The 57671-nt window shown below is 37.5% G+C and carries 62 protein-coding genes, 1 tRNA gene and 1 pseudogene (1 of these 64 running past the window's edge); 25 read left to right on the forward strand and 39 right to left on the reverse strand.

What is annotated here, in order from left to right; all coding sequences use genetic code 11:
• The 6 genes from DXA60_RS19435 to DXA60_RS06670 form a co-directional block, all read right to left on the reverse strand.
• On the reverse strand, positions 1–261 hold the 5' portion of the coding sequence (locus DXA60_RS19435; protein ID WP_278336430.1) for a response regulator. 189 nt of this gene lie to the left of the window's left edge; the window shows 261 of its 450 coding nt (coding positions 1–261); it begins with the start codon at positions 259–261; the stop codon falls past the left edge of the window.
• 62 nt (positions 262–323) lie between these two features.
• Positions 324–593, reverse strand: coding sequence for a hypothetical protein (locus DXA60_RS06650; RefSeq protein WP_147345386.1), 270 nt, complete (start codon positions 591–593; stop codon positions 324–326).
• A gap of 50 nt (positions 594–643) precedes the next feature.
• Positions 644–1075, reverse strand: coding sequence for an Rrf2 family transcriptional regulator (locus DXA60_RS06655; protein WP_117920568.1), 432 nt, complete (start codon positions 1073–1075; stop codon positions 644–646).
• A 66-nt stretch (positions 1076–1141) separates the two neighbouring features.
• A complete protein-coding gene (locus DXA60_RS06660) occupies positions 1142–1543 on the reverse strand; it encodes an HI0074 family nucleotidyltransferase substrate-binding subunit (protein ID WP_117920569.1) in 402 nt (133 codons plus the stop codon).
• The gene (locus DXA60_RS06665; RefSeq protein WP_117920570.1) at positions 1527–1796 is read right to left on the reverse strand and encodes a nucleotidyltransferase family protein; all 270 of its coding nucleotides are present in this window, start codon (positions 1794–1796) and stop codon (positions 1527–1529) included. Before DXA60_RS06665 ends, DXA60_RS06660 begins: the two co-directional genes overlap by 17 nt.
• A gap of 183 nt (positions 1797–1979) precedes the next feature.
• On the reverse strand, positions 1980–3164 hold the full coding sequence (locus tag DXA60_RS06670) for an IS630 family transposase (protein ID WP_117920571.1): 1185 nt from the start codon (positions 3162–3164) through the stop codon (positions 1980–1982).
• Between the two features lie 75 nt (positions 3165–3239).
• Here DXA60_RS06670 and DXA60_RS19735 point away from each other — a divergent pair.
• A pseudogene (locus tag DXA60_RS19735) lies at positions 3240–3539 on the forward strand (integrase core domain-containing protein); the annotation flags it as partial.
• On the opposite strand, the gene DXA60_RS19160 reads toward DXA60_RS19735, so the two are convergent.
• The 25 genes from DXA60_RS19160 to DXA60_RS06795 form a co-directional block, all read right to left on the reverse strand.
• Positions 3496–3756, reverse strand: coding sequence for a hypothetical protein (locus DXA60_RS19160; protein ID WP_243006795.1), 261 nt, complete (start codon positions 3754–3756; stop codon positions 3496–3498). The pseudogene DXA60_RS19735 and the gene DXA60_RS19160 sit on opposite strands and share 44 nt — an antisense overlap.
• 377 nt (positions 3757–4133) lie before the next feature.
• Positions 4134–5156, reverse strand: coding sequence for a PDDEXK nuclease domain-containing protein (locus DXA60_RS06685; protein ID WP_117920572.1), 1023 nt, complete (start codon positions 5154–5156; stop codon positions 4134–4136).
• A 57-nt stretch (positions 5157–5213) separates the two neighbouring features.
• Positions 5214–5732, reverse strand: a complete 519-nt coding sequence (locus tag DXA60_RS06690) for an O-acetyl-ADP-ribose deacetylase (protein WP_117920573.1) — start codon at positions 5730–5732, stop codon at positions 5214–5216.
• Positions 5732–6073, reverse strand: coding sequence for an arsenate reductase family protein (locus tag DXA60_RS06695; RefSeq protein WP_117920574.1), 342 nt, complete (start codon positions 6071–6073; stop codon positions 5732–5734). The genes DXA60_RS06690 and DXA60_RS06695 overlap by 1 nt, the downstream gene beginning before the upstream one ends.
• A gap of 1 nt (position 6074) precedes the next feature.
• Positions 6075–6452, reverse strand: a complete 378-nt coding sequence (locus DXA60_RS06700; RefSeq protein ID WP_117920575.1) for a DUF4186 domain-containing protein — start codon at positions 6450–6452, stop codon at positions 6075–6077.
• Between the two features lie 15 nt (positions 6453–6467).
• Positions 6468–6650, reverse strand: a complete 183-nt coding sequence (locus DXA60_RS06705; protein ID WP_117920576.1) for a DUF6440 family protein — start codon at positions 6648–6650, stop codon at positions 6468–6470.
• On the reverse strand, positions 6637–7113 hold the full coding sequence (locus DXA60_RS06710; RefSeq protein WP_117920577.1) for a YaiI/YqxD family protein: 477 nt from the start codon (positions 7111–7113) through the stop codon (positions 6637–6639). The genes DXA60_RS06705 and DXA60_RS06710 overlap by 14 nt, the downstream gene beginning before the upstream one ends.
• Positions 7114–7146: 33 nt before the next feature.
• A complete protein-coding gene (locus tag DXA60_RS06715) occupies positions 7147–8292 on the reverse strand; it encodes an AlbA family DNA-binding domain-containing protein (protein WP_117920578.1) in 1146 nt (381 codons plus the stop codon).
• A gap of 116 nt (positions 8293–8408) precedes the next feature.
• Positions 8409–8753, reverse strand: coding sequence for a hypothetical protein (locus tag DXA60_RS06720; RefSeq protein ID WP_117920579.1), 345 nt, complete (start codon positions 8751–8753; stop codon positions 8409–8411).
• 23 nt (positions 8754–8776) lie between these two features.
• The gene (locus DXA60_RS06725; protein ID WP_117920580.1) at positions 8777–9265 is read right to left on the reverse strand and encodes a hypothetical protein; all 489 of its coding nucleotides are present in this window, start codon (positions 9263–9265) and stop codon (positions 8777–8779) included.
• Positions 9258–10151 (reverse strand): hypothetical protein, encoded by an 894-nt coding sequence (locus DXA60_RS06730; protein WP_117920581.1) that lies wholly within the window; start codon positions 10149–10151, stop codon positions 9258–9260. Before DXA60_RS06730 ends, DXA60_RS06725 begins: the two co-directional genes overlap by 8 nt.
• Positions 10148–11236 carry a DNA cytosine methyltransferase gene (locus DXA60_RS19165; RefSeq protein WP_243006796.1) on the reverse strand — a complete coding sequence of 363 codons (1089 nt, stop codon included), beginning with the start codon at positions 11234–11236 and terminating at the stop codon, positions 10148–10150. The genes DXA60_RS06730 and DXA60_RS19165 overlap by 4 nt, the downstream gene beginning before the upstream one ends.
• Before the next feature lie 2 nt (positions 11237–11238).
• Positions 11239–12291: an adenine-specific methyltransferase EcoRI family protein gene (locus DXA60_RS19170; protein WP_243006797.1), complete on the reverse strand. Its 1053-nt coding sequence runs from the start codon at positions 12289–12291 to the stop codon at positions 11239–11241.
• A gap of 10 nt (positions 12292–12301) precedes the next feature.
• Complete coding sequence (locus tag DXA60_RS06740; RefSeq protein WP_117920582.1) at positions 12302–12508, reverse strand: hypothetical protein; 207 nt, start codon at positions 12506–12508, stop codon at positions 12302–12304.
• A gap of 166 nt (positions 12509–12674) precedes the next feature.
• Entirely contained in the window at positions 12675–13199 is a 525-nt protein-coding gene (locus tag DXA60_RS06745; protein ID WP_117920583.1) for a hypothetical protein, read from the reverse strand.
• A complete protein-coding gene (locus DXA60_RS06750) occupies positions 13163–13414 on the reverse strand; it encodes a hypothetical protein (protein ID WP_117920584.1) in 252 nt (83 codons plus the stop codon). Before DXA60_RS06750 ends, DXA60_RS06745 begins: the two co-directional genes overlap by 37 nt.
• 306 nt (positions 13415–13720) lie before the next feature.
• On the reverse strand, positions 13721–13933 hold the full coding sequence (locus DXA60_RS06755) for a ParB N-terminal domain-containing protein (protein WP_117920585.1): 213 nt from the start codon (positions 13931–13933) through the stop codon (positions 13721–13723).
• A 400-nt stretch (positions 13934–14333) separates the two neighbouring features.
• A tRNA-Arg gene (locus DXA60_RS06760) sits at positions 14334–14405 on the reverse strand.
• A 300-nt stretch (positions 14406–14705) separates the two neighbouring features.
• On the reverse strand, positions 14706–15596 hold the full coding sequence (locus DXA60_RS06765) for a DUF3881 family protein (RefSeq protein ID WP_330418389.1): 891 nt from the start codon (positions 15594–15596) through the stop codon (positions 14706–14708).
• 89 nt (positions 15597–15685) lie between these two features.
• Entirely contained in the window at positions 15686–16720 is a 1035-nt protein-coding gene (locus tag DXA60_RS06770; RefSeq protein ID WP_117920586.1) for an HD-GYP domain-containing protein, read from the reverse strand.
• A gap of 25 nt (positions 16721–16745) precedes the next feature.
• Positions 16746–17267 (reverse strand): DUF4446 family protein, encoded by a 522-nt coding sequence (locus tag DXA60_RS06775; protein WP_117920587.1) that lies wholly within the window; start codon positions 17265–17267, stop codon positions 16746–16748.
• A gap of 41 nt (positions 17268–17308) precedes the next feature.
• Complete coding sequence (locus tag DXA60_RS06780) at positions 17309–18217, reverse strand: ParB/RepB/Spo0J family partition protein (RefSeq protein WP_117920588.1); 909 nt, start codon at positions 18215–18217, stop codon at positions 17309–17311.
• Positions 18218–18220: 3 nt separating this feature from the next.
• Positions 18221–18988, reverse strand: a complete 768-nt coding sequence (locus tag DXA60_RS06785) for a ParA family protein (RefSeq protein ID WP_117920589.1) — start codon at positions 18986–18988, stop codon at positions 18221–18223.
• Between the two features lie 1466 nt (positions 18989–20454).
• The gene (locus tag DXA60_RS06790) at positions 20455–21096 is read right to left on the reverse strand and encodes a response regulator (protein ID WP_117920590.1); all 642 of its coding nucleotides are present in this window, start codon (positions 21094–21096) and stop codon (positions 20455–20457) included.
• 14 nt (positions 21097–21110) lie between these two features.
• A complete protein-coding gene (locus DXA60_RS06795) occupies positions 21111–22115 on the reverse strand; it encodes a sensor histidine kinase (RefSeq protein ID WP_117920591.1) in 1005 nt (334 codons plus the stop codon).
• 184 nt (positions 22116–22299) lie between these two features.
• Between DXA60_RS06795 and DXA60_RS06800 the strand changes: the two genes are divergently transcribed.
• Positions 22300–23271, forward strand: coding sequence for an alpha/beta fold hydrolase (locus tag DXA60_RS06800; RefSeq protein WP_241070821.1), 972 nt, complete (start codon positions 22300–22302; stop codon positions 23269–23271).
• 108 nt (positions 23272–23379) lie between these two features.
• On the opposite strand, the gene rsmG is transcribed toward DXA60_RS06800, so the two are convergent.
• The 8 genes from rsmG to rpmH all read right to left on the reverse strand — a co-directional run bounded on the left by rsmG (position 23380) and on the right by rpmH (position 30662).
• Positions 23380–24096: a 16S rRNA (guanine(527)-N(7))-methyltransferase RsmG gene (gene rsmG, locus DXA60_RS06805; protein ID WP_186900478.1), complete on the reverse strand. Its 717-nt coding sequence runs from the start codon at positions 24094–24096 to the stop codon at positions 23380–23382.
• A gap of 91 nt (positions 24097–24187) precedes the next feature.
• On the reverse strand, positions 24188–26164 hold the full coding sequence (mnmG, locus tag DXA60_RS06810; RefSeq protein WP_117920615.1) for a tRNA uridine-5-carboxymethylaminomethyl(34) synthesis enzyme MnmG: 1977 nt from the start codon (positions 26162–26164) through the stop codon (positions 24188–24190).
• A gap of 171 nt (positions 26165–26335) precedes the next feature.
• Positions 26336–27709: a tRNA uridine-5-carboxymethylaminomethyl(34) synthesis GTPase MnmE gene (gene mnmE, locus DXA60_RS06815; protein WP_117920593.1), complete on the reverse strand. Its 1374-nt coding sequence runs from the start codon at positions 27707–27709 to the stop codon at positions 26336–26338.
• Positions 27710–27807: 98 nt separating this feature from the next.
• On the reverse strand, positions 27808–28434 hold the full coding sequence (gene jag / locus DXA60_RS06820) for an RNA-binding cell elongation regulator Jag/EloR (protein WP_006857741.1): 627 nt from the start codon (positions 28432–28434) through the stop codon (positions 27808–27810).
• A 24-nt stretch (positions 28435–28458) separates the two neighbouring features.
• Entirely contained in the window at positions 28459–29751 is a 1293-nt protein-coding gene (locus DXA60_RS06825; RefSeq protein WP_117920616.1) for a YidC/Oxa1 family membrane protein insertase, read from the reverse strand.
• A gap of 24 nt (positions 29752–29775) precedes the next feature.
• Positions 29776–29985: a membrane protein insertion efficiency factor YidD gene (gene yidD, locus DXA60_RS06830; RefSeq protein WP_117920594.1), complete on the reverse strand. Its 210-nt coding sequence runs from the start codon at positions 29983–29985 to the stop codon at positions 29776–29778.
• Between the two features lie 27 nt (positions 29986–30012).
• A complete protein-coding gene (rnpA, locus tag DXA60_RS06835; protein ID WP_006857739.1) occupies positions 30013–30351 on the reverse strand; it encodes a ribonuclease P protein component in 339 nt (112 codons plus the stop codon).
• Between the two features lie 176 nt (positions 30352–30527).
• Positions 30528–30662, reverse strand: a complete 135-nt coding sequence (rpmH, locus tag DXA60_RS06840) for a 50S ribosomal protein L34 (protein ID WP_015561063.1) — start codon at positions 30660–30662, stop codon at positions 30528–30530.
• Positions 30663–31352: 690 nt separating this feature from the next.
• Between rpmH and dnaA the strand changes: the two genes are divergently transcribed.
• From dnaA to DXA60_RS06950, 23 genes are all read left to right on the forward strand, one after another.
• On the forward strand, positions 31353–32711 hold the full coding sequence (dnaA, locus tag DXA60_RS06845; protein WP_117920617.1) for a chromosomal replication initiator protein DnaA: 1359 nt from the start codon (positions 31353–31355) through the stop codon (positions 32709–32711).
• Positions 32712–33048: 337 nt separating this feature from the next.
• A complete protein-coding gene (gene dnaN, locus DXA60_RS06850) occupies positions 33049–34161 on the forward strand; it encodes a DNA polymerase III subunit beta (protein ID WP_117920595.1) in 1113 nt (370 codons plus the stop codon).
• A 45-nt stretch (positions 34162–34206) separates the two neighbouring features.
• Positions 34207–34422: an RNA-binding S4 domain-containing protein gene (locus tag DXA60_RS06855; protein WP_117920596.1), complete on the forward strand. Its 216-nt coding sequence runs from the start codon at positions 34207–34209 to the stop codon at positions 34420–34422.
• Positions 34419–35525 carry a DNA replication/repair protein RecF gene (gene recF / locus DXA60_RS06860; RefSeq protein WP_117920597.1) on the forward strand — a complete coding sequence of 369 codons (1107 nt, stop codon included), beginning with the start codon at positions 34419–34421 and terminating at the stop codon, positions 35523–35525. The genes DXA60_RS06855 and recF overlap by 4 nt, the downstream gene beginning before the upstream one ends.
• A 4-nt stretch (positions 35526–35529) precedes the next feature.
• Positions 35530–37467 (forward strand): DNA topoisomerase (ATP-hydrolyzing) subunit B, encoded by a 1938-nt coding sequence (gyrB, locus tag DXA60_RS06865; RefSeq protein WP_117920598.1) that lies wholly within the window; start codon positions 35530–35532, stop codon positions 37465–37467.
• Between the two features lie 89 nt (positions 37468–37556).
• Complete coding sequence (gene gyrA, locus DXA60_RS06870) at positions 37557–40181, forward strand: DNA gyrase subunit A (protein WP_117920599.1); 2625 nt, start codon at positions 37557–37559, stop codon at positions 40179–40181.
• A 33-nt stretch (positions 40182–40214) separates the two neighbouring features.
• Entirely contained in the window at positions 40215–41306 is a 1092-nt protein-coding gene (locus tag DXA60_RS06875; RefSeq protein WP_117920600.1) for a hypothetical protein, read from the forward strand.
• A gap of 37 nt (positions 41307–41343) precedes the next feature.
• Positions 41344–42279: a hypothetical protein gene (locus DXA60_RS06880; protein ID WP_022113192.1), complete on the forward strand. Its 936-nt coding sequence runs from the start codon at positions 41344–41346 to the stop codon at positions 42277–42279.
• Positions 42252–43184 carry a helix-turn-helix domain-containing protein gene (locus tag DXA60_RS06885; protein ID WP_117920601.1) on the forward strand — a complete coding sequence of 311 codons (933 nt, stop codon included), beginning with the start codon at positions 42252–42254 and terminating at the stop codon, positions 43182–43184. Before DXA60_RS06880 ends, DXA60_RS06885 begins: the two co-directional genes overlap by 28 nt.
• Positions 43185–43508: 324 nt before the next feature.
• On the forward strand, positions 43509–43634 hold the full coding sequence (locus DXA60_RS19440; RefSeq protein ID WP_022113191.1) for a hypothetical protein: 126 nt from the start codon (positions 43509–43511) through the stop codon (positions 43632–43634).
• 63 nt (positions 43635–43697) lie between these two features.
• On the forward strand, positions 43698–44888 hold the full coding sequence (locus DXA60_RS06890; RefSeq protein ID WP_022113190.1) for a radical SAM/SPASM domain-containing protein: 1191 nt from the start codon (positions 43698–43700) through the stop codon (positions 44886–44888).
• The gene (locus DXA60_RS06895) at positions 44881–45783 is read left to right on the forward strand and encodes a S41 family peptidase (protein ID WP_158570866.1); all 903 of its coding nucleotides are present in this window, start codon (positions 44881–44883) and stop codon (positions 45781–45783) included. Before DXA60_RS06890 ends, DXA60_RS06895 begins: the two co-directional genes overlap by 8 nt.
• Complete coding sequence (locus tag DXA60_RS06900; RefSeq protein ID WP_022112183.1) at positions 45780–47393, forward strand: ATP-binding cassette domain-containing protein; 1614 nt, start codon at positions 45780–45782, stop codon at positions 47391–47393. Before DXA60_RS06895 ends, DXA60_RS06900 begins: the two co-directional genes overlap by 4 nt.
• 135 nt (positions 47394–47528) lie before the next feature.
• On the forward strand, positions 47529–47972 hold the full coding sequence (locus tag DXA60_RS06905) for a LytTR family DNA-binding domain-containing protein (protein ID WP_006857732.1): 444 nt from the start codon (positions 47529–47531) through the stop codon (positions 47970–47972).
• Between the two features lie 54 nt (positions 47973–48026).
• A complete protein-coding gene (locus tag DXA60_RS06910) occupies positions 48027–48485 on the forward strand; it encodes a DUF3021 domain-containing protein (protein ID WP_015561059.1) in 459 nt (152 codons plus the stop codon).
• 142 nt (positions 48486–48627) lie between these two features.
• Entirely contained in the window at positions 48628–51495 is a 2868-nt protein-coding gene (locus tag DXA60_RS06915; RefSeq protein WP_117920603.1) for a beta-glucosidase, read from the forward strand.
• Between the two features lie 190 nt (positions 51496–51685).
• Positions 51686–52603 (forward strand): Rossmann-like and DUF2520 domain-containing protein, encoded by a 918-nt coding sequence (locus DXA60_RS06920; RefSeq protein ID WP_243006798.1) that lies wholly within the window; start codon positions 51686–51688, stop codon positions 52601–52603.
• Between the two features lie 32 nt (positions 52604–52635).
• Positions 52636–53463, forward strand: coding sequence for a 3-methyl-2-oxobutanoate hydroxymethyltransferase (panB, locus tag DXA60_RS06925; RefSeq protein WP_117920604.1), 828 nt, complete (start codon positions 52636–52638; stop codon positions 53461–53463).
• 12 nt (positions 53464–53475) lie between these two features.
• Positions 53476–54321, forward strand: a complete 846-nt coding sequence (gene panC, locus DXA60_RS06930; RefSeq protein WP_117920605.1) for a pantoate--beta-alanine ligase — start codon at positions 53476–53478, stop codon at positions 54319–54321.
• 13 nt (positions 54322–54334) lie between these two features.
• Positions 54335–54727 (forward strand): aspartate 1-decarboxylase, encoded by a 393-nt coding sequence (gene panD, locus DXA60_RS06935; protein ID WP_117920606.1) that lies wholly within the window; start codon positions 54335–54337, stop codon positions 54725–54727.
• A 178-nt stretch (positions 54728–54905) separates the two neighbouring features.
• On the forward strand, positions 54906–56051 hold the full coding sequence (locus DXA60_RS06940; protein WP_117920607.1) for a putative ABC transporter permease: 1146 nt from the start codon (positions 54906–54908) through the stop codon (positions 56049–56051).
• 41 nt (positions 56052–56092) lie between these two features.
• On the forward strand, positions 56093–56938 hold the full coding sequence (locus tag DXA60_RS06945) for a fumarate hydratase (RefSeq protein ID WP_117920608.1): 846 nt from the start codon (positions 56093–56095) through the stop codon (positions 56936–56938).
• A 102-nt stretch (positions 56939–57040) separates the two neighbouring features.
• Positions 57041–57592, forward strand: coding sequence for a Fe-S-containing hydro-lyase (locus DXA60_RS06950; RefSeq protein ID WP_117920609.1), 552 nt, complete (start codon positions 57041–57043; stop codon positions 57590–57592).
• Positions 57593–57671 lie beyond the last annotated feature (79 nt).

The following is a 57671-nucleotide window of genomic DNA, read 5'->3' on the forward strand; positions in this document are numbered from 1 at the left end:
TGACCGGATTTTTCTTGTTGCATCCAGACCATTTAAACGCGGCGTCATAATGTCCATATTCAGTTCATTATCTTCTACTACCAGCGCACGCAGACCTGCAACAGAGATATTCTCTTTTTCTGCCGGTCTTCTTATCTCTGTTTCCCTGCTGATCTTAAACGGCAGTTTTACAACGCATGTAGTGCCTATGCCCTTTTTGCTATTCATTTCTATCGTTCCATTTAGCTTATCAACGAGCTGTTTGGCTATTGCAAGTCCCAGACCTGTGCCTTCGTATTACACTTCCGCCAGACCGGTTAAACTTTATCGCATTATCCGCAAGATTATGCAGTATCCTTTCCACAAAAATCGGGTTTCCGGATATCATGCGACATTGCTGAGAGAAATTGCGTTTTAGCCCTGCTTGCCTGCTCAGAAAGCCGTGCTGCCTCACGCAGACGATGATTCATGCTGATCAGATATATTCCATCTATCACCATAAGTACCACTAAGGTTCCACAGACGATAAAAATGATATACCATGCATCTATGGATGCATTTAAATCTCTCTTACTTGTCACGCCAAGAATATCTAGTGATGAGTTTTTGCCCATATTTTTCAATACTTCATCCCCAATTTGTCTGATCTGACATCGTTTTACTGCTATTTTTCTATGCACAAAGCAACATCATTTTTCACATCTGCAAGTGTCATCGTTGCCAGTTTATCTTCCATTGCTTTCTGAACCTGATTTAACCGGTCATCCAGCACATGGTGGATATTTTTCCCAACAGGACATTTGGGATTCGGATTCTCATGAAAGTGAAACAGTTGTTCATCCGGAGTACATTCCACCGCCTTATATACATCAAGAAATGTGATCTCATCTAATGGTTTCGTAACCGTGACACCACCGGTTCCCCTTGAAACTTCAATTAATCCTGCAGCCTTTAACTGTTGTAAGAGTTTTCGTACAATGACCGGATTTGTGCCAATGCTGGCTGCCATAAAATCACTTGTCATCTTCCTGTCTGTAAATGTATCTATACAGGCAAACATGTGTATTGCCATTGTAAATCTGCTCGAAATCTGCATCTTTTACGCCTCTTTCTTATCATAAATATTCCATCTGTTCTGGTATGTTTTTCTGCCGAGGCATTTTCATCCCAGCAATTGTTTTACCGTATTTTCAAATTCATAAAAAAGATCAATATATTTTTCCACGATCGTATTGCAATGTTCTTTTACAATCTCACAATCATAGTCATGTGCCAGTTCATTTCTCACCTTAAGCATATTCATCCACGCTTCATCTGAAATTAAGTTTGCCTTATAGGATTCTCTAAGTACTTCCCTCGGCGAACCAGCTACAAATCCGGTAATTGCATAGTACTGCACCAGTATATCTTTCATAACTTTCCATGACAGATCGAATGTAATGCTAAATTTGGCACTTGTACCACTAAGCACGAATGAATCCGTGAGATCTCTCTGTCTTGCTTCCGCTAATGCATCCAGGGAATTGCAAAATGATAGAAATCGTCTGTTAAATTTTTCGTCCATATTGTCTGATATCCTCCAACAACAATTGATTTTTACATGTATCCATATTCACAAGATCCACACTGTAAAGTGTTGGCAGATCTTCTACTTTTTCTATCAGTGCTTCAAAATCTTCTATTCCGGACACCGCTATATCAATGTCACTGCGTTCCCTTGCCGTTCCTTTTGCCCTTGAACCATACAAAATCACTTCTTTTGCATGAAAACTATTACATAATTTTGCTACTTCCTGTATCACTTCTTCTGCCCGCACGAATACCACCTGCCTTTATTATAATATTTTAGCATAAAAAGAGCGATACCGTATAGATGAATCCATACAATACCGCTCTTTTTTATTATCCTTCTCTTATTTTTCACTTCTTAATTTCTGATTTACTTTTTCTACATCAAGTTTATAATAAAGAAATACGATAACTACTATTTCATCCTTTAATTAACTCGACTTTTTGACAGACAGTGTATCAACAATGATTTCTTCCGATACATCAATATCATCGAGATTATATTTCCAATGAAACACAATCGGCTCTTCGTTTATTTCTACAAAATATCTGTAGATACGATTAGTAAGTTCCTCCTTAGATTTAACACGGATACCTCTGAGCATCTGACGAGTCATCTTGCTAAAGAAACTTTCAACCATATTGAGCCATGATCCATGTTTGGGAGTGAATACAAATTCGAATCTTCCCGGTACAGTTACCAGGTATTTTCTGGTCGCCTCTGATGTATGAACTTTAAGATTATCGAGTACGATGCGAAGCTTGTCTCCCTTTGGGTACTTATCATCTAACAGCTTCAAAAATTCAATGTATTCCGTGCTGCTGTACTTGTCTCTTACAAGAGGAATCGCTTCTCCTGTTTGAAGATCAATTGCAGCTAATAATGAAAGAGTCCCCAAACGTTTATATTCGTAATCTCTATTGATGGTCGGATGCTTTTCGTTCGGCATTAAATCATCTGATGTTGTTGCAATAGCCTGTATTCCTGGCTTTTCATCATAAGACAGCACATGTATAGGTGTATCTTCAGATATAATGAGCTTTCCAGATTCATCAAACTGCATTTCAAGCTGCTTATACACAAGCAGGACATTATGCATTTTGGAATCAAAATTAGGATCCCTGTTCTCACAATAATAAGTTATTTTATATGGCTTTATATCTGCCTCGTCAAGAATTTTATGTACTGTACTTTTATGAATGGTGGATAGTCTTGTGTATCCAGCTGCTTCAGCAGTTTTATTGATATGTGAGGTTAGCTTTGCATACGTCCATGTTTCAGCAGCATATCCAAAATCTATTGGCTTCTGGCATGCAATGTTAATGATCCAGGCTTTTTCTTCGTCTGTAATCTCAGCATTCCTGCCACGACCAGGGGCATCAAAGAGTGCATTTTCAATGCCGCCTTCTTTAAACTTTTTCAGGCAAAGCATGACGCTGCAGCGGTTGATCCCCACTTTATCAGCAATCGCATCTATTGATACGGAATCCGCACGTAATAATAGAATGCGCGCTCTTGTAACTGTTTGAGCCTGAATTGTTCTGGCACGAGTCTGACGTTCCAGATATTCTCTTTCTTCATTGCTGAGTTCGATTGATGATGCTCTTTTGCCCATGCAAATGCCCTCCAAAATCTTTATAAGGACATTATAGCACAGGTTCTGAATATAGTCGAGTTATTAAAAGGATATTATACTAGCGAGTTGTACCGTAACGCAATCAATAAATATGGCATTCTTCAAAGTATGAACAGTGCCGGTGGCAGATGCCATGACAATGCAATATGTGAAAGTATGTGGGCACGATTCAAAGAAGAATTACTTTATGGACGCTACGACGCCACCTCAATGACTGTAGAACAGTTAAAAACTCTTATTTGGAGATATTTTATCAGTTATTGGAATAATCGGAGAATCTGCTCTGCTAATGGTGGACTACCTCCGATGGTTAAGCGGCAACAATACTATACTTCACTACAAGAGGCAGCATAAAGTCGAACATCCTTGTGAAAAAAGTGTAAACCAATATTGACAATATCACATCGTCTCCGTAGATGGTTCTAAGAAACTCCAGATAATTCAGAACTTTTTTGTAATCAGCCTCTGTCCTCTGGTAGTGAGAAGCCTTTTCAGCTTCAATTGTGTAAGCACAAAGCGAAAAACTTTCCTTGTGAACATCCATTCCTACGTAAACTGTGTTATAATTCATTTGATGACCTCCCTTTGTATGCGGTAATTCCTGTTTTTGTTGTTTGACAATTACATTATACAGGTAAATCCACGAAGTTACAAAGTGGAGGTCATTACATATTGTCTAAAAAAAGAGGCAAAATATTGAAAAATCGGCTCTGCCCATTTGTAACTATTCACAAATCTTATATCAGTTTTTAACGTTTACACAAAACTTGAAACGGTCTCTACGGACACAACAGCCGCAAGATATCCTGCGACTACTATATTGATGACCGGATGCTGCTGCCGGAAAATGCAAAGGCATAGGACCTGTGATGGGTGCTATGCCTTTTTTTATAATCTGTGCTATTTTGATGACATTCCCGATAACTGCCATATCTCATTTTTCTTACTTTATTCTGGTTTATTCCATTCATTCAAAACAGCTTCTACTTGTGCTACCAACTGTTCCTTATTGGGAATATAAGATACATAACGAGAAGCAAAAATGTTATTTGACAATCCACCAAGGGCATATTCAGCAGCTACGCTGTCCTTATCCGTACACAAAATAATACCGATAGGCGGGTTATCGTGTTCATCGTTAATTTCTGCTGCATAATAGTTCAGATACATATTAAGTTGTCCAGCGGCTTCTGGCATAAGTTTTGTTGTCTTTAATTCAATCAACACATACGCACGAAGTATTTTGTTATAGAAAACCATATCCACATAATAGTGTGTATTATTTAGAGTTATACGCTGTTGTGTACCAACAAACATAAACCCTCGTCCTAATTCTAGCAAAAATTTTTCAATTTGTGCAACCAGCGCTTTTTCAAGATCACTTTCAAGCATAGGTTTATTTTCAGGCACACCCAAAAACTCAAACACATACGGATCCTTAATAATATCAAGGGGAGTAGCCATTTCTATGCCTTTTTCTGCAAGTGCCAACACAGTTTCTTTATTTGTTTTTCCCTCTGACAGAAGCAATCTCTCATAAAGCGACGTGGATATCTGACGCTTTAATTCACGTATCGACCATCCGGAATTGATTGATTCCTTTTCGTAAAAACTACGCTTATCTGCATCAGAGATTGTAAGAAGTTCGCAATAATGAGACCACGACAATTTAACAGACACCGTCTGTTGAATTTGATAATTTTGATAAAACCGTCGCATAAATTGGAGATTGGAAACAGAAAATCCTTTCCCAAACTCCTTTGTTAAATCCTTTGAAAGCTGCTTTAAAGTCTGCTTGCCATAGTCGGCACGTTCCTTATTTTCCTGTTCATGCTCAACAATAATCCTACCAACATTCCAATAAGTAGACAATAGCTCTGTATTTACCTGCACTGCCACATGCTGACGTGCGTTTAATAATAACTCTCTAATTTCATTCATCATAGAATTAGTATATGTTAAGTCACCCATTTTTATTACCCTTTCGATATATAATACTTATTCCGTATAACATGAAGATGTACTCCATTATACTGTTTTATCCACTGCTGCTTCATATATTTCCTCTGTATGTGAATCAAACAGCACCCATTCCACTAAATCAAAACTGTCTGGATTATCCTGTAGAAATCTATTAACTGTCTTTACCGCTATCTTTGCTGCCAATTCTACCGGAAAACTATACACTCCAGTCGATATGGATGGAAATGCGATTGTTCTGATTCCATTCTCTAATGCAACCTTCATAGAATTGAAATAACAGCTTGCCAGAAGCTCCTCTTCCTGCGTCCTTCCACCATTCCATATCGGTCCAACTGTGTGTATTACATAATCACAAGGTAAATTATATGCCTTGGTGATTTTTGCCTCACCAGTCTCGCATCCATGAAGAGTCCGGCACTCTGCCAAAAGCTCCGGTCCTGCCGCCCGGTGAATTGCACCATCAACACCTCCTCCACCTAATAAGGAATTGTTGGCCGCATTGACGATTGTCTCAACATCTGTGATTTTCGTTATATCTCCTTGTACTGTCCTAAGTATATACATCAATTCCATCCTTTCCATACATCCGGCTGATATCCAAGTGTCGCCTGTTTTCCATTCCTCACTACCGGAGTTTTGATAACCTGCGGATTCTCCAGAACCTTCTCCAGCTTGTCCTCATCTGCTATATATTTGATAAGTGCAAGCAGATCCTTATCTTTTCCAGACCAGTTGATCATATTATCCAGACCACCATTAACCTGAGCAACAGAATTAAATTCTCCTTTGCTCATGCCTTTTTCTTTCATATCAATAAACTGATACTTGATGCCACGCTCTTTAAAAAAGCGTTCTGCCTTTTTCGTATCATTACATTTCTTTGTACCAAATATCTGTATATTCAAATCAGTTCTCCTTTGCTCTGGCAAGTTCTTTCTCAATCCATGTCATAATTACATCCACCAGGTAATCCTGCTGCACCTGACTTAATTCCCTGCCTGGCTGCATCTTATGCCATTTCCTGATACACTCTCGACAACATGTTGCGGTTGCATGTTGTGCAATAAATACCGGATGTCCCTTAGTAGGTGTCTGCTTCCCATCATTCGGAATATATGCTGGTGTTTCACGCTTTGCTATAAAATCCTGTGCATGCTGTCGTATGACATCCAAGTCTTTTTCATTGATGTAATCAATATCCTTTTGCTTCAAATGAAAACTGCTCCTGAACTTCGAGGCTTCGAGATGTTCAAAGAGCTGTTTATACCATTCTTTCTTAGTCATCAGACTTCACTTCCATTATCCATTTACAATCGGAGAAATAACCGGTTTGCCATCTCTGTCTAAAAGCGGTGTCAATCCTCCCGAATATCCCGCTGCATGATAAAGATAATTTACTCCTGTTTCCTTATCTACCCAGATTTCTGTCACATTCATTGTTCCCTGTGAGTATGTTCTTTCAAATCTTTCATTCTTTGCCATTTTTTTCTCCTTTTCTGTTCTGAATTGCCATGCGTATCATTTTCTCAAATGACTCGCTGAAATGCTCATCATCTTCTGGTGTCCGTTTCTTTGGTCCTTTTACATGATTCTTCCCGGATGCTCTCCGGGCTTTCTTATTCAGATGCCGTTCCATAAGCATCTGGTCTATATTGTCATTTGTGTACCATTTTCCTGACTGGTGAATTGCATACGCACCTTTTCCAAGTGCCATTGCCGCCACCCCATAATCCTGCGATACAACAATATCTCCCTTGTGGCATATGCTGATCAGCTTATAATCCACCGCATCAGCATCGGCCCCAACAACAATCACTTCACTATAACCTGATTCAAGTACATGATTTGTGTCACATAAGAGCGTAACCGGAATAATATATTTTTCTGCAATCTTTTCAACAATGCGGACTACTGGACAGGCATCTGCATCCACATAAATAATCATATTATTCTTTCCCTTTATCTCATTCTACAGTTTTTATTTTTTTACTTCAATCCATTTCCTGTAATAAGCAAATGATAAGGCTACTTGTAAAACACCACATTGGGGGGTTCCGTTCCTTTCTTCCTTGCTTTTAATATGTTGAAATATTGCATTTTCACTAATTGTTTTAATATATTTCTCCTTTAACTTTTGATTTTTCGACACCCAATCCTCAAACTCATGGCGATTATCCTCATTCTTAAACATTAAAACTGGCATTTGTTGTCCGGAACGATTATTGCATTGATATCTTCCATATGCAAATAAAGGAAGTAATTTTCCACTTAATGAATCTATTTCAATATAATAATAAAATAGATTATTTTCTATTTTATAGCATCTTTCTGGCTTTGGAATCAGGCATCTTCCCATATCCATATACCACAATTCTGTCTCATATAAAGTTGTAGTTAAATATTTTAATTTTAAAGGTGCACACAACATCCTTTCATCATCGTAAAAATAACCTAAAGTTTCATATCCATCTACAGAATCAAGTACTTCTATTTGATATTCTGGAGAATATAAATTATAGCTGTGTCTATCTATGTCCCAAGTGGTTTCTGACCACTCTTTGACATTATCCAACAATTTAAGTAATTTTTGAGAAGGTGTCATATCAAGTCCAAACCTTCTTCTCCATAAATATTCTGTATGCTCATAATTTGCAGTCTGTTTTCTAGGTGTATTTACATCATTTACTCTAGTATATATAGACCCTGCAAATAATTTCTTCTTAATATCATGACTGGAAGAAAAATCTTCATCTAAATAATACGGAGTATTTCTGGTATTGTATATAATAACTATATCTAACTCGTGACCGTTAATTTCAATTACTTGAACTTCGGTTTTCGGTACATAGCCTCCTGCAAACGGTTTAGATCTCAAAAATTCAGTTAATGATTTCGTTGTATACCTACTGTATGTAGTATTTTCAATTCCTTTTACAGTGCCATTATCATCAGCGCCATATATTAAATAAGCATTACAACCATCTATATTATTTGCCATACAAATAATATCTATCAACTTATCTTCCCTACAGTCTGTATAATCCTCTTTAAAATCCCAGTATGTTCCCTCACATCCCGTATTTAATAATTCTTGAATAATATTTCTTAATTTATCCCGATTCATATATTACTCTCTATTCTTTTTAGTGCAAATTCAACAAAATGCTCCATAATTTTTACATATAAATACTAGCAAAACAAAGGGACTATTACTGTCCGCAATAATCCCTTCTTTCTAAACTAATTTAATCCGATTCTATACCCCAAATCAAATAATTCCCAAATAATATCTACATCATTAAATCTATATGAATATTCTGTCCGATATGCACGATTAGATGTTATTTGTACTCCATTTGGAAATCCATTGCTATCATTGAAATAACAACGTAATTCTAGTCCCCATTTATTTGCATCATCATCCAAAGCAATAATTCCATCATCAGAAATATTGAGATTTTCCGATAATCTATTATTGTAATCTCTTATAAAATTTTGTACTCTGCTTTCCTTGGCTTCTGCCTCAATGAACACTGTTTGTCCCGTTCTTTTAAAAAAATCATCAATTTGTTCTGCTATCTCCATATTTTCTTCTCCTTTACTTTAATTTATATTTTAGGAATCATACTTACCATATCTGGTGCATTCGTCCTAATATCCCATTTTGCTATCTTCATCTTTTTAATTTTCTTACCATCTCCAAAATCTAAAAGATCTTCTCTTCTAAATGCATTAAGTAATTTATTTAAACTACCTAATCCTAACGATGACATTAAAAACGCTTCTTCCGGAACTACAAGTTTACAATATGACCATAACTGCCCTAAATCTCTTAACGTTAACTGTGTTTTCTTTGCCTCAATAAAAAACAGTTTTACATTCTCTTTCTTCTTAGCAATTGCCAACACATCAATTTGGATATCCACGCCATTTGCCATTTCATTTATTATACCATATTTTGCTAATACTCTATCTAATCTTTCTGCATGTGCGTCAATTGCAACAACATCATATCCCTTGTATTTATCTTTAACATATTGTTCCAACCATGTTCTCATTGGTTCATATAATTCTTCTTCTAATCTCACATTATTCATCTTTTTTATATCCTAAGTCCTTTGCAATTTTCGTCCAACTATCATAATGCCTTCCTCTGATCTCCTCAGGAATAAATTCATCATTTTCACCTGGATGAGAGGGTTTTTGCTTTTTCCTTTGAGTGAGTTCCCAATAATAACGATGAAGTCTTGCCGCCGGATCTTTACCTGCTTGCAAATATGGTTTCTTTTGCTCTTCTGCAAAATAATCTAATGCTTGTTGCTTATGTAAAACAACAAAACCTACTGGCTGAAACTCTAAAGCCCACACTTTAACTTGATGCTCTTTTTTCCAAAAATCCGTCTTCCCCTGGTTATATTTGGTTAAATTTCCGTCTCTCATATTCGGATGAGCCCAATCAATTGCTTGTACTGGGATATCAATACTTTTCAATAAATTACAAAAATCAACAACCAACATCCAATTATGAGGAATTTCAAAATATACTCTATAATTAGGTTCTGAAAAAGCATAGTTACTTCTACGAATATATCCTGTAACGTCTGCAAATCCTCTTATAAACTGCTTTCTCTCATCAAATGTAAAATTAAACACCTCTGGGGAAATTCTTGCATTATCCGATGACGTTGCTCCACCTACATATCTGAGAACTTCTCGCATTAAATAATCTTCATTTGGCTTTCTAAATGACAATAATGAATAATTTGCACTCTGAGAAAACGATAAAGATGTCCCCAATAACGGCTCTAAAACGGTTCTAATATCTGTTATACTAGCTCTAACATATATACCTACATCATTTTGAAATTCTGTTTCCAATTTTTTATGAGGAATATCTATTGATATTGTTGTCTCGGTAGGTCCTCTCTGTATTTGCCCGTTGCCGGTAATCATTCCAAGTAAATATGCCATTTCTACATTCATAATGTATCTCCTTCCGTTGAATAATAATCCTCAATTTGATCTGCAATGGCCTTAGCTAATAATGGAGGAACTGCATTTCCTATTTGTTTTCTTACATATACTTTTGAACCATAAAAAATGAAAATATCATCAAACGATTGTAATCTTGCAGCCTCTCTGGGAGTAATTGCTCGATGCAAATATGGATGATTATTTGTTCCATTTGAAGAAGCATCAAATCGTGTATCTATTGTAGGTGATACATCATCCCACTTTAATCTTCCCCATGTTGTCTTAAACTTCTGATTTCCCAACATTTCTTCCGGAAGGCACTCTTTTCCTTGCTCTGGTGGAATTAGTTTTAGCTTCTCAATAGCAATTTCTTTGTGATTTGATGCTTTATGGTTATACAATCTATTGCTCCCCTCTCGCATAAGCCTTTGATAGTTACTTTGCGGTTCCATAGCATATACTTGCTCAAACTCTCCCTCTCCAGAATTTAGATATGATAAATCGCTGATTGCATCTCTCACTGTTGTTCTTGTTTTCACAATAGGTTCAGGCAATGGTATTTTCTTGTTTTGTGAACAGATAAAAATGGTTCTTTCTCTTGATTGAGGTACTCCAAAATCTGCCGCATTTAATATTCCATACTCAACATTATACCCTAAATCTTCTATTGATTGTATAATTTCTTCCTTAAACCATCCATTTGATGCTATAAGCAATCCCTTCACATTTTCTATTATAAATACTTCCGGTCTAATTTCTTTTACTATATTAAGATATTCTCTAAATAAAAAGTTTCGAGGATCTGCTAACCCAAGTTTTTTTCCTTTCATAGAATATCCTTGGCATGGTGGTCCCCCTGCAATCATGTTTACATTTTCTTTCTTTGCAGAAGCTATTATTTTTTCTTTTACAGCACTATCTGTTATATCTCCTACTATTACATCCACCTCAGGCATATTCTTTTTAAAAGTATTTGCTGCATTCTCATCAAAATCCAGTGCTACTACTGTTTTGAAATTCTTATTCTTATGTAGCCCCCAAGACAGTCCGCCTGCTCCGCAAAATAAATCTAGCGCTCTAAATTCTCTACTCATTTTTAGTTATCCTTTCGGCGAATTAAAATTCTTTTAAATAATTCCTTACCATTAACTTTAGGCTTAAATAAATCAAATTCATTATCTGAACCATGATTAGCTTCACCAATAATCTCGAATTGTGAGCCATTGTGATATTTAATATAAGTAATAGGAACACCCATTATCCCATAATAATCCATTGGAATATCAGCCACTCTCTTTACATTTATTCCATCAAAGTTGTCAAATTTTGGATGTAATTCAGGATTATAATGTTTCGTCAATTCTAACTTATGATACCTTCTTTCAATATCTATATTCGTAAGCCACATCGCATTTCCGAGGCTTCTCCATTTTTGCCCAGATTCATCAATCCAAAATCTTGTCTTTCGTGGTTGTGAATCAGCTGGAACCCTAAATGCCATATCTCCAAATCGATATCCTACCCAAACTTTGTTTTCTTTAATATATGGAAATATTTCTTTATATGTAATCGCATTTTGATTCCCTATAAGTAAAAATTGTTTATTATATTTTACAATTAAAGAAAATAGCTCAGCAAATAAACTAAATGGTGGATTGGTACAACAAATATCACATTGTTTCAAATATTCAATACATTCATCTGTTCTAAAGTCTCCATTTCCTTTTAATCTTTTTACTGTGTCTTTCTTCGAGAGTGTTTTCCTTATTATTTCATCATCTACTTCTTCACCAAAAGTTCCTGGCATTTTAGTAATAACAAGAACACTACCTTGGATATCTTCATGATGTGCAATATCATTATAATACATATCCAAAGTTATCTGATTATTATTTTTTATTTGATCAATTTTTGAACCAGAATATGATGTGCATATAAGTTTTTTTAATTGAAGCTTATTAAAATTCTTCATAAAATAATAGCAAAAATTAGATTCAAATGGATCATCACAATTACATAGTACAGTTTTTCCGTAAAACGCCTTTGTATAATGGCTAATCTCTTCTTTAATGGTTTCATATGTGGTATACCATTCATCTGTATTGTTATTGGAATATTTTGCACTGTTTAAAATTGAATTTCCAGACATAGTAGCTCCTTTATTTGCTATTTTTATATTTTCCAGCTGAGATATTATTCATAATTCTCTTTGTCTCATCATATTCATCAAAATATGCTTTTAATGCTCGTTCAACCGCTACAGTTTTTGTTTGCCCTGCCTCATCACATAATTTTTCAAGCCGTTTATATATAGAAGTTTCTATGCACACATTCAAATAAGTTCCATTTTTTTTCGGTCTTGCCATAATCTACTCTCCATCAAATTAAGCTACATTTATACATATATATAATACTACGATTAACCACTTAATTCAACGAATAACTACTGTATTGAGTACATATAATGAGAAAAAATAATAAAGTAATGGTCAATCCCATCTCATGTACCAATCTCCATCAACCATGACTCTTCTATCTTTCATCATTTTTTAACTTTTCCGTATTCACTTTTTTCTTTTCCTGCGTGATCTGCTTTGCTTGTTTTATCTTTTCTCTCACGGATGGCTTTTCCAGTTTTCCTTCCTGTGCCTTTTCTTTCAGATACTGCTCCACTGATTCCAGATACTCTGCCAGTAGTCCCGTTTTATCTTCTGTGATAGGATTGATGTCTACTACAATTCCAGCAATCGTGAATCCATCCTCATGCAGTATATTAAAAAAATTATCTTCCCTGATTGTTCCTTTATAGTCTACCATCACATCCAAGTCCGAGCCGTTTTTCTCAATTTCCCTACACCTGCTGCCGGATATAATCACATTTTCTACCTGTGCATCCAGATCATTTTCTATAATCTTTGCCTGCACATAGTACGATACCATTTCTTCAATCTCTCCAACACTCATTCCGTCTACTGGGTGAAACTGCTCCGTTGTTCTCTTTCTGAAATCTGAAATCACACTTACAGCAAGCTGATCTTCTTTTTCCCTAAGCTCCATCCAGAGATTATTTCACTAAGGATATCTTCCATGTCCTGTACTTTAAGTTTCCCATCAGCACTTAATTTTTTTATCCTAAGTGCCTGCGATAATGAAGGCGTACATTGAGCAAACTCCATTGCATCAAGCATTTGCTTCTGTTCATTTGCTTTTAAATAAGATAGCTGCACTGCCGGGGTAAATTCCATGCTTCCATCATCTACTTTTTCAAGCATTTCAGGTATCAGATCCGTTATCTTGATATATCTATGGACCTGTTTGGGACTGTCCCCACATTCCTCTCCGATCAGCTCAATACTCTTTTTTCCTAAATTATGGTCTACCTGACCACATTTTCTTCTTCCTGCTTTTCATTTGATTGCTTCGTACTTCATCTTATAAGCAAATGCTTTTTCACTTGGGCTGATCATTTCTCTTTGTAGGTTTGAATCAGCCATTGATACAACAGCTTCATCATCTTTAAGGACTCGTATTATCACAGGAACCTTTCTATATCCTATTTTCTCAGCAGCAAATTTTCTTCAGTGCCCGGATATAATTTCATAGCATCCATCTTTCTTCGGTCTTACTATTAAAGGATTTAAGATACCATACTTTCTGATACTCTCCTGTAATTCAATCATCTGGCTGTCTGCTCTGACCTTAAATGGATGATTTTCAAATCCTCTCCATCTTTCCAGCTCAATCTCAACTATTTTTTCATCTTCTTCTAATAATTCTGTTTTTTCTGCCATAGGCAACTTCCTTTCCCTGAACGCACTCGCGTTACTCGCTCGCTGTCGCGGCATTCGTCAAAGTCTCAAGCAAGCTTGGACCTTGACTCATTGCTCACGCAAAAAAGCCCGTCCAGAATAGATTGTTATTATCTAATCTGAACGGACTCTTCCGACAGGCCTTATATCAGGCAAGAAAATTGTGTTATTTTAACTCTGATTTACCCCCAAAATCTTATCCTGCATTGTACCTTATCTCTCCGTGTGACAATCTTAAAAATAAATCCTGATGACAAGATTTCATTTTCGCTGACAAAATCCATTTTTCAATCACTTTTCGCTGACAAATTTGCCATCGAAATTGATAAAATTGCATGAAAAAAGCGGCAATGATTTTGTCTTCATTACCGCTAAAATGTAGCGTCTCCTATAGGAATCGAACCTACAATAGAGTCTTAGGAGGACCCCGTTATATCCATTTAACTAAGGAGACAAGCGCCGTATTTTCAAGGCTTTCATACCTTTTTGGCTACGGTTGCCATATCTATGAATCCAATCACTTTCGTGATGAATTTCCATTGTATCTTACTTTGACATCTTCGTCAATCCCTGTTGGAATCGAATTCCGATTTACCACCTCTGTGTTTTCACTGGGTTTAACCATGATTAAACCTTAGGAGGCGCTTATTATATCCATTTAACTATGAGAACTTATATAAGATATATATGCTGTATGTGGTAAATCCACATACAGCTTTTTTATTCTATCATACTTCCTCAAAAATATCTATACTTATTCTCTATATTTTATACTTCCCTGCATCCATACAATGCCCTTAAATCTTCTTCCAACCTGTGGCTCCCCAACCAGATCTTTCTGATTGATACATACACCAAAATTCATTTCATTGCAACAGATATCAAGTACCCATACATTCTCACCGGTAAGATTATTCTGCTCCATCCTGCAGTCCATGATTTCGCCAAGGATTGCATACTGATCGCTTTCAATACCATATGGCATAAAATAAGAATCGACAATGCTGAGTACATCCTCATGGGTAATGCGTCTCGATAACATGGAATATGTATCAATATCTTCTAATGTTAAATTTTCAATTGCATTCTCATCCCCGTCTCTTGCAGCTGCAACCAGATAATTGCGATCTGTGGTATTCTGCTGATTCTGTTTATTTTTTTTCTCAGCTTTGTTAATTGGGAGCAAAATTTTTCCCTCTGTGGAAAGTGCACCTAAAATGACACCCTCTTCCAGATTCATATATCTTTTTGATCCTTTTACTGCCAGAAAATCAACAACATTCTGCAGATAGAAAATTAATGTTACACCTATCCGGACTTCATCACATATCCCCGCATAGGACTCTTTTTCCGCATGCTTTTCCACTTCTGCCTGTTCTCTTGTGGATAACATTGTGCCAAAAAAATATGGATAGTAATAATCCATCTCAAATATATCATCTTCCCGATAGGTACCTCTTAATGTCAGGCCAAAAAAATCACCAAACTGATAACAAAGTTCTGCAAATTCATTTCCTTCAGAATCCTCTGCCACCTTAATCGTATCTGGTTTTGCTTCTATATCTTTACATATTTTTTCGAGTTCTTCTTTCTTAATATCAGAAAGACCGACTGCTCTTAAAAATTTATGCATACTTATCTCCATTCCTGCGCTTTCCTCCAGCGCATCTCAAGTTTGTGTGCCAGCACAAATCTTGTGTGTGAAAAATGTATTTTTCACACTGATCTCCATTCTTAAACCAACTGCAGAATTGATATTTTTTTATTTTTTGTCAGGTCATACCTGATTTCCGTCATTTGATTCGTCTGATCCAATACCGCAACGATTGGACGAATCGAATTATCCGTCTGGCATATGACAATCCCTGTTTCTCCTGTATTCAGCCTGATTTTCGTACCAACCGGATAATATGCAACCATTTTCTGTATTACTTTTACAATTTTCCGTTCAAATAAGAGGTCTGCCGCCTCGATCATTGTCTCAAGTGCCTGCTGTACACTGATTCTTTTACATTCCATTCCGGAAATCATACAATCAAATGCATCACACACCTGTAATATATTACACTCTATATCCTTTGTTTTTTGTTTTAAAGGATATCCTGATCCATCTTTTCTCTCATGATGTGTTAATACCATTTTTTTTGAGACCGGTGATATCCAGTCTTCACCTTCTAACGCTGAATATGCCAGTATTGTATGTTTTTTTAATTCAAATACTTCAGATGCCGGTCTGCTATCCATATCAAAATTAATATATGGAACCGTAGTATAACGCATACCAAGATCATGCAATAATGCCCCTATGGCAATATCAATATAATCCTCTTCTTTTACTTTTAACATTTTTGCAACTGCCAGAGACAACATAGTCACCTGTACCGTATGCTCATAAAGATTTCCATTGCGTTCTTCTATATCTATTACCTTAGGCTGCTCTGCTTTTGTTATTTCACTGACAATTTCATTTGCCAGCTCAGCCATTTTGCTCAGTGAATTTTTTCCATGGTATATATGATTCTCCAGAATTTTCTGTACTTCACTGACATAATACTTTTCTCTTTCTTCATTGATAATCAAATGTGTTGTTTCAAAGGCTTCATACGGATCTTCGATACATACTGTATCAATTCCCAAAAAAGAAATCAGATCCAAATACTCCGGTTTTAACACAGTTCCGCCGGATATCAATATTTCTTTCTCTTTCGTTATAACCGGTTCCGCCAGTGTTTCTCCGCCTACAAGTGATTTGACCTGCCGTATTATCATTATCTCTCCATTATCTTATTTTTCATTATTCCTCATTTGAATTTTTCAAATCGCTATTTGGATTCATTGCACGTTTTAAAGCTTCCTGCTCTTCCTCTGATAAAACAATTACAGAATTGCCATCAATAATTTCTTTAATATATGTATAGCAGCCTTCTCTGGTGTGCATTGCGTTAATAATAAATCCATTATTGCGCATATCTAACATTGCAAGAGAAAAACTTAATTTTCCGCCCATCTCATGAAATGCATCATACTTAATAAGTCCCATTTTCTGATAGGTACACTGCATATTTTTAGAGAGTACTTTAATATTTCTGTCATTTTCTTCATTTGATTCTAACAGGGAATCAACCTGATTGAGCCTTTGAATCAATGTATCTTCCAATGTCTTTGCATCTTTTCCGCTCATAAAAATACGATAATTCTTTTTCAGTTTTTTCATCTGAACAATATTTATAATCACCAATATAAATAAAATCAACAGAACCCCACAGAGTCCTATAATAATATAATCTGAATCAATTCCTAAATACTTTGAAATCATTATTTTACCTTTCGTTATTTAGAACAAATGTTCTATGTATTTTATGCGATTGTACGAATCAGATCAATAATCCGGTCTAATTCATCCATAGAATAATATTCAATTTCGATTTTTCCTTTTTGATCATCCTTTTTATTGATAGCGACTTTTGTTCCAAGGATTGATTTCATCTTTTCCTCTAAATCATGATAAATTGCTTCCATTGCAGGATCTGAAACCTTTTTCTTTTCTACAGGAACATCTTTATTCTTTTGGATTTTTTTTACCAGCTTTTCTGTCTCACGTACGCTCAAATTCTCGTCAAAAATTTTCTGAGCCGTTGCATATTGTTTTTCCGCATCTTCAATTCCAAGCAGTGCCCTTGCATGACCAGTTGTAATCATATCATCAATTACCATCTGCTGAACACGTTCATCTAATTTCAAAAGTCTCATCGAATTGGTTACTGCCGTTCTGCTCTTAGAAACACGCTCGGCAACCTCATCCTGTTTCAAATGAAATTCTGTCAAAAGTCTTTTATATGCAAACGCTTCCTCAATTGGATTTAAATTTTCTCTCTGTATATTCTCCACCAATGAAATTTCTACTACTTCCTGATCCGTAAGATTCATGATTCGGACTGGAACTTCTTTTAATCCTGCAAGTTTTGCAGCTCTCCAGCGTCGCTCACCTGCAATGATTTCGTAATAATCCTTTTTATCTAATACAAGTAATGGCTGAAGTACCCCTACCTGTTTAATGGACTCTGATAAATCTACTAATGAATCTTCATCAAAATTTTTTCTTGGCTGTTCCCTGTTTGGTTCTACTTTATTAATATTGACAAAAATTCCATCTTTCTTCTCAGAATCTGCATTTACCTTTATTATCTCTGATTCTTTATTTACATTTACTTTATTTGGAATCAATGAATCTATTCCCTGTCCCAAACCACGTTTTTTTGTTGCCATATTTTATACATTCTTCCTTTCCATAACTTCTTTTGCTAACATACGATAGCTCTCTGATCCTGCAGATTTTGTATCATACATATTAATAGGTAATCCATGTGATGGTGCTTCTGCAAGACGTATATTTCTAGGTATTAATGTATCATAAATCTTTGTATCAAGATTTGTTCTTACATTTTCAACAACCTGGTTTGATAGATTTGTTCTTACATCATACATGGTAAAAACGATACCATCAATATGAAGTTCAGGATTCAATCTCTGCTGTACAAGATCAATAGTGTGTATCAACTGACTGAGTCCCTCTAATGCATAATATTCACACTGGATTGGAACAAGTACAGAATCAGCCGTAGTCATGGCGTTAATTGTCAACATATTCAATGACGGCGGACAATCAATAATTATAAAATCATAATCATCCCTGACATAATCTACAGCATTTTTCAAAATATATTCTTTATCTTCAATGCCTAACAGTTCAATTTCTGCTCCTGCAAGATTTACATTGGACGGTATAATTTTCATTCCTTCCACTACCGTATCTACCATACTTTCTTTGATAGAACATTCATCCAGCATTAATTCGTATACCGTGTTTTCCAATTCATTTTTATTTACACCTAATCCACTCGTCATATTTCCCTGCGGATCAAGATCAATTGTCAAAACTTTTTTTCCTGCTTCGGCTAAACAGGAAGCAAGGTTAATCGCCGTTGTTGTCTTACCTACACCACCCTTTTGGTTGGCGATTGCTATTATTCTGCTCATTTTAATCCTCATTTCCTTTTTTATTGTTTTCATTATAGCACTTATATATATGCATTTCTATAATAAAATGTTTCACGTGAAACATTTTGTATAATTTTACTTTTATTATTCATCTGGAATTAAAAGAATTATATATTTTTATCGAATTAAAAAATATTTACTTCTTCATCTGATAAAGAACCTTTTGTAGCTCTTTCGTATACTTGGACTGCCCCGTTTATAGCCATTTTTGATCAGGTACAATTTCTTGTCAAAATGACTTTTATATTCATAAGACACAATTATCTGTGGAAATTTTGGTAGTAAAAAACTTTTGTATAAATTATCAGCCAACAAATCACACAAAGTCAAGGCTTTTGTATAGCTTTAGTTAAAAATTATTTTTTTGGTCATAATATAATATTTTACAATAATATAACATAGGTCTAATGTCTCATATGTAATGTCTCATTGTTCACGAATCATTCAAAAGATATATATTCCTAATAAAAAATTTTAATTTGACAGATAAGCATATAAATTCTATTCTGATGCTTTCAGATTGTGTGCGATTTTATTGATATAATAATATGTACCTCCTATTATCATGAGCTGAAAATGTTTCACGTGAAACATTTTTAATGTTTTCTTTTTTATATTGATATTAATATAAAATATATTTTTAGTTTTGTCCTTGTTACAAATTTCCATTATATAAGTATAATTTTAAATATATGAATCTTACTTTTACACTATTCTTCCTTGAATATTTATTTTAAGGAAACAATTAATTTATAAATATAATTAATCAACTTCTTTTTGAGAATGTTTCACGTGAAACATTCTATATATAACCATCTTTATAGATTTAATAATAGTCTGGTCAGATATCACTTATAAATTAGTTTTTAATGTAATATATTACAAAGTACTAAGATTAATTTTGCGAATTCTATAAAATCAATACATTTTTACTTTCTTTTATCTAATATGCTAATTTACTAATTTAATTTTCTAAGCTTATTTGATGTAAAGAAGTGATATAATTATCCCATTTACGATACTATCAAATGTATCTGTTTTGTTTAGGAACAGCAAATAAGCTATTAAACTTATTTGTAACCTAATTTTAAAATAACCTATACCAAGAACAAGAAATGACACACATTTTAAATTCACTGTTACGCTAGAGCGGTGGCAAAGTGGTGCTGTTTACAGCTAATTTTTCCACGAGGTGTTTGATCCTGACCAAAGGAATTTAATTCATAGGGCGCATTTTTCTGTAAAGATCCGGATGTCAAAAGATAATCTTTAATTTTTTGATTGGTATATTGCACAAAGTTATGAATCACCTTTTGACACCTAAATTCTATAAATTTAAAAAACCCATATAATGTTTCACGTGAAACATTACATGAGCTTTTTATTTATTACTAATCTTATATATTTAGTAGTAATTTTCGACTCCGCAAACGTATTGACTATGATTAAATTGTAATCAGATTATTACGAATTGCAAATACGGCTGCCTGTGTACGATCTGTAACTCCAATTTTCTTAAAAATATTAGATACGTGATTCTTTACGGTACGTTCACTAATATTTAACTGCTCTGCAATTTCTTTATTATAAGTTCCATAGGAAAGCATCTTTAAAACTTCAAGTTCTCTTCTGGTAAGACTTTCAATTTTACTGCTGTCGCTGTCACGATCAAGCATCTTGGAATTTAAAACCGGTATTAAACTTGGCTGTATATAATCTTCCCCATTAACAACTGCTAAGATTGCTTTTTTTAATTCTGCAGATTCAGAATCTTTTAATAAATAACCATTTACTCCAATATCAACTGCCTTCAAAAGATATTCGACCTCATTATGTACTGTTAAAACCATTACTTTAATTTTCATTTTCATATCTTTTATTCTCTGAAGGACTTCGAGTCCATTCATATTTGGCATATTGATATCAAGTAATAATATATCAGGTACAACTGTTTTTAATTTTTCAAGACAATCTACTCCATCACATGCTTCTGCAATAACCTCAAACTCGCCTTCTAACTCTAATAACTGCTTTAAACCTTCACGAATCATTGAATGATCATCTGCTATCATAACTTTTACTGACATCGTTTTGTACCTCCCTATTCGGCAATTGGAACTTCAACCTGAATCTTCGTTCCTGCATTTGTTTTTGAATGAATGTCTATTTTTCCAGATAAAAGATATACTCTTTCTCTCATCATTGACAAACCAAATCCAGAATTATCTGCTTTGCAATTACACTCATTCTCCTCATATACAAATCCCTTTCCATCATCTTCAATAGAAAGTATAATTGTTCCCGGTTGATAGTTTAAAACTACCTTTATTACAGAACAATCTGCATGGCGGATTGCATTACTGCAGGCTTCCTGAATAATTCTTAGCAAAGTAATTCCAATAACAGGATTTATTTTGTAAGACTCACCAACTACAGAAAAATTTATCTTTTTTGTTTCACTGCTCTCTAACTTTTCTAACGCACGTTCAATCGTAACTTCTAAGCCTATATCATCAAATGACATTGGTCGCAGATTGTAGATCATATTTCGTGTATCATTGATAATATCACGCAAAGTTTTAGACATGATATTTAATTCCAGTTTACATCTGACCTTATCCATATCGATTAATTTACTGCATAATTCTGTTTTATGAACCAGACTTGTCAGATTCTGCACCGTTGAATCATGTAATTCCCTTGATATGCGCTGTCTCTCATTTTCCTGTGTTTCTAATAATTTTAACCGGAATATCTCATCGCTTATATCAGAGTTATTATCATTTATTTTTTGTTCCAGCTCAGAAATTGCCTCATTTAATTCATTCAGCTTTGTAACACAGGATGTATATTCTTTTTTTCTGGTATCTAACTGTTCCTGTAAAAGTTTCTGCTGCTCCTCTAAATGTAAAATCTGTTCCCTGCCCTTTGGATTAACATCCCTGGGGCTGAATGATTCATAGTTTGAATCATTTTCTTCTTTTAAAAGCATTATAAATGCCTTATTTTCTTTCATCTGTAATTCCAGTGTCTGAATCGATTTATGTATATCTTCCTTATTAGTCATCAGCTCCGACTGAAATTTTTTTAAATATTCACTTATCATATACTTCCTTCGAACGTATGTTTTATATTACATAAATAATAAACCATTTTTATTTTATACTAAATTCACTTTGTTGAAAAGATAAATTTTTCATGAATCAAAAATTTAATTTGTATAAGCGGCCAAAAGCGGCTATAATATTATTATAAAAATAGCCTGTTATTTGGCAGATATGGAGGCATTTATGAATAAGAGTATGAAAAAAAATATCAGACATTTTTTTCTGTTAACTGCATTAGCTGCCGGAACCATTCATTTCGTAAATCGTTTTATCGATCTTACTGCTTCAATGAAAAACATCTTAAAGACGGAAAATGGTAATTTTTTTGATTGGAAGAATGGAAAAATCTATTACACAAAACATGGTTCTGGAACACCTGTTTTATTGATACATGATCTGAGTCCACTCAGTTCCTCTTATGAGTGGTGCCGTTTTGCAAAAAAACTTGAAAAGCAGCATACCGTATATACGATTGACCTCTTAGGATGCGGACGTTCAGAAAAACCTTATCTGACATACACTAATTACTTATATGTTCAGCTTATTACTGATTTTGTAAAAGAAGTAATAAAAGATACCCCTACAGTAATTGCAACGGGTTCTTCCATTTCATTTGTGACGTTGGCAGAAAATATGACGAATCATTTATTTCACAAAATCATTGCTATCAATCCGCCAATGCCTGAAAAATTTAACCGCACGCCAAGTAACTCTTCTACTTTAAAGAAGACATTACTGGAAGTTCCTGTTCTCGGAACATTTATTTACAATGTAAAAACGCATGAAAAAAATATACAGAAACTATTTTATACTGAATATTTTAACAAACCACAGCTTGTCTCCTCTAAAATGCTGGATGCCTACTACGAAGCATCACACATGAATGGCAGCCACGGAAAATATTTAATGGCAAGTATTGAGGGACAGTACACTGACAACTGCATTTTACATGCACTAAAGAAACTTTCCATTCCATTCTATGTTGTGGAAAGCCGGAGCAATCCTGATTCTGTTCAGATCGTAACCAGCTATGCAAAACAAAGTTCCTTTATTGAAACTTCATATATTTCTAATGTAAAATACCTTCCACAATTAGAAGCTCCTGATAAGTTAGCTGAAGTTATTCAGATGCTTTTTAATCGTGAAAAAAATTAATTTTATATCGAATCAACAGACGGTATGTTCTGGGAATATTTTATTACCATGAAAAAAGTGACTGTGAAAAGTAAATTTTCTACAGTCACTTTTTTTATGAACATAATATTAATGTAATGGCTCTTTCGTCGGCGTCCCGGCTTTTCTTGGATATATTTTCGGTGTGTGCTTTTCCTTGTTGATCACAACAAACGATCTTTTCTGTTCATACAGATCAAATTTATACACATCCGTTACTTTTCCACCTAAAACAAAAACAGCTTTTTTCGCTTCTGCCACTTCTTCTTCAATGCTGCCTGATTTATATGAAATAAATTTGCCACCAACTTTCACAAATGGTATACAGTATTCGCTAAGAGAAGACAAATTTGCCACTGCACGTGAAACACATACATCAAACTGTTCTCTGTAATCTTTATTTTTACCAAGCTCCTCCGCTCTGGCATGAACAGCAGTAATATTTTTCAGCTCCAGTTCATCAATTACCTGGTTTAAAAATTTAATCCTTTTATTTAAGGAATCTGCAAGTACCAGTTCTAAATCTGGAAATGCAATTTTAAGCGGGATTCCGGGAAATCCTGCCCCGGTTCCGAGATCTAAAATTTTAACATTATCTTTTAAATCGTATACACGACACAAAGAAAGACTGTCCAGAAAATGTTTTTCCACTACTTCATCAAATTCTGTGATTGCAGTCAGATTCATCACCTTATTGGTTTCTACCAGAAGTTCATAATATTTAAGAAACTGATTGATCTGTTTATCACTCAATTCAATCTGAAGTTCTTTTAAACCTTCTTTAAACTGTTCCAGATTATAATTCATTCTGATCTCCATTCTCTGTTTTATATGCAAATGTCCTAATTATATAAAATCTTCGTTTTTTTAATCTGCCGACAATGTCATTAAATTTATTTTAGTCTTCCGATTTCTTCTCATGGTACTTCATCTGCTCCATATACACAAGCAGTACTGATACATCTGCCGGCGATACTCCTGAAATACGGGATGCCTGTCCGATTGAAGTTGGTGAATAAGTCTTTAATTTCTGACGTGCCTCAATTCGCAGACTTGGAACATCATCATAATTAAAGTTTTCCGGTATCTTTTTCTTTTCAAGTTTCTTAAAACTTTCCACCTGCTTCATCTGACGCTTAATGTAACCATCATACTTGATACTGATATTTACCTGCTCAGTAACTTCAGCAGTAAGATCCGGACGTTCCGGATCGATCGGTGCTAATTTATCATAATCAAGCTCCGGTCTGCGGATCAATTCTGTCAGAAATGTTCCTGTATTTAACGGAATACTGTCATAACTTTCCAGCAATTCCTGTACTTTTTTATTCGCACCAATTTTTACTTTTGCAACACGTTCAATTTCCTGCGCGATCAGCTCTTCTTTTTTGCATACCCAGTCATAACGTTCTTTTGAAATTAAACCAATTTCATAACCTTTCTTCGTCAGACGCAGATCTGCGTTATCCTGTCTTAACAGCAGGCGATATTCTGCACGTGAGGTCATCATTCGGTATGGCTCGTGGTTTTCTTTGGTCACAAGATCATCGATCAATACGCCAATATAGGCTTCTGACCGGTCTAAAACCAGAGGTTCTTTTCCTAAAATACTCATAGATGCATTGATACCTGCGATCAGTCCCTGACAAGCTGCCTCCTCATAACCGCTGCTTCCGTTAAACTGTCCACCGGAAAAAAGTCCTTTGATCTTTTTAAATTCAAGTGATGCATAAAGCTGATTCGGGTTAATGCAGTCATACTCGATCGCATATGCATTTCTTACAATTTTAACATGCTCCATTCCAGGCAGCGTGCGGTACATCTCATGCTGAACATCCTCAGGCAGTGAAGATGACATACCTCCAACATACATTTCATTTGTATTAATGCCTTCTGGCTCAATAAAAATCTGATGACGGTCTTTATCTGCAAATTTTACTACTTTATCCTCAATGGAAGGGCAATAACGCGGACCGGTTCCTTCAATAATTCCGGCATAAATTGGTGAACGATCCAAATTTGCACGAATGATTTCATGTGTCTTTGGATTTGTATATGTCAGCCAGCAGGAAACCTGATCAATCTGCACATCATCCGGGTTTGTTGTAAATGAAAATGGAACTACTCTCTCATCTCCCTTTTGTTCCTGCATTTTTGAAAAATCCAGAGAACGTTTATCCACTCTCGCAGGCGTTCCTGTCTTAAAACGAAACATCTCGATTCCATGCTCTTTAAGTGAATCTGTAAGATGATTTGCTGCCATAAGACCATTCGGTCCGGTATAAGTGATCATCTCGCCTGTCAGACAGCGTGCTCTCAAATACGTTCCTGTACAAAGTACAACTGCCTTACAATGATAAATTCCACCGGAAACAGTCTTTACCCCGGTAATTTTCTGAAGTTCGCCATTAACTTCTATAACCTGTCCATCTTTTTTTCCTGCATTTATATATTCTTCTGTAACAGCAGAATTTACCGGAACCGTAATGATCTCGGCTACTTCTGCCTGCCGGATTGTAAGATGCTCTGTATTCTGAAGTGTTTTCCGCATCTCCATGCTGTAATTCACTTTATCTGCCTGTGCACGCAGGGAATGTACTGCAGGACCTTTGGATTTATTTAACATCTTAGACTGGATAAATGTCTTGTCAATATTAATCCCCATCTGTCCGCCAAGTGCATCAATCTCTCTCACAAGATGCCCTTTTGAACTTCCTCCAATATTTGGATTACAAGGCATCATCGCGATACTGTCCACACTTACTGTAAAAATAATTGTCTCCAATCCAAGCCTTGCACATGCTAATGCCGCCTCACATCCCGCATGACCTGCCCCCACAACTACCACATCATAATTTTCTTCAATCGCAGGCATCTTCTTATCCTTCTTTCTAAAAAATCTTATCAAAAAAGCCAGTACACCGGAAGAATGCTGCTCTTGCATTCTTCCAATAGTTGTCGTCCAATGGCGACAATAGTTTTTGCCAACACACCGGAAGAATGCTGCCTTTGCATTCTTCCAATAATTGGCACCCATTGGTGCCAATTATTTGCCCAGACAAAACTTACTAAATATCTCATTCACAAGATCATCTTCGACTGCCTCACCAATGATGCTTCCCAGTTCTTCATATGCATTCATCAGATCAATAGAATAAAAATCTTCCGGCATACCGTCCATAATACTCTGCACCACTAAATTTAAACTATTCATTGCTTCCTGTAAAGCAGTTTTATGACGAATATTTGTGATATACACTTCATCATTAAATGTAACTTCTCCGGTGAAAAACATCTCACGGATTGTCTCTTCCAGTTCCCCGATCCCGGTCTGCTCCTTCGCGGAAATTGCAATCATCTTTTTATCCAGATGCTTTCTGATCGATTCTCGATCAGTAACCGGAGCCAGATCCGATTTGTTTAAAAGAATGATTGCTTTTCTGTCTTTTAAAAGCTCCATAATTTCAAAATCATTTTCATCCAACTGTGTTGATGTATCCACAACATAAATCGCCAGGTCTGCATCATTTAAGTATTTTTTTGCACGATCCACGCCAATTTTTTCCACAACATCATCCGTTTTCCGGATTCCCGCTGTATCGATCACATTTAAAATAATTCCATTTAAATTGATCTGTTCTTCTAATACATCCCTTGTCGTTCCTGCAATATCAGTAACGATCGCCCGTTCTTCTCCAACAAGTGTATTTAACAGTGATGATTTTCCGGCGTTTGGTTTTCCAATGATTACCGTTGAAATACCTTCTTTTAAAATTTTTCCATTATCGCTGTTTGCAAGGAGTTTCCTGATTTCTTTACCTGCTTCTTCCACGATACCCTGAAGTGTTTTAGGATATCCATCCAGACTGATATGTTCCGGATCATCTAATGCAGATTCAATAAATGCAATCTCATGCAGTAGTTTTTCACGGACTGTTTTTACTGCAGACGAAAGAGAACCGGAAAGCTGCCGTTCTGAACTCTTTAATGCAAATTCATTTTTTGCATGAATAATATCTATGACTGACTCTGCCTGTGCGAGATCGATCCTGCCATTTAAAAATGCACGTTTTGTAAATTCACCAGGCTCTGCCGGACGCGCACCGTATTTGATCACAGTCTCAAGCACACGCTTCATGACATACACTCCGCCATGACAGTCAATCTCGACGGTATCTTCTTTTGTGTAACTTTTTGGTGCCCGCATCAGCACTACCATAACTTCATCGATCACTTCATCTTCATCTTTGATGTGTCCATAATGAATCGTATGTGTCGGCATATCAGATAATTTTTTTCCGTTTTTCATTAAAAAAATGCGGCTGACAATCTCAACTGCCTCATCTCCACTGATTCTTATTATACCAATTCCTGAACTTGACATAGCTGTCGCAATCGCAGCAATCGTATCTGTTCTCATAATACCTCATTTCTGAATATACAAAAAAATTCGTGGACGTTTTCTTTATCCGCCACGAATTTTTCTGTGTCATTCATCACACACGGATGAAAACCTGTTTACTGTCTCTTTAATGTTACAACAACATGACGATAAGGTTCGTCTCCTTCGCTGTGTGTTGTCACAAACTTATCATTCTGCAAGGTAGAATGAATCACTCTTCTCTCATAAGGATTCATCGGCTCTAAAGAAACCGGACGTTTTGTTCTCTTTACCTTGTATGCAATATTCTTTGCAAGATTCTCTAATGTCTCTCTTCTTCTCTTGCGGTAATCTTCCGTATCAATTTTGACTTTTACAAAACTCTCTGCATTTTTATTAACAGCAAGATTGGTCAGGTACTGGAGAGAATCTAAGGTCTGTCCTCTTTTTCCGATCAGAACGCCCATGTCATCACCTTTTAAATCAACATTGATCACATTGCTGTTTTCCTCTGCAGTCATAACGATCTCAACTTTTAAATCCATCGCTTCGAATACTTTATTTAAGAAATCTTTGATATCATCATTCACAGAATATTTCTTGCGTACTTTGATAACTGCATCTTTTCTTCCGATGCCGAGAAATCCGTTATTTCCTTTTTCAACGATCTCATATTCGATTCTGTCACTGGTTGTCCCCAGTTTTACCAGTGCTTCTGTGATTGCTTCATCGACTGTTTTTGCTGAAATTTCAATATATTCCATATCCAAAACCCCTGTCCTTTCTTATTATTTTCTGCTGTTTTTCTCATTAAAATCACGAACCATATTGGCTTTTGCAGCCATACTTCCGGCTTTTGCCTTTGCTTTTGTGGCATTTGCTTTTTCTAATTCAAGTTCACGCTGTGCCTCACTCATACCGGACTTTTTATCTTCTTTTTTCGGCTCATTGATCTGTCTTGTATTGATTTTTGCCGCATTGGAAATCTGATTTTCAGCAATCCCCATTTTTTCACGTTTTTTCTTTGCTTTCTCCTGATTCTTCTTAATGATATCCTCAAGGTTGATCTTCTCAAAATGCTTATTTAAGAAGAACTGCTGAACACTTCGAACTACCGCACCGGCGATCCAGTAAATACCAAGACCTACAGGAACTGTAAAACACATTACAAATGAGAAGATCGGCATTGTACGGTTCATCATCTTCATCTGCTGTGCAGCCATATCATTTTCATTATTGCCATTAGATGGAGCAGCCTGTGGCATCAGCTTGATATTAAGTACCTGAGTCAGATAAGAAACGATCGGTACAAGCAGCGCTAAAACTACAAATAAAAAGTTATGTGATGCAAAATTAGATGTCATAACCTGCCATGGTGTATCTGAAATATTCAGTCCCAGAAAGTTATTTACATGTGAAACTGTATCATATGTTGCATTAATGGTATCCGTTAAAGAAGGGAATGCACTCTTTAAAGTATCCCATCCATTCGAATTCATTTTATATAAAACATCAACAATAGAGTTAGAAAGTGCAGTCGGATCTGATACTGTAAAGTCTGCTGCCGGCTGTGTCATAACTCTTAAATCTGTAACGAGCTGCGTCATCTTATCCTGATAACCGCTTGTTGCCATAATTCCATCAACCAGTGCAGAGAAATTGTTCTTTACACCGGATACATATGCCGGAACATTCAAAAATACACGGTAAAGTGCAAACAGTAATGGCATCTGGATCAGCATCTGAACACAGCTTCCCATCATGGAAACACCATATTTTTCGTATACTGCCTGTGTTTCTTCCTGCATTGCCATCATAGATGCCTGATCTTTTTTTCCATTATATTTTTTCTGGATTGCCTGTAATTCAGGCTGCATCTTCTGTGATAATTTTGAGAACTTCTGCTGTTTGTAAGTTAACGGGAATAAAATTGCATAAATTACGATTGTAAAAATGATGATAGAAAGACCAACATTCTCAATACCAATCATTGACATCAACGCATAAATACCATTCATTACCCAGCCAAGTACTTTGGCGATCGGTCCTAAAATAGCACCATTGTATGCTGTTAATAACATATCTGACACTTGTAAATACCTCCGCTATGGAACTGGATCATATCCACCTTTTGAAAAAGGATTACATCTTAAAATTCTCCATAAAGCAAGTGCTCCTCCTTTTATTGCCCCATATTTTTCAACTGCCTCTAAACCATATAGAGAACATGTCGGACAATACGGACACTTTGTCGTTTTCATTGGAGAAAGATATTTTCTATAAAACTTAATTAAAGCAATTAATATTTTTTTCAAAATGATTCCATCTTCTTTTTTCTGAAATTAACGATTGATTACTTTGTGAAGACCTCCAAGATGCAACAGGGCACTTTCTGTTTCATGATAACTGATATCGCGTGCCGTGCTTCTTGCGATGACTACAATATCCAAACCATTATTGAACATGTCTTCATGTAGTCTGTAGCTTTCCCGGATCAGCCGGGTCAGATGATGTCTGATAACACTGTTTCCAACTTTTTTACTGACGGATATGCCAAGACGATTTCCTTCTGTATGATTTTCCAGAACATACATTACCAGATAACGGTTCGCATAGGATTTTCCCTGTCTGTACACTTTCTGGAAATCACTGTTCTTTTTTAATGATTCCGAAAACTTCATCCTAGTATGCCCTTTCTGATTATTTACCTAAGGCACCAATTACCTTCTGTCTGTTTTGAAGGTCTGCTTACTTCTCTTATAAAATATCTTTGAATGAACAAATAGGTGGTACAAAATGCACCACCTCATTATTCATCCATTCTTCTTAAGGAAAGAAAAGACCACAAAAATGTGGCCTATGCTGATAATTTCTTTCTACCTTTTAATCTTCTAGCAGCCAATACTTTTCTTCCGCCTGCTGTGCTCATTCTGCTTCTGAAGCCATGAACTTTTGATCTCTGTCTTTTCTTCGGCTGAAATGTCATCTTCATGTTATATCCACCTCCTCTGCCTGGCATTCACCATCATCCCAAAATGACGGTGCGATAGAAAACGTCCTAAGACGCATATTCTCAGTTAAAAAACATCATTTTCAATTATAACAGAAAAATGTTTCAAGTCAAGCACTAAAATTCTGATTGATTGGATTTTACTTATCTACATTTCAACATTTATCCATTTGTGGAAAATGTTGACCACTATATATATAAGGAAGAAACTCTATCTTTCTATATCTTGTTATTTGCATTTCCACAGTTATCCCCATGAAATGTTAAAAAATGTGGGTTAAAGAATGCCGATTTTTAGCGGGTTTGCAAAGTTATCCCCAATTTGTGGATAACTTGTGGATATTTTCTGGATAATCCACGGATAATGTGTTAATAAACAGTATAACCCCTTGTATTTAGCGGTCTATAACTTTTTTCGACTTATTCACACATATTTTTTTTATTTCTACAAATTTTTATTATTCAGGCTCTCTATTTTGCCCAAATCGGGATTTTTTTGCATTTACCCTAACTTGAAATACCCTGTACAAACTTTTCATTGATAAAAGCGAAAAAATAGTGTAGGATAGAACTATGTAGGATTTTTTATGATAGGCGTTAATGTGGAAAACTATCCACATGCAGATGAAAATACTCTTTTCATTAGAAAACAACGCAAAAATGAGGATTAAAATGGATAAAATTTTAGAAAAATGGGACGAGATTCTCTCAACCGTCAAACATGAACATGATATCAGTGATATTTCTTTTGATACCTGGATACGTCCGCTCGAAGTTTACGGTGTTGAGGGTAATACATTATATATACTGGTTCCATCTGAACAAATGACCCTGAGCTATATCTCAAAAAAATATTATCTTCCTTTAAAGGTAACGATCGCAGAGCTTACAGGAACAGAATACGAGATTCAGTTCATTCTGCCGGAACAGACAAAAAATATCCGTACCGGCAATAACAGTGTACCGAAAAAAAATGCACTTTCCGAAAAAGCGGACAGATCTAATCTTAATCCGAACTATACCTTTGACACTTTTGTCGTCGGCAGCAATAACCGTTTTGCCCAGTCGGCGTCACTTGCCGTTGCCGAATCTCCGGGCGAAGCATACAATCCACTTTATATTTATGGAGGACCTGGACTTGGAAAAACTCACCTTATGCATTCCATCGGTCATTTTATATTAGAAAGAAACCCGAATGCAAAAGTACTTTACGTTACATCCGAGGAATTTACCAACGAAGTAATTGAATCAATTCGAAGTGGTAATGCCTCAGCAATGAACAAATTACGTGAAAAATATCGTACGATCGATGTACTGATGGTCGATGACGTTCAGTTTATCATCGGTAAAGAAAGTACGCAGGAAGAATTTTTCCATACATTTAATGCACTCCACTCTGCCGGCAAACAGATTATCTTAACATCTGATAAACCACCAAAAGACATGGAAACTTTAGAAGACCGGATTCGATCTCGTTTCGAATGGGGTCTTATTGCTGATATCGGAACGCCGGATTATGAAACACGTATGGCGATCCTCCGGAGAAAAGTCGAAGCAGACGACATGAAACTCAGTGATGAGATTCTAAATTATATTGCAACGAACATCAAATCAAACATCCGTGAACTTGAGGGTGCCTTAAACAAACTTCTGGCTTATTCCAATCTTGAAAAGACTGATATCACGATGGAAATCGCCATGAAAGAACTTCAGAATATTATTACACCGGACAAGCCAAGAGAGATCACACCTCAACTGGTAATCGAAGTTGTCACTGAACACTTCAATATCTCGCTGGATCAGATGATCTCCAAAAACAGAAGTAACGAAATCGCAAGACCAAGACAGATTGCAATGTACCTCTGTAAAAATATGACTGACATACCACTTGATTCGATCGGGCAGTTACTTGGGGGAAGAGATCATTCCACCATTATTCATGGTATCAAAAAAATTGCCGACGAGTATGAATCAAACGAAAATACACGCAATTTAATAGAAACTATCAAGAAAAAGATCAATCCTAACTAAAGTTATCAAGGTTTTTCGAAGTTATACACGAAAAATTGTGGATATCTTGTTAAATTAAAGTGAATTCCGTATGGACAAGTCTCATTTTCATGTTTAAAACCTGTTTATGGCATTTATGAGCTTCATCCTCAATTCACATCATTTCAAGATAATTTCCGCATGGTTTTCACAGGGTTATACCACCTCAAATTTTTTTTAACCCCTTGAAAATTAAGGCTTTGTGCGGTTATCAACTTATTAACAGCCTCTAAGACGACTACGGCGGATTTCTATTTATTTTTTTATGAACACGTTTTGGCGAGCCACTACGTTTCACCAGGAAGGAGTTATCTACAACATGAAATTAATTTGTTCTAAATCTAATCTGTTACATGGCGTTAATATTGTTTCAAAAGCAGTTCCTACCAGAACGACCATGGCAATATTAGAATGTCTTCTGATTGATGCTTCTGCAAATGAGATTAAACTTACCGCTAATGATATGGAACTTGGAATTGAAACTAAGATTGAAGGTGAGATTGCAGAACGCGGAGTAATCGCACTGGATGCAAAAATCTTTTCTGAGATTGTCCGTAAACTTCCGGACAGTGATGTCACGATCGAAACAGATGCATCTTTTAAAACAACGATCACCTGTGAAAAAGCAAAATTTAACATTGTCGGTAAATCCGGTGATGATTTTTCCTATATCCCATATATTGAACGTAACGAACCTATCATTATGTCCCAGTTCACCTTAAAAGAAGTCATTCGTCAGACAATTTTTTCAATTGCTGATAACGATAACAACAAGTTAATGACAGGAGAATTGTTTGAAATCGAAGAAAATGACCTTAAAGTTGTTTCTCTCGACGGTCATCGTATTTCAATCCGTAACATCGAACTGAAAAATAATTATTCTCACAAGAAAGTTGTCGTTCCGGGAAAAACACTTCAGGAAGTCAGCAAAATTCTTCCTGGAAGTGCAGAAGACGAAGTATCTATTTTTCTGACAGACAACCACATTGTTTTTGAGTTTGAGAATACGACAGTCGTTTCACGTCTGATCGAAGGAGAATATTTTAAGATCGAACAGATGTTGTCTTCCGACTATGAAACAAAAGTTAAAATTAACAAACGCGAACTGTTAGACTGTATTGACCGTGCGACTCTTCTTGTCAAAGAAGGAGATAAAAAACCGATCATCATGAATATCACAGATGATTCCATGGAACTGAAGATCAATTCATTTATTGGTTCCATGAATGAAGATATTGATATCGCCAAAGAAGGAAAAGATATCCTGATAGGATTCAATCCGAAGTTTTTCATTGACGCATTAAGAGTCATTGACGAAGAGGAAGTTACACTGTACATGGTCAATCCAAAGGCTCCATGTTTTATCAAAGATGATGAAGGTACATTTATTTACCTGATTCTTCCGGTTAACTTCAATGCAGCTGCAAACTAATCATTTTTTGATTGATATTGCCGTAAGGCGATAGAAAGGAATTCCATGATAGAGATTCAGATCAGAGAATCAGATGAATTTATAAAACTTGGACAGGCTTTGAAAAAAGCCGGTCTGGTGGAATCCGGGGTTGACGCAAAATTTGTCATCCAGGATGGTTTAGTAAAAGTTAATGGCGAAACAGAATATCAGCGTGGAAAAAAAATCCACAATGGTGATGTGATTTCCTACAACGGAGAAACGGTGAAAGTCTCAAAATGATCATTCAATCCATTGAATTGAACAATTTCCGCAATTATGAAAATCTCCAGATTTCGTTTGATGAAGGGACTAATATTTTATTTGGTGATAATGCGCAGGGAAAAACCAATATCTTAGAAGCTGCTTACTTAAGTGGAACTACCAAATCCCACAAGGGAAGCAAAGATAAAGAGATGATCAGGTTTGGAACAAACGAAGCACACCTTCGGACTATGGTTTTAAAAAAAGGCAAACAATATCAGATTGACATGCATTTAAAACACAACCGTTCCAAGGGAATCGCTGTAAATAAAATACCAATGAAAAAAGCGAGTGAGCTTTTTGGAATATTGAACATCGTATTTTTTTCGCCAGAAGATCTGAATATCATAAAAAATGGTCCATCAGAGCGCAGACATTTTCTGGATGCTGAGTTATGTCAGTTAGATAAGATCTATTTATCTGATCTGTCGAACTATAATAAAATTCTGAATCAGCGCAATAAACTGTTAAAAGATATGGTTTATCGTCCTGAATTATCGGATACACTTCCGGTATGGGATATGCAGCTTATTGATACCGGGAAAAAAATCATCAGGCGCAGGGAACAGTTTGTAAAAGAACTAAATGAAATTGTTCATGAAATACACTACCGGATATCAGGTGGGAAGGAAGAACTTTTTCTGTCCTATGAACCAAGTGTTTCGGCAGATATGATGGAGCAGGAGATAGAGCGGGTAAGGCAGCGTGATCTGAAAATGTGTCAGACATCCGTAGGACCACACCGTGATGATCTGCTTTTCTCCATTGCAGATGTTGATATCCGCAAATTTGGTTCACAGGGACAGCAGAGAACATCTGCACTCTCTTTAAAATTATCCGAGATAGAGCTGGTAAGAAAATCAATCCATGATACTCCGGTACTTTTACTGGATGATGTCTTATCAGAATTAGACAGCAATCGTCAGAATTATTTGTTAAACAGTATATGTGACACCCAGACAATTATTACCTGTACCGGTCTGGATGAATTTATCCGTAACCGGTTCGAGATCAATAAAGTTTTTGAGGTAATAAGTGGTCAGGTATTTGAAAAAGGTCAGGTTATAGAAAGGCAAGGTTAGCAGAATGGCAACAGAGAAAATTGAAAATCCAAATGAATACGGAGCTGACCAGATCCAGATTCTGGAAGGACTTGAAGCAGTTCGTAAGAGACCAGGTATGTATATCGGCAGTACATCGGCGAGAGGACTCCATCATTTGGTCTATGAGATTGTAGATAATGCCGTGGATGAGGCACTTGCCGGATATTGTAAAAACATAGAGGTTACCATTAATCCGGATAATTCTATTACAGTCGAAGATGATGGACGTGGTATTCCGGTTGGAATGAACCATAAGGCTGGAAAATCAGCACTTGAAGTTGTATATACAGTTCTTCATGCCGGCGGAAAGTTCGGCGGTGGCGGATATAAGGTATCAGGTGGTTTGCACGGTGTAGGTGCATCAGTCGTAAATGCGCTCTCCACCAAACTTTGTGTCGAAGTGTATAAAGAGGGACAGGTTTATTTTCAGAGTTATCATATCGGAAAACCGGATGAACCGGTCAAAGTGATCGGAACCTGCGATCCGGAGAAACACGGCACAAAGGTTACATTCCATCCAGATCCGGATATCTTTGAGGAGACTGTTTATGATTATGACACTTTAAAACAGCGTCTTCGTGAGACTGCGTTTTTAACAAAAGGACTTCGCATCGTACTTACGGATACGAGAGAGGAATCCAATCATTGTCATGAGTTTCACTATGCCGGTGGTATCAAGGAATTTGTCACTTACTTAAATCGCAGCAAAGAAGCATTGTACCCGGATGTCATTTACTGTGAGGGAACCAGGGATGGTGTGTATGTCGAAGTTGCCATGCAGCACAATGATTCCTACAATGATGCGACATACAGTTTTGTAAATAATATCATTACACCGGAAGGTGGTACGCACCTTGCCGGATTCCGTAATGCGCTGACAAAAACATTTAACTCCTATGCAAGAGCAAATAAGATTTTAAAAGATTCCGAACCTGCACTGACCGGTGATGATATCCGTGAGGGACTGACTGCGATCATCAGTATCAAGATCGAAGAGCCACAGTTTGAGGGACAGACAAAGCAGAAGCTCGGAAACAGTGAGGCGCGTGGAGCAGTCGATTCCGTGGTAAGTGAACAGCTCACTTATTTCCTAGAGCAAAATCCGACGGTCGCAAAGAGTATCTGTGAAAAATCACTGCTCGCACAGCGTGCGAGAGAAGCAGCAAGAAAAGCGCGTGACCTGACCAGAAGAAAAACAGCCTTAGAGGGTACTTCTTTACCGGGAAAACTTGCTGACTGTTCAGACAAAGATCCGAAAAACTGTGAGATTTTCATCGTAGAGGGAGATTCCGCGGGTGGTTCTGCAAAGACAGCAAGAAGCCGTGCAACCCAGGCAATCCTTCCACTGCGTGGTAAAATCTTAAATGTAGAAAAAGCAAGACTGGATAAGATTTATGGCAATGCCGAGATCAAAGCGATGATCACTGCGTTTGGTACCGGAATCCATGAGGATTTTGATATTTCCAAGCTGCGTTATGATAAAATTATTATTATGACAGATGCCGATGTCGACGGTGCCCATATTGCGACCCTGATGCTGACATTTTTATATCGTTTTATGCCGGAGCTTATCAAGCAGGGACATGTATATCTTGCAACGCCGCCACTTTATAAGATTGAGAAAAATAAAAATATCTGGTATGCGTACGATGATAACGAGTTAAATAACATTCTGGTTGAGATCGGTCGTGACGGCAACAACAAGATCCAGCGATACAAAGGACTTGGAGAGATGGATGCTGAGCAGCTCTGGGAGACAACTATGGATCCGGAGAAACGTATTTTGAAACGTGTCATGATCGATGAGGAAAATTCTTCCGAGATTGATGTGACATTTACGACCTTAATGGGCGATAAAGTAGAGCCGAGACGTGAGTTCATTGAGGAAAATGCAAAATACGTGCAGAATCTGGATATTTAAGAGATCGGTACAGCCGGATTTTTGAAATATGTGATCCGGCTGCAGATATCCGGATGACAGAGACGAGTTAGAAATGGAGAAGAAATCAGATGGATGATAAAATTTTTGATCAGATTCATGACGTCGATTTGAAAAAAACGATGGAAACATCCTATATCGATTATGCCATGAGTGTTATCGCACAGCGTGCGCTCCCTGATGTCAGGGATGGTTTAAAACCTGTACAGCGCCGTGTGCTTTACTCAATGATAGAGCTGAACAATGGTCCGGATAAGCCGCATCGTAAGTGTGCGCGTATCGTCGGTGATACGATGGGTAAATACCATCCGCATGGAGACAGTTCTATTTACGGAGCACTTGTAAATATGGCACAGGAGTGGTCGACCAGATATCCGTTAGTTGACGGTCATGGAAACTTTGGTTCCGTGGATGGTGATGGCGCTGCTGCCATGCGATATACCGAAGCACGTTTAAGCAAAATTTCCATGGAAATGCTTGCCGATATCGGAAAAGATACCGTAGATTTTGTGCCGAACTTTGATGAGACAGAGAAAGAACCTACCGTTCTGCCGTCCCGTTACCCGAATCTTTTGGTAAACGGAACAACCGGTATCGCTGTAGGTATGGCGACAAACATTCCGCCGCACAATCTGCGCGAAGTTATCAATGCAGTGGTAAAGATCATTGACAACAAGGTGGAAGAGGATCGCGATACCGATATCGAAGAATTATTATCTATCGTCAAAGGACCGGATTTCCCTACCGGAGGCATGATCCTTGGAACAGCCGGAATCAATGAGGCTTACCGTACCGGACGTGGAAAAGTCCGCGTGCGTGCTATTACAGATATCGAACCAATGCAAAACGGCAAGAACCGTATCGTGGTAACGGAACTTCCGTACATGGTCAACAAAGCAAGACTGATCGAAAAAATCGCAGAGTTAGTGCGTGATAAGAAAGTAGACGGGATCACAGATCTTCGTGATGAGTCAGACCGTCAGGGTATGCGTATCTGTATTGAACTCCGTCGTGATGTCAATCCAAATGTAGTACTTAATTTACTTTACAAACATACACAGCTTCAGGATACATTTGGCGTGATCATGTTAGCGCTTGTCAATAACGAGCCGAAGGTATTAAACCTCTACGACATGTTAAAGTATTACCTGATCCATCAGGAAGAGGTTGTTACCAGAAGAACCAAATATGAATTAAATAAAGCCGAAGAGCGTGCCCACATTTTAGAGGGCTTGCTGATCGCACTTGACAATATTGATGAAGTCATCAGCATTATAAGGAGCAGCCAGAATACACAGGAAGCAAAATCACATTTGATGGAGCGTTTCTCCTTAAGCGATGCACAGTCACAGGCAATTGTAGATATGCGTCTGCGTGCACTGACAGGTTTGGAACGTGAGAAACTCGAAGCAGAGTATGCAGAGCTGATGGACCGCATTGCAGAACTGCGTGCAATTTTGGCAGATAAGAAAAAACTGCTCGGCGTGATCCGTACGGAGATTCTGCTTATTGCGGATAAATACGGCGACGACAGAAGAACATCCATTGGCTTTGACGAGTACGATATTTCGATGGAGGATCTGATTCCGGTAACAAACACTGTCATTACCATGACAAAATTAGGTTACATCAAGCGCATGAGCCTTGACAATTTCCGCGCACAGAACCGTGGCGGTAAGGGAATCAAGGGAATGGAGACGATTGATGACGATTACATCGAAGAACTTTTGATGACGACATCCCATCACTACATGATGTTCTTCACAAACACCGGACGTGTATACCGTATCAAGGCTTACGAGATCCCGGAGGCAAGCCGTACCGCGAGGGGAACTGCAATCGTAAACCTGCTCCAGCTCCAGCCGGGCGAGAAAATTACGGCAGTTATCCCGATTCGTGAATACACGGAAGGACATTTCCTGTTCATGGCGACAAAGAAAGGCATTGTGAAGAAAACACCGATCACCGACTATGCAAATGTCAGAAAGACAGGACTTGCTGCGATCAGTTTAAGGGAAGATGATGAGCTGATCGAGGTAAAAAAGACAGATAACAATCAGGATGTTTTCTTAGTGACGAAATATGGTCAGTGTATCCGGTTTAAAGAGACAGATGTAAGAAAAACAGGCCGTACTTCCATGGGAGTCATCGGTATGAATCTTACGGATGGGGATGAAGTTATCGGTATGCAGATGCAGTCCCAGGGGGATGCACTCATGATCGTTTCAGAAAAAGGTCTTGGAAAATGTACACTGATCTCCGAATTTACCACGCAGAACCGTGGCGGTAAGGGTGTAAAATGTTACAAGATCACCGAAAAGACTGGAAATATTGTCGGCGTGAAAGCGGTAAACCAGGACAATGAACTGATGCTGATCACCACCGAAGGAATTATTATCCGTATCAAAGTCAGTGATACAACGTTGCTCGGAAGAATTACTTCCGGTGTCAAACTCATCAACTTAGATGAGAATGTCACGGTGGCAAGTATCGCAAAAGTCCGTGAGGATAAGAGTCTGATCGACAATGCAGACACATCCGAACTGCTCAGTGAGGAGGAAGAAAAGGAAAGTGCAGCCATCGCTGCGGAAAATGCAAAAAAGGCATCTGTAGAAAATACAGAGACAGACGACGAGCTGATGAAAGAACTGTTAGAGCGCGCAGAGGCTGATGGTTCCGAGGATGAGGAAGAATAGATAACCGTATAGTGAAGAAAGGGCAGAAGCTGAATGGAAAAAACAGTGTATGAACTAATGCATGGCGAAAAGATAGTAGCAGACATTGGGACGAACGGAGTATGCACAGTTTTGGACAGGGCGTTTCTGCCCTTTTCAATTTATCTGGAGGATACAGCAGAAAATGATGATCTCGATATCCGCATGGATAACCTCACCAATTTTTATTACTGGTGTGCAACCCGTGTTCTGACACTTGACCGTGTCTATGCAAAGGAAATTTTAAACAGTATCGGAGCACTGCAGGCGCAGACCGACCGTGACCGTGCCAAAATAGCGCTGTCCTATCACTGTCTGTCACTGACTGATATTTTCTGGGTTCGGGAAAAAGGGGAGAATATCACATTTTCACAGATCAATCTTTTTGAAAATCATCTGGATAATGCACTTGTGGATATTTCCCTGCGCGGAAAACAGATGACCGTAGAGAACAGTTACCTGATTGCTGACGATCTCTCAACCAACGGCGTGTTTCCAAAAGCGTGGATCAGGGAAAAAAATTCGTTTTCCCTTTTGAAAAATGGAAACAGCAGGGCTGTGGAAAATGAAATCCTCGCAAGTAAGATCTGCCGCTGTTTTGACTGCAGACAGGTGCTCTATGAGGAAAGTATGTTTGACGGACAGAAAGTTTCCAAAAGCAGGATCATTACGTCGGTGGATTACAGCATGGTATCAATGGAGGCATTTGAAATCTATGCAGCAAATCATGACATTCACGTTATGGATTTCGTGTTAAAGCTGGATGCATATTCCTACTACATGATGAACCTGCTCGATTACCTGATTGGCAACACGGACCGCCACTGGGGAAACTGGGGATTTCTGGTGGACAACCGCACAAACCAGCCGGTACGCCTGTTTGACCTGATGGATCTCAACCAGACTTTTTTGGCATATGATACGCCAGATGGTGCAAACTGCATGACTACCGGAAACCGGAAAATGTCACAGCGTGAGGCTGCGGTGGAGGCGGTAAAAAAGATCGGGCTGAACCAGAGGGCTGAGATCAAAGATGAGTGGTTTGAAGGCAGGGAAAAAGAGAGGGAGATGTTCTGGTGTAGATTTGGAATATTAAAGGAACAATGAAAAGCGTAAAAATCTGAAGGTGCAAAGAGCGTGGGTTATGGAACAAAAGATGATGGAAGTGGTATTAAAATATTACAGGGAGAAGTATCACCTGAGACAGGAAGATATCTGCAGAGGAATCTGTTCTGTTACCACTTTGTCGAGACTGGAACAGGGGAGCAGGGAGGTCGATTCACTTCTTGGACAGACACTGCTTGGAAGGATTGGAAAAGAAGTCACTCTGTTTGAAACAATTTTAAGTGAACAAGATTATGAATTGTGGAAAATGAGGGAGCAGATTGAAAAATCTGTGGAAAACAATCAGGTAAAAACTGCGAAAAAGAAGATTAGAGAATACCGGGGAGTCATGCCACAGGATGAATCTGTACATGAACAATATTGTCTTTATCAGGAAGCACGTACCATGATCGCAGAAAAGAATACTGGAAGCAGTTTGTGTGGGATTTTAGAAAAAGGAATCTGTCTCACAATTCCTGAGTTTAGGAAATCAATGGAAAAGGTGCGTCTGTACAGTCCGGTTGAGATCGGGATGATACTGCTGCTCATACACTATGATCCGTCGAAGACAGAGATGGCAGAACAGGAATTATTAAATATTTTAGCGTATGTCAGTGGGTATCAGTCCGGGGGCAAAAAAGAAAAAGTCAGTACGGATATCTTTTTAGAGCTGATCTCCATACAACAGAGAAAAAATGATTACAGAAAAATTATGTTTTACACAGAAAAAGCGATTCAATGTATCAGTGAGGGAGCGGGTTTTTATCATCTTGCAGACATCTATTTTCTGCGGGCAAAAACGAGAGAAAAGCTCACGCCAAAAAATGCGGATAAAAATATGCTGTTAAAGAAAGCGATGGAAGAATGTAAGATTGCTGCGTGTCTGTATCAGTTGGAGGGGCAGGATGAAAAGGCACGGGATGCAGAAAAGTATGGTGAGGGATTAGTATGTCAAACTACAGAGCCGGAGATATAATACGGATGACAAGAGAGTTTGTTGGAATGTCCAGGGAAGAACTGAGTGATGAGATTTGTTCGGTACAGACATTGTATCGTATCGAGAGCGGAAAGACTCGCGTAAAAAGAGAACTGTATGCAAGACTCATGGCAAAAATGGAGCGTGTACCGGAAAAGAGCTATGCCATCTGTGTTGGGAAGAACTTAGAACTGTTAGAGGAACGAAAACTTTTTGAGCAGGCAATGCAGAATTATGACTATGAAAAAGCAGATTTATATTTAGGCAGGATGAAAGAGAAAGCGGATGATAATGTGATCACCAGGCAGTATCTTTTAAAGTCAGAAGCATTGATGGACTATTACTGCAAAAGAAGTGACAATCAGACAACAATCGAAAAATTGCAGGAGGCAGTCCGGCTGACACTTCCGGATTATGAGGAATGTCTGAAAAAAGATTTCCCGTTTACCGAACAGGAAATCATGAATCTGATGAGCCTTGCAAATGCTTATGCACATGCCGGGGATGTGGATGAGGCGGTGTATATTTTTGAGAGACTGCTACAATGCTTGCAAAAGGATTATATTTTTGGAGCGTATGCAGATTATATGAAAGTGTTAATTCTTAGAAATCTGACGGTCACATATAACAAACAAAAAAGATATAAAGAGGCTTTAACATTATGTGAACAATGCCTGAGGGAGGCTTTAGAAAAAAATATTGGAAATATCATCAGCGATGTATTAAGTGATAAAGCATGGATTATTCTCAGACAGATAGAAACTGGGGAACGAAAAAAGGAAGATTTACAGATCGGAAGAGAATTGTTGCAGAAGGCGTATTATATAGCTGTTGCAAGGAGGAGTAAAGAAAAATGTCAGATTTTAAGAAATGCATATAGAAAAGAATTTCATATGGAGCTGTAAAAGTTAAAATTCACGTAAATCCATGTAACTGCCTTCAGATAGGGGCATTGTTTCATAGTAATTAAAAGAATAAGATGAATTATTATGAAAATTCATAGAAATATTAATAGTAAACAATAGTATTATAAGTATCTTTTTTAATAATTGTTTCATTTTAGTCTCCCTTTGAAAATATTTTTTAATATAATTCATAAGTAGCAAAAAGACCATACCATAACTGGAAAATAACATTTTCCAGTTATGGTATGGTCTTTTTTATATAAATTATTAAAATAATTTTATAGTTAGTGCACAAACTAAATAATATTTATGGAGGAAAAACAAATGAGAGATGAAAAAATTGTTGAATTAAGCGAAGAAGAACTGGAAAGTTTATGTGCATGTGGATGCAGTTGTGCAAAGGCATTTAGTGCAGGTATGGGGGCTGGAGAGGCTGAAAGTGAAGAATAACTAAAAAGGGGCTACTGATTATATATAAATTTATAATTAGTAGCCTTATAATATGGGGGAAAAATGAGAGTTAGTAGTGATTTAATATTTTTAGGTAAAGACAAAAAAGTAGTAATATATAATTATTTCATTAATAGGGCAATAATGGTTAATAAAGATAGTGCCCATTTTATTAAATATAATATGGGAAAATGCATAGAAACCAACATGATAGTAGATGAAAATTTAAAGATATTAAAGAAAAATGGTGTAATAATAGAGAATGAAAAGGAATACAAAGAAAAAGAATATAAAATAAAAGATATTAATGTCAATATAAATACTGTATATTTCCATGTAACACAAAGGTGTAACTTAAATTGTACATATTGTTATAATAAAAAGAATTTAAATCTTTCAAAGGAATTAGATACAAAAAATATAATAAAAATTTTAAATAAGTTAAAGAAAATAAATGTAGAAGTTGTTAATTTTACGGGAGGAGAACCGTTACTAAGAAATGATATAGAAGAAATTTTAAAAGAGGCCAAAAAATTAAAATTTAATGTTTGTCTATTGACTAATGGTACCTTATTGAATAAACATATATCTATATTAGGGGTTATAGATAAATGTATTGTTAGTATTGATAATATTGATAATAAAGAAAATTCCTTAACAAGGAAGGGAATAGATGGTTATGATGTATTAAGTACGATAGAACAATTACCAGAGAAATATAAAGAAAAAATATGTGTAAGATCTGTTGTTACAAAAGGAAATGAAAATATAATAGAACGAAATAGAAAATACTTTGACAAGTTAAAAATTAAATATATTGTAAGCACATGCTTGCCTAATAATAAAGACGAAGTAAAAAATATGCCTAGATTAGATAATAACTTAATAGATGGAAATAAGCCATCAATGTGTGGTGCAGGAAAAAGAATAATTGCAATTGATTCAAATGGGGATATATACCCATGTCAAACTTTTGTAAGAACGATATATAAGTTTGGAAATATACTTGATGATAATTGGTATGAAGAATTTCTATGTAATATTATGGATAAAAAAAATAGTTTTAAAAGTATTATGCATAAAGAAAGATGTAAAAAATGTAAATATAAATATATATGTTTAGGTGGATGCCCCAATTTAGCTTATAGAGTTTATAATGATGTAAATCATTCAAATGATTTTATGTGCAAAATATACAAAGAAAATGCAAAAAAATTTTTGTTATCACTGTTTGAAGGTAAGGATAATGTATAAAGATAGGTACAATGATAGTTTAGTAAGGTTTTTTAGTGTTTACTATGAAAAAATAAGTGAAAATGAAGTGAAAAGTATTATAAATTATACACTTGGTCTAAAAAATGATAGATTTAGTAGATTTATAGAAAATGGAAAGCGTGTTGATAATATATTAGATTTATTAGAAATAAAATATTTAAAAATAAATAATATTATATATATATTAGAGAGTGAAAATAAATTAGGAATACATAAAGATGATATTATTTTAAATGGAGAAAGTATATTACAAAAAAGTGAAAAAAATTTTAAAATCCTAAGAAATGAAAAAATTTTACAAGTACAGATACCTGATATATGTTTAAGTAAAAAAGAAACGTTTTTTTTTTCTAAGGAAAGTGAGCAAATCACATATGTAAAAATCCAATATTTCTCTGAAAGTACTATAAAAAAAATTAAAATGTTAAATTTAAATAATAGAACATTAATATTAGACTTGAGAGATAATATGGGGGGAAATGTATTGCTTGCAAATAAGTTTTTAGAAAATTTTGTATGCTCAGAAGAGCCTATTTATTATGTGGAGAACATTGAGAAGAAAAAATATGGTGTATATATTAATTCACATCTGGATAATAATACCAAGATTATAATTATGGTTAATTCATATACAGCCAGTTCTGCTGAGTTAATATCTTTAGTTTTAAAAAATGAAAAAAGGGCATTTATTATAGGGGAAATAACAAAGGGAAAAGGGGTAATGCAAAAAAAAATAAAAATATCACATAATTTAGAAATATTGTTACCTGTATATGAATACTATACATCAAAAACTAAAATAAATAATGTAGGTATTATACCAGATATAGTTGTAAATGATAAATTAATGGATGATTGGGTAAAAAAAATATGAAAATAGAAAAATTTGGAAGATACTATATTATACAAGCAATCTTGATTATATTTGAGGTTGTGATCAATCTGATCATTTTTGCAGTTCCGCTCGCGGTAAATCAGATCATCAATGGAAAACTTGCACTGACGGATCGTGTGATAGCATTTATCATAGGGTTTATGCTGCTTGAGATTTGTATCCAGTTTGTCTATCTATTGATCGAGCTGCACATGCAAAAAGAGTACAAGAAAAATTTGTCGAAGGAAATTTACCAGAAAATCTATTCCATGAAATACGCATCAATCATAAAGTACGGTGCAACGTACCTGACGGAGCGGGCAGACTCGACGGTGCTCACATTGGCGAATCTGTATATTATGTCGGTCCCGATACTGACTGCAAAATCACTGGTTATTTTGTTGATTCTGTTATACTCCCTGACCATCAATATTTTTATTTTTCTGGTGATGCTGTTTATCTTGATACTCAATGTGGCTGGATTTTATATCCTGAATAAAAATTTACTGAAAAAATCAGCCGAGATGCAGCGGATTATTCCAAAGGAGCGAAAAGACATTTATCAGATCGCCAATCAGGTAGATTTTATCAAGCAGAATGAAGACAATACAAATCTGAATGACATACTTGAAAAACATTTAGAAATTATCGAACAGGAAAATAAAAGGGTAAATGTTTATGCGCGTGGGATGAGTGAAGTCATCGATTTTTTTAACATGTTCGCCCAAAACATTATTTTGATCGTGGTATTTTATATGTATCTGCAGGGGAATACAAAATTAAACAGCATTTTTACAATTTCGATTCTCATGTCGTATCTTTTACCTGCCATCTCAAATATTGTGAAGGTAAACCTGAATTTAAGAGAGGTAAAGGCAAGCCGGGAATTTTTACAGCTTGTGGAGGATGAGCAGGAACAGAGTGGAGATATAAAGATAGATCATATTGATGATGTCGCGGTCGATATGGAAAAACTTCAGACGATGGACGGGATCTTACTGGCAAAAGATATTCATATCCAGGCAAAAAAGGGAGATATCATTGGAATCGTGGGGGAGTCCGGTTGTGGAAAAACGACACTGATGAAAAGTATTTTAAAATTCTGGGATCAGAATACCGGAATTAAGATCAATGGAATCCCGCTGGAGAATATTGAAAACCATTCCCTTCGGAAACAAATGTCATTTTATTCGCAGAATGTGCCAATCATAACAGGTTCATTTTATGATAACTTAAACTTTGGGCGCAGGAAAATGGAACCGGAGGTATACCAGAACATTCGTTTTTTAGATAAATTTACAAAAGAACGTGATATCTTTACACCTTTTATTCTGGAAAATGGCAACAATCTGTCCGGCGGTGATAAACAAAGAATCGCACTGGCTAGAATGTATACCGAGGAGGCAGAGGTTCTGATTTTAGACGAACCGACAAGTTCACTGGATGAAACGACCGAAAAGGATATTTTAGATGGGATCAGCCACTGCCCGGATAAGATTATCTTTCTGATCACACATCGAAAAGAGAATTTGAGGTACTGTAATAAAATTTACCAGATCCGTGACAAAAGAATGGTAAGCGTGAAAAACGTTGATGAGTTATCAAAATAAGTCAGAACAAAAAAACAGGGTGGCAGCACCCTGTTTTTTTACCATCCACCGCCTAAAACCGACCACCTGCCGCAAATCAGTAGAAACCGTTCCAGACATTGCCTATAATGACATCAGAAAGGAGGAAGTGAGAAAATGCAAATAGAAATAAAACTCGACGAATCCTGCAAAGAACCCAAGATCATCATCCATACAGACAAGATGACCGAAGAAGTATCGCAGATCGTAAAGCTGCTGTCGGAGGAAAAACCGGAAGTCTTTGCGGCGATTCACGAGAATGGCGAAATCATTTTGTTAGAACAGACGGAAATAATACGGATCTATGCAGAAAATGACAGGGTATATGCAAAGACAAAAGACGGCAGCTACCGGTTAAAGGCAAGACTGTATGAGTTAGAGGAGAGACTGAACAAAAAAATGTTTATCCGCATCTCCAATTCGGAGATCATTAACCTGAAAGAAGTAAAAAAATTTGACTTAAGTTTTTCCGGGACGATCTGTGTTTCGATGTCAGACAAAACAGCAACGTATGTTTCAAGGCGTTACGTCAGAAAAATCAAACAGGTATTGGGATTATAGAAATGGTGGTGTGTGTGAAAAATATATTTTTCATACACAGGAATGGAGGTTATCATGAAAAAAAGAATTTTATGCAGAGCGCTTATAGGTGCGCCGATCGGTCTGGCAATCAGTACTGCAATCACAATTTTTTCTTCACTCATATACGGTGACGGAAATTATTATCCGGTTGTCCCGGCATTGGTGGAGCAGTGTGGAAATGAAATTAATGCGGTCGTGGCGCAGATGATCGCATCTTTGCTGTACGGTGCAGTCTGGGCAGGCGCGTCCGTGATATGGGAGATGGATGACTGGAGCCTGCTGCGGCAGACAGTGACTCATCTGCTGGCAGGTTCGATTGCAACATTTCCGGTTGCATATCTGATGTATTGGATGAAACATAGCATTGCAGGGGTCGTTGTGTATTTTGCGATATTTATCGGAATCTATGTTGGAATCTGGATCACATTATACAGCAGGGCAAAGAGAGAGGTCACAAAGCTGAATGAAAAAGTAAGTTTACAAAACCGGTAAGAGATCTGTTTTTTATTGCAAAACACCGCTCCATTTGCAGGTATTTTTCTAAAAAAAGAAATGATACATTGAAGAAAATGAGAAACTTGCAGGAGGGGGACTGCTGTATGGAACACAGGTTCTTACAGCAGCAAGGCAGAAAATGGAGAAAAATATAAAATTTGAACAGAACACACCGCTGTGGGATAACAGTCTTTCGATAGAAGAACGTCTTGACTATCTGACAGGGGCAATGACGCTTGAAGAAAAAATACACTGTCTGACAACCGGATGCCCTGACATTCCGAGGCTTGGAATCCGGGCAACTTATATGGGCGGTGAGGCTGCACACGGGATTGAGGCGAGACATGACCAGGCATTTAATAAAGGGGAGCCGGAGCCGACCACAGCTTTCACTCAGCCGATCGGTATGAGTGCGAGTTTTGACAGGGAGCTGATCAGAGAATGTGGTCGCGCTGTCGGCGAGGAAGCCAGGGCTTTGTATACAAGAAATGGTGGAGGCGGGCTCTGCCGCTGGGCGCCAACGATTGATATGGAGCGTGATCCAAGATGGGGAAGAACTGAAGAATCATATGGCGAAGATCCATATCTGACCGGAGAGATGGCAGGCGCATATATCCGCGGTATGCGTGGCGAAGATCCGTTTTATATCCGCTGTGGTGCGACGTTAAAACATTTTTACGCAAACAACGTAGAAAAAGACCGGATTAAGATTTCATCTTCTGTGGACCGGAGAAATAAAAACGAATATTATTTAAAACCTTTCAAAAAGGCAATCATGGAGGGCAGTGCGGAGGCAGTCATGACATCCTATAATGAGATCAATGGAATCCCTGCGATCGTCAATGATGAGGTGCGCCATATTTTAAAGGGCACTTATGGGCTGCCGGGACATGTGGTCTGTGACGGGGGTGATTTTTCACAGACAGTGAGCGACCATCATTTTTACCGGACCCATGGAGAAACACTGGCAAACGGGTTGAAAGCTGGTGTTGACTGTTTTACAGATGATGGAGAAGTCGTTTATGCAGCAACGCGGGAAGCATTGGATAACGGCTGGATCACAGAAAAAGATATTGATGAGTCGGTGCGTAATTCTTTCCGGACGAGAATACGCCTTGGCATGTTTGATAAAGAGAGCGATTGTCCATATCAGAACATGGGCGAAGAATATATCAACAACGGGGAACACAAAGAACTTGCACGCAAAATGGCAGATGAAGCGGTTGTTCTTCTGAAAAATGAAAACGGCATACTTCCTCTGGATGAAAAAGCAGAAAAAAAGATAGCAGTGGTCGGTCCGCTCGCGGATGTGTGGTACAAAGACTGGTACTGTGGTATCCCACCTTATGCGGTGACAGTTTTAGATGGAATCAGGGAAGCATTTACCAATGCAGAAATCAGTCATGAAAGTGGGCTGTCAGAAATACAGATTCGTCTGACAGAGCAAAACAGTGATGAATGTTACGTGGGACTAGATCAAAACAGCCGGTTAAAACTGGTAAAAAAAGAACAGGCAGAAACATTTATTTTAAATGACTGGGGCTGCGGCAATATGACGCTGACAGCAAAAAGCAATGGAAGATTTGTTACGTTAGAAGAAGATACAGATATCATTAAGGCAGATAAAAAAGAAGCCTTTGGATGGTTTGTCCGTGAATCGTGGAATTTTAAGAAAGAAAAAAACGGTTTTACACTGGAAAGCTGGAATAAAAAGCAGGTCTTTGTGGATAAAGCAGGTTATTTTTCTATTTGCGTGGATAATCCGTCAACGCAATTTGAGATAGAAATCGTAAAAGATGGAAAGAAAGCTGCTGAAAAAACAGCAGAGAAAGCTGATTATGTGGTTGCAGTCATTGGCTGTGATCCGGTTATCAACAGCAAAGAAGAGGTAGACCGCACCACACTCGCACTTCCACCGGAGCAGGAAGAACTGGTAAAAGAGGTTGCAGCGGCAAATCATAACACCATCGTGGTCTTGATTAGTAATTATCCGTATGCAATTGGCGAACTGCAGAAACAGGTTCCGGCAATCCTGTTGTCAGCATCGGGCAGTCAGGAACTTGGACACGGAATTGCAGATGTAATGACTGGAAAGGCATCGGCAGCAGGAAGAGTAAATATGACATGGTATCATTCAGATGAAGACCTGCCGGATATGAACGACTATGATATCATTCAGGGAAAACGCACCTACCAGTATTTTGACAGAGAAGTGCTCTATCCGTTTGGATATGGTATGTCTTACACGACATTTTCCTACGAAAAAATGCAGATCAAAAAAGAACGGGGCTGTATCAAAGTGAGCTGTTTTATCAGGAATACTGGAGAAAAAACCGGGGATGAAGTCGTACAGCTTTATGTGCATAAAAAGGATTCCCGTGTAAAACGACCGATCAAACAGCTGGCTGGATTTGAGCGTGTCCATAATATAAAACCGAAAGAAGTCAGAAAAGTTAACTTTACAGTACAGTTGTGGGAGTTAGAGTATTATGATGTGATCTCAGAGCGTATGATCTTAGAGGACGGAAACTATCAGTTTATGGTTGGCGCATCTTCACAGGACATCCGTTTAGAGCAGAGCATTATGATTGACGGATTACATGCCGGAAAAAGAAATCCATTCCAGACGACTGCTGCTGATTGTTATGATGCGTATGACCACATGTTCCTGCATCGGGGAATCAACGGTTCCTCCTGTGTGATTCCGGGTTCTGCCGGGGATGATCCGGATATGATCGGGGAATGTCCGGTAGAGGGAACGTTGATTTATCATGATTTTGTCTTTTATAAAAAACCGCGCAAGTTAAATATCACGTTAAAGGTACTCGAAACAGCTCATATCACTGTGACGGGTGAGAACGGAGTGCAAATTACTGCAGAACCGGTAGACTGCTACCGGATGTTAGAAATAGACCTGCCGGAAGATTGTATAAAGACAGGAGTACCGGAAACGGTTCAGATCCGGGTGGAAGGAAAATGTAAGATATCTAAATTTGTGTTTGCCTGATAAAAAATTCACAATTGAACCGCAGGCTGTGAAGTGTTATAGTATGTTCTGGATGATATTCCGTATACAAGGAAATCATACCAGAACATATTTTTTATCAGAAAAAGAGAATAAAACAAGGAAAACCGCTTGTATCCGTCAGTCGACGGAATGAGACAGTCGCATGCTGCTCTACCGGAGGAGAAAATTCATGCTCGTAAAAGAGTCTGTATTTTGTTCCACAAAAAAAGGGGAGGATCGCATGCAGATCAGTTTTATTGGCGCCGGGAAAGTCGGCGTGTCACTCGGAAAATATTTTATCAGTAAGGGCAGGAAAGTAGGAGGTTATTATAGTCTAAGCCCAGAGTCTGCCGCATGGGCAGCAAATTTTACACACACAAAGCAATATCAAAGTATCAAAGAAATCATTAGCAGCAGCGACATGATCTTTTTTACCGTACCTGATGACAGAATCAGGGAAGTCTGGGAGTCGGCAAGACCGTATACCCATGGTAAAATCATTGCACACTGCAGCGGGATTCACAGTTCGAACATCTTTTCTGATATAGATCGTACTGGTAGTATGGCCTATTCTATTCATCCACTCTGTGCCATCAGTGACAGGGAAACATCCTGGCAGGCGCTTGGTGATGTACTGTTCACCATTGAGGGGGATGCACGAAATATCTCCAATATCCAAGACATGTTTACGCAGATGGGAAACCGTACCTGTTTTATTTCTGCGGAAAACAAAATCAAATATCATGCAGCGGCGTCTTTGGCATCAAACCATATGACGGCGGTATTTTTTATGGCACAAAAACTGTTCTTAGAGTGCGGTTTTACGGAACAACAGGCAAATGAGGAATTGTACCGGCTTGCAAAAGGCAATCTGGAAAATATCCATGCACAGGGATGTATTGCTTCCCTGACCGGACCTGTGGAGCGCGGTGACAAAAATACCGTACAGAAACATCTGGATGCATTGAATGCTGACATGAAAAAAGCCTATCTGGAAAATGCAAAGCAGCTTTTAGAGATTGCGGAGCAGAAAAATCCGGATAGAGATTATGCGGCAATGAAAGAAGTTTTCATGCCGACAAAAATTGAAAAATCGTGTGAAAAATAAAGATTTTCACATGCAGGAATGGAGAATGAAAAATGAAAAACACAGTACTGACTTTGCAGAAGCAAAAAGACGAACACGACAAGATCACAATGGTAACGGCTTACGATTACACGACCGCGAAGATCATGGATGAATCCGGCGTGAACACGATCTTAGTCGGAGATTCACTGGGTATGGTCATGCTTGGTTATGATGATACATTATCCGTGACCATGGAAGATATGATCCATCACACGGCAGCAGTGACCAGAGGAGCAAAAAATGCATTTGTTGTTGCAGATATGCCATTTATGTCCTACCAGACTTCCGTCTATGATGCGGTGGTCAATGCGGGACGCCTGATGAAAGAGGGCAGGGCAAACGCAGTCAAATTAGAGGGTGGAGTAGAATTTGCCCCGCATATCAAGGCAATCGTACAGGCATCGATCCCGGTCGTTGCACATCTTGGACTGACACCACAGTCAGTCAATGCATTTGGCGGATTTAAAGTACAGGGCAAAGATATCGAAGCGGCACAGAAACTGATCGAGGATGCGAAGGCAGTTGAAGCAGCAGGTGCATGCATGGTTGTTTTGGAATGTGTACCGGCAAAACTTGCGAAGAAAATCACGGAGACACTTAAGATTCCGACCATCGGTATCGGGGCAGGCGCAGATTGTGACGGTCAGGTGCTTGTTTATCAGGATCTGCTTGCCATGTACGGTGATTTCCGTCCAAAATTCGTAAAAGTATTCGCAAATGTCGGTGATGCAATGCGCGAGGGAATGGCAGCATACATCAAAGAGACAAAAGAGGGAACATTTCCGTCAGCAGAGCACTGTTTTAAAATAGACGATTCCGTGATCGAAAAATTATATTAGGGGGACAAAAAAATGAAAATCGTATCAACCATAAATGAAGTAAGAGAACAGGTAAAAGAGTGGAAAAAAGAAGGAAATACGATCGGTTTTGTTCCGACCATGGGCTATTTACATGAGGGACATGCGAGCCTTATTGATGCGGCACGCAAAAATAACGATAAAGTAGTTGTCAGTATTTTTGTAAATCCGATCCAGTTTGGACCAAATGAAGATTTAGAAAGTTATCCGAGAGATTTAGAGCATGATGCAAAACTCTGTGAGGAGCATGGAGTTGATCTGATCTTCCATCCGACACCGGATGAGATGTATGGGGATAACTTCTGTACCTTTGTGGATATGGATGTGCTCACAAAAGAACTTTGTGGATTAAGCAGACCGGTTCACTTTCGTGGAGTATGTACGGTTGTATCCAAGCTGTTTAACATTGTGACTCCGGACAATGCATATTTCGGACAGAAAGATGCGCAGCAGTTAGCAATCATCAAACGTATGGTCAAAGATTTAAACATGCCATTATCCATCCACGGCTGTCCGATCATCCGTGAAGAGGATGGTCTTGCAAAGAGCTCCAGAAATACATACCTTTCTCCGGAAGAGAGAAAAGCTGCACTTGTTCTGAGCCGTTCTGTTTTCCTTGGTGAAAAAATGGTAAAAGAAGGCGAGCGTGACTGTAAGAAAGTGATTGCTGCAATGACCGCGGAAATTGAAAAAGAACCGTTGGCAAAGATCGATTATGTCAAAATTGTAGATTTATCCACAATGCAGCAGATCGATACAATCGAACACGGCATACTTGCAGCAATGGCAGTCTATATCGGAAAAACAAGACTGATCGACAACTTTATGATCGAGGACTAGAAAAGAGGAAAATATGACAATTTCAATGTTAAAAGGAAAAATCCACCGCGCGACCGTAACACAGGCAGAACTTGACTATGTGGGAAGTATTACCGTAGATATCCAGCTTTTAGAGGATGCCGGAATCTTCGAATATGAAAAAGTACAGATCGTGGATGTAAACAACGGCGCACGCTTTGAAACTTATACGATCGCAGGAGAGCGCGGCAGCGGAGTCATCTGTTTAAACGGTGCAGCAGCCCGTATGGTACAGACGAATGATAAAGTGATCATCATGGCATATGCAGATGTGACGCCGGAAGAGGCAAAACAGCAGAAACCGGTTGTTGTGTTTGTAGATAAAAATAACCATACGACTGAGATTACAAACTATGAACATCATGGGGAGATATCGGCGATCCGTTAAAGAAATCCGGTAACAGCAGATATGAGAATGTGGCGTTGGTGAAACGGTAACAGTTGAATCATAAAAAGCAATAAGTTATAATTATTTATAATTTATTGCTTTTTTAGTTATGTCAATTTATTTTTGCAGAACAAAATTCATTTTTTGAAAAATAGATCTGTTTACATGGAGGGAAAATATGCCGCAGAATTTTTATGAACTCGTATGGATTTTTATCATTTATGCCTTTATCGGCTGGTGTACGGAAGTATCTTATGCAGCCTTAGACCGTGGAATTTTTGTAAACCGTGGATTTTTAAATGGGCCTTACTGTCCGATTTATGGCTGTGGCGTTGTGATCGTCGTTGCGGTGTTAACCCCATTGAAAGAAAATCTGTTGATATTGTTTATCGGTTCATTTTTACTGACATCCATTCTGGAATATATTACAGGATATCTGCTTGAAAAAGTATTTCATAACCAGTGGTGGGATTATTCTGACAAGCCGTTTAATATTCATGGCTATGTCTGCCTCAAATTTTCCATCTACTGGGGACTTGCATGTACATTTATCATGGATGTTCTGCATCCGATCATTTATAAAGGAATTACGCTGATGCCGCATATTCCAGGCGTAATATTGCTGTGTATTATCATGACTGTCTTTTTTGTGGACTGCGGCATTACCGTTGCAACAATCCTGAAATTTAATAAACGACTCAAAGTTATGGATGAAATGGCGGAACGTATACATAAACTGTCTGATGAGATCGGAGAAAACATTTATGAGAACGTGACGGACATCGTAGAAAAATCAGAAGAATTCCAGAAGACACATGCGGAGCTGCTGGATAAATTAGCGGAAACAAAGGATAACCTGATGGAGATTCCGGGCAGTGCCAAAGAAAAGATCACAGAAACGACTGGTGCAGCGAAAGATAAAATTGTTGAGACAACTGGAACTGCAAAGGATAAGATTGCAGGAACGACTGGTGCAGCAAAAGATAAGATTACAGGAACAACCGGCGCAGCGAAAGATAAATTTGCAGATACTGCCGCAAATGCCAGACTTGTGCTGGAAGAAAATATTATGGAAGCTAAGAGCAGTTTTGAAGCTAAGAAAAATGCCTGGACTGAAAAATCCGAAGAGTGGAAGAAAAACCGCGAAAGACAAAAGGCGGAACTTTCCGAACTTTCCGAAAAATATGAACATCTTTTTGAGGAGAAGAACTTTGGTTTTAAGCGTCTTATGAAGGCATTCCCTGATATGAAGTCAAGAGAGAACGATAAGACTCTGACGGAATTTAAAAAACATTTTCATTTAGACAAGCCGGAACAAAAATAAAATAAACGCACAGCGGGCAGCAGTGCAGAAACGGAGAAAACATGATCAGAACAGTCGATACCCAGATAATTACAGAAAATATCAAAGAGATGTGTATTGAAGCAAATCATTATCTTTCCAAAGACATGGACATTGCAATGAAGCAGGCAGTTGAGACAGAAAAATCCGAACTTGGTAAAAAAATCTTAAACCAGCTTCAGGATAACTTAAAGATCGCAGATGAAGAGATGATACCGATCTGTCAGGATACCGGAATGGCAGTCATCTTTTTAGAAGTTGGACAGGATGTTCATTTTGAGGGAGATGCGATCGAGGATGCCATTAACGAAGGCGTGCGTCAGGGATACACAGAAGGATTTTTACGGAAATCTGTTGTAAAAGATCCATTGATCCGTGAAAATACAAAAGATAATACACCGGCAGTTATCCATTATTCCATCGTACCGGGAGATAAAGTAAAGATTACGATTGCACCGAAAGGATTCGGAAGTGAAAACATGAGCCGCGTGTTCATGTTAAAGCCGGCAGATGGTATCGAAGGAGTGAAAGATGCCATATTAACAGCCGTAAAAGATGCAGGACCGAATGCATGCCCGCCTATGGTCGTGGGAGTCGGGATCGGTGGTACGTTTGAAAAATGTGCAATTCTTGCAAAAAAAGCGCTGACCCGTCCGGTTGGCGAACATTCCGATATCCCTTACGTGAAAGATATGGAAGAAGAACTGCTTGGAAAGATCAATAAACTTGGCATTGGACCGGGCGGACTTGGCGGTACGACAACAGCACTTGCAGTCAATATCAATACTTATCCGACACATATCGCAGGACTTCCGGTAGCTGTTAATATCTGTTGTCATGTAAACCGTCATGTAGTAAGGACAGTCTGAGATTAAGACTTTTCAAATGCAAAATACATTTTTCACACGCAGGATTTGTGCTTCGCACAAACTTGTGATGCGCTTAAAAGCAGCGTAAGAATGGAGGTTATCATGGATAAACACATTACAACACCGATTACGGAAGAAGTCACAAAAGATTTAAAATCTGGTGATTATGTTTATATTACAGGAACGATTTATGTAGCAAGGGATGCTGCACATAAAAGAATGATCGAGGCACTGCAGCGTGGAGAAGAACTGCCGATCGATATTAAGGACAGCACAATATATTATATGGGACCGTCTCCGGCACGAGAAGGGAGACCAATCGGTTCGGCAGGACCAACAACAGCTTCACGTATGGATAAATATGCACCGACATTACTTGACCTTGGAGAAAAGGCTATGATCGGTAAGGGGAAACGCACAAAGGAAGTTATTGATGCGATTGTACGTAACCATGCAGTTTACTTTGCGGCGATCGGTGGTGCAGGAGCACTTTTATCAAAATGCATCACAAAATCAGAGATTGTATGTTATGAGGATCTTGGAGCAGAGGCAATCCGCAAGATTGAGATAAAAGATTTCCCGGTTATCGTTGTCATTGATAGTCAGGGGAATAATCTTTATGAAACAGCGATCAGGGAATTTGCATCCATTTAAGAATAAAATTTTTACATGTGAGGATTTGTGTTTATGCACCGACATGCAGATGAAAAAGAGATTTTCACTGGAAAGCAGC

Origin of the sequence: Roseburia sp. OF03-24 (assembly GCF_003463035.1) — a bacterium.
Classification (GTDB): domain Bacteria; phylum Bacillota; class Clostridia; order Lachnospirales; family Lachnospiraceae; genus Roseburia; species Roseburia rectibacter.

Bases quoted from the DNA above. Each gene is read 5' to 3' on its own strand.
- DXA60_RS06650 (WP_147345386.1), bottom strand. From the start codon at position 593: ATGGGCAAAAACTCATCACTAGATATTCTTGGCGTGACAAGTAAGAGA.
- DXA60_RS06655 (WP_117920568.1), bottom strand. From the start codon at position 1,075: ATGCAGATTTCGAGCAGATTTACAATGGCAATACACATGTTTGCCTGT.
- DXA60_RS06660 (WP_117920569.1), bottom strand. From the start codon at position 1,543: ATGGACGAAAAATTTAACAGACGATTTCTATCATTTTGCAATTCCCTG.
- DXA60_RS06670 (WP_117920571.1), bottom strand. From the start codon at position 3,164: ATGGGCAAAAGAGCATCATCAATCGAACTCAGCAATGAAGAAAGAGAA.
- DXA60_RS19160 (WP_243006795.1), bottom strand. From the start codon at position 3,756: ATGAATTATAACACAGTTTACGTAGGAATGGATGTTCACAAGGAAAGT.
- DXA60_RS06685 (WP_117920572.1), bottom strand. From the start codon at position 5,156: ATGGGTGACTTAACATATACTAATTCTATGATGAATGAAATTAGAGAG.
- DXA60_RS06690 (WP_117920573.1), bottom strand. From the start codon at position 5,732: ATGTATATACTTAGGACAGTACAAGGAGATATAACGAAAATCACAGAT.
- DXA60_RS06700 (WP_117920575.1), bottom strand. From the start codon at position 6,452: ATGACTAAGAAAGAATGGTATAAACAGCTCTTTGAACATCTCGAAGCC.
- DXA60_RS06705 (WP_117920576.1), bottom strand. From the start codon at position 6,650: ATGGCAAAGAATGAAAGATTTGAAAGAACATACTCACAGGGAACAATG.
- DXA60_RS06710 (WP_117920577.1), bottom strand. From the start codon at position 7,113: ATGATTATTTATGTGGATGCAGATGCCTGTCCAGTAGTCCGCATTGTT.
- DXA60_RS06715 (WP_117920578.1), bottom strand. From the start codon at position 8,292: ATGAATCGGGATAAATTAAGAAATATTATTCAAGAATTATTAAATACG.
- DXA60_RS06720 (WP_117920579.1), bottom strand. From the start codon at position 8,753: ATGGAGATAGCAGAACAAATTGATGATTTTTTTAAAAGAACGGGACAA.
- DXA60_RS06725 (WP_117920580.1), bottom strand. From the start codon at position 9,265: ATGAATAATGTGAGATTAGAAGAAGAATTATATGAACCAATGAGAACA.
- DXA60_RS06730 (WP_117920581.1), bottom strand. From the start codon at position 10,151: ATGAATGTAGAAATGGCATATTTACTTGGAATGATTACCGGCAACGGG.
- DXA60_RS19165 (WP_243006796.1), bottom strand. From the start codon at position 11,236: ATGAGTAGAGAATTTAGAGCGCTAGATTTATTTTGCGGAGCAGGCGGA.
- DXA60_RS19170 (WP_243006797.1), bottom strand. From the start codon at position 12,291: ATGTCTGGAAATTCAATTTTAAACAGTGCAAAATATTCCAATAACAAT.
- DXA60_RS06740 (WP_117920582.1), bottom strand. From the start codon at position 12,508: ATGGCAAGACCGAAAAAAAATGGAACTTATTTGAATGTGTGCATAGAA.
- DXA60_RS06745 (WP_117920583.1), bottom strand. From the start codon at position 13,199: ATGGAGCTTAGGGAAAAAGAAGATCAGCTTGCTGTAAGTGTGATTTCA.
- DXA60_RS06750 (WP_117920584.1), bottom strand. From the start codon at position 13,414: ATGCTTGAAAAAGTAGATGATGGAAGCATGGAATTTACCCCGGCAGTG.
- DXA60_RS06755 (WP_117920585.1), bottom strand. From the start codon at position 13,933: ATGGCAGAAAAAACAGAATTATTAGAAGAAGATGAAAAAATAGTTGAG.
- DXA60_RS06765 (WP_330418389.1), bottom strand. From the start codon at position 15,596: ATGGAGATAAGTATGCATAAATTTTTAAGAGCAGTCGGTCTTTCTGAT.
- DXA60_RS06770 (WP_117920586.1), bottom strand. From the start codon at position 16,720: ATGATAATACGGCAGGTCAAATCACTTGTAGGCGGAGAAACACTGGCG.
- DXA60_RS06775 (WP_117920587.1), bottom strand. From the start codon at position 17,267: ATGATTTCAAAGTATTTAGGAATTGATTCAGATTATATTATTATAGGA.
- DXA60_RS06780 (WP_117920588.1), bottom strand. From the start codon at position 18,217: ATGGCAACAAAAAAACGTGGTTTGGGACAGGGAATAGATTCATTGATT.
- DXA60_RS06785 (WP_117920589.1), bottom strand. From the start codon at position 18,988: ATGAGCAGAATAATAGCAATCGCCAACCAAAAGGGTGGTGTAGGTAAG.
- DXA60_RS06790 (WP_117920590.1), bottom strand. From the start codon at position 21,096: ATGTCAGTAAAAGTTATGATAGCAGATGATCATTCAATGATTCGTGAA.
- DXA60_RS06795 (WP_117920591.1), bottom strand. From the start codon at position 22,115: ATGATAAGTGAATATTTAAAAAAATTTCAGTCGGAGCTGATGACTAAT.
- DXA60_RS06800 (WP_241070821.1), top strand. From the start codon at position 22,300: ATGAATAAGAGTATGAAAAAAAATATCAGACATTTTTTTCTGTTAACT.
- rsmG (WP_186900478.1), bottom strand. From the start codon at position 24,096: ATGAATTATAATCTGGAACAGTTTAAAGAAGGTTTAAAAGAACTTCAG.
- mnmG (WP_117920615.1), bottom strand. From the start codon at position 26,164: ATGCCTGCGATTGAAGAAAATTATGATGTGGTAGTTGTGGGGGCAGGT.
- mnmE (WP_117920593.1), bottom strand. From the start codon at position 27,709: ATGAGAACAGATACGATTGCTGCGATTGCGACAGCTATGTCAAGTTCA.
- jag (WP_006857741.1), bottom strand. From the start codon at position 28,434: ATGGAATATATTGAAATTTCAGCAAAAACAGTCGATGAAGCAATCACA.
- DXA60_RS06825 (WP_117920616.1), bottom strand. From the start codon at position 29,751: ATGTTATTAACAGCATACAATGGTGCTATTTTAGGACCGATCGCCAAA.
- rnpA (WP_006857739.1), bottom strand. From the start codon at position 30,351: ATGAAGTTTTCGGAATCATTAAAAAAGAACAGTGATTTCCAGAAAGTG.
- rpmH (WP_015561063.1), bottom strand. From the start codon at position 30,662: ATGAAGATGACATTTCAGCCGAAGAAAAGACAGAGATCAAAAGTTCAT.
- dnaA (WP_117920617.1), top strand. From the start codon at position 31,353: ATGGATAAAATTTTAGAAAAATGGGACGAGATTCTCTCAACCGTCAAA.
- dnaN (WP_117920595.1), top strand. From the start codon at position 33,049: ATGAAATTAATTTGTTCTAAATCTAATCTGTTACATGGCGTTAATATT.
- DXA60_RS06855 (WP_117920596.1), top strand. From the start codon at position 34,207: ATGATAGAGATTCAGATCAGAGAATCAGATGAATTTATAAAACTTGGA.
- recF (WP_117920597.1), top strand. From the start codon at position 34,419: ATGATCATTCAATCCATTGAATTGAACAATTTCCGCAATTATGAAAAT.
- gyrB (WP_117920598.1), top strand. From the start codon at position 35,530: ATGGCAACAGAGAAAATTGAAAATCCAAATGAATACGGAGCTGACCAG.
- gyrA (WP_117920599.1), top strand. From the start codon at position 37,557: ATGGATGATAAAATTTTTGATCAGATTCATGACGTCGATTTGAAAAAA.
- DXA60_RS06875 (WP_117920600.1), top strand. From the start codon at position 40,215: ATGGAAAAAACAGTGTATGAACTAATGCATGGCGAAAAGATAGTAGCA.
- DXA60_RS06880 (WP_022113192.1), top strand. From the start codon at position 41,344: ATGGAACAAAAGATGATGGAAGTGGTATTAAAATATTACAGGGAGAAG.
- DXA60_RS06885 (WP_117920601.1), top strand. From the start codon at position 42,252: ATGTCAAACTACAGAGCCGGAGATATAATACGGATGACAAGAGAGTTT.
- DXA60_RS19440 (WP_022113191.1), top strand. From the start codon at position 43,509: ATGAGAGATGAAAAAATTGTTGAATTAAGCGAAGAAGAACTGGAAAGT.
- DXA60_RS06890 (WP_022113190.1), top strand. From the start codon at position 43,698: ATGAGAGTTAGTAGTGATTTAATATTTTTAGGTAAAGACAAAAAAGTA.
- DXA60_RS06895 (WP_158570866.1), top strand. From the start codon at position 44,881: ATGTATAAAGATAGGTACAATGATAGTTTAGTAAGGTTTTTTAGTGTT.
- DXA60_RS06900 (WP_022112183.1), top strand. From the start codon at position 45,780: ATGAAAATAGAAAAATTTGGAAGATACTATATTATACAAGCAATCTTG.
- DXA60_RS06905 (WP_006857732.1), top strand. From the start codon at position 47,529: ATGCAAATAGAAATAAAACTCGACGAATCCTGCAAAGAACCCAAGATC.
- DXA60_RS06910 (WP_015561059.1), top strand. From the start codon at position 48,027: ATGAAAAAAAGAATTTTATGCAGAGCGCTTATAGGTGCGCCGATCGGT.
- DXA60_RS06915 (WP_117920603.1), top strand. From the start codon at position 48,628: ATGGAGAAAAATATAAAATTTGAACAGAACACACCGCTGTGGGATAAC.
- DXA60_RS06920 (WP_243006798.1), top strand. From the start codon at position 51,686: ATGCTCGTAAAAGAGTCTGTATTTTGTTCCACAAAAAAAGGGGAGGAT.
- panB (WP_117920604.1), top strand. From the start codon at position 52,636: ATGAAAAACACAGTACTGACTTTGCAGAAGCAAAAAGACGAACACGAC.
- panC (WP_117920605.1), top strand. From the start codon at position 53,476: ATGAAAATCGTATCAACCATAAATGAAGTAAGAGAACAGGTAAAAGAG.
- panD (WP_117920606.1), top strand. From the start codon at position 54,335: ATGACAATTTCAATGTTAAAAGGAAAAATCCACCGCGCGACCGTAACA.
- DXA60_RS06940 (WP_117920607.1), top strand. From the start codon at position 54,906: ATGCCGCAGAATTTTTATGAACTCGTATGGATTTTTATCATTTATGCC.
- DXA60_RS06945 (WP_117920608.1), top strand. From the start codon at position 56,093: ATGATCAGAACAGTCGATACCCAGATAATTACAGAAAATATCAAAGAG.
- DXA60_RS06950 (WP_117920609.1), top strand. From the start codon at position 57,041: ATGGATAAACACATTACAACACCGATTACGGAAGAAGTCACAAAAGAT.